This window comes from Burkholderia sp. Ax-1719 (genome assembly GCF_011753055.1).
Taxonomy (GTDB): domain Bacteria; phylum Pseudomonadota; class Gammaproteobacteria; order Burkholderiales; family Burkholderiaceae; genus Paraburkholderia.
Map to the genome: position 1 here is coordinate 56402 of NZ_VWWJ01000006.1, position 57391 is coordinate 113792.

Consider the following 57391-nt stretch of genomic DNA (forward strand, 5'->3'; position numbering starts at 1 on the left):
GGTGGCACGAACGGCACGCTCGTCTTCAAGCGTCACGCTTAAGGCTTGACGGCCCTGACGTGATCGCCTCGAGCGACACCGCGGCCGCGCCGGCGCAACACTGCGCGCCGGCCGGCCGCGACTCTCTTTCTCCTGCCCGGCGCGTGTATGCGCCGCGTAGTCCTCGCATTGCCTTGCGCCCGTCCTGGGTGCTGCAGGGCTTGCTGCTCATCGGAATTGCGATAGCCACGCTGGCCTTGCTTGTCACGCTGACGCCGGGGTTTGGCGGCCTGTGGCGAGCGTTGCTGCCTGCATGTTCACTGGCCGCTGCCGGCGGTCTTGCCTTCGCGGCATGGCGTCGTGCGCAGCCGGCCTATATCGAAATCGGGATCGATCGCTTCGCGGCGTTTTCGCGCTCCGGAGCGTGTCTCATGGATGGGCGGCTGAGCGGTGCGGCCCAGTGGGGCGGGGCGCTGCTTTCGCTCGTGGTCGAAGCGGGCGGGCAACGTCGCAGTCTGCTCGTCGCCGCCGATTCGGTCGATGCCGAGTCGTTCCGTCTGCTTGCGGTGGCGGCGCGCAGCGCGTCCGGCCGCTGAATTCCCGTCTTTATCCGCGTTTTTCCCTTCCGTTTTTCTTCCTTTTCGTTCCGGCTCTTGCGCTTGGGCAGGGCGTCCCCATTTAGTCCAGTTCCACCTCCAGCGGTGCGCTGTAAAGACTGTAACCGCTGTTACGCGCGTAACGTGGTGCCGTGGCGGTAACGCTACAATGAGGCCCCGCGTCCACTTCATGAGCTAACGGACTTTTCAGGTGAGCGAAAAAGAAATTGACCAGGTGCTGGTCGAGCGCGTGCAAAAAGGTGACAAGGCCGCGTTCGAACTGCTGGTCTCCAAGTACCACCGCAAGATCATCCGCCTGATCTCGCGCCTCGTGCGGGACCCCGCCGAGGTCGAGGACGTGGCCCAGGACGCCTTTATCAAGGCGTATCGGGCGCTGCCGCAGTTCCGTGGCGAATCCGCTTTCTATACGTGGTTGTACCGTATTGCGGTCAATACGGCGAAGAACTACCTTGCGACCCAGGGAAGACGCGCCCCCACCTCCACCGAAGCAGATGCAGAAGAAGCGGAAACTTTCTCGGACGCCGATCAACTAAGGGATATCAACACGCCCGAGTCGATGTTGATGAGCAAGCAGATCGCCCAGACGGTCAATGCTGCAATGGCGGTTCTACCGGAAGAGCTGCGCACCGCCATTACTCTTCGGGAAATTGAAGGTTTGAGTTACGAGGAAATCGCTGAAATGATGGATTGCCCCATTGGCACCGTCAGATCGCGAATTTTCCGCGCTCGCGAAGCCATTGCGGCAAAATTGCGTCCGCTGCTGGACACACCGGAAGGCAAGCGCTGGTAAAAAAGCCACGCTCGCGCCGGGCGCGCACGCAAGTCACTAAAGTGAGTGTGTCACTGCGGGGCTTCTGTAAAGAAATGGGGAGCATCATGGGGTCGGTTTCGATGCAATCGGTGTCAAGCTCGCACGGCGAGCGCCTGTCCGCCTTTGTCGATGGCGAATTCGCCGCTGCAAGTGCGAGTGAAGCGGACACGCATCTGAACGCTATTTTTTCCAGTCTCGACGACGAAGACCGCAAGGTCTGGTCGGCGTATCACCTGATCGGCGACGCGCTGCGCTCGGACGACCTGGCGATGAGCCCGGCCGCGAGCCAGTCGTTCATGGCGGGCTTTGCCGCGCGCTTTGAGGCGGAGCCGCACGTGCTGGCGCCTGCCGCCGTCGCCGCGGATGCTGCCGTCAGCACGCATAACGGTCGCGTCGCGCGTATTCTTTCGCTGCGTCGTCGCGTCATGCCGTCGCTGGCTGTGGCGGCTGCCGCAGCCACGCTTACGTGGATTGTCGTGCCGCAGATGCGTGGCGTCGGCATGGCCGGCGGTCCGCAGATCGCGGCCATGCAACCCGCGGGCGACAATGTCCAGCGCGTGGCCATGAACACCGTGCCCGTGCAGACGGCCGCCGTTCAGGATGGCAATATCATCCGCGACGCACAACTGGACGCTTATCTCGAAGCGCACCAGCAGTTCGCGCAGCAGCCGGTCATGTCGGATTCGATGCCGCTGATCCGCTCTGCCGCCCTTACCACGCAAGGCCAGTGAGTCTGATGCAGACATTGCGGTTGAATAACAATACATTCTGGGGGCGGTTGCCGGCATTCCTGTGCTGCGCAGCCGTAATGTTCACCGCTCTGTCTGCCGCCACGCGTGCGCATGCACAAGGCGCGTCGGCTGCTTCCGTTACGGATCCGGCCACGCGCCGGAGCGCCGCGCAGTGGCTCGACCGCATCCAGCAGGCCGCCCAGCAGCAGAATTACATCGGCACCTTCGTCTATCAGCGCGGCAACTACGTGCAGTCGTCGCGCATTACGCATTACGCGACGAAGAGCGACGGCGAGTTCGAGCAGCTCGAAAGCCTCGACGGCAAGCCGCGCAAGATGCTGCGCCATAACGACGACCTCTACACCTTCGTGCCGGAGCGCAAGCTCTGCGTCGTCGAAAAACGCCAGAACAAGGACGCGTTCCCGGCGCTGCTCGCCACCAGCGGCGACCAGGTGCTGTCCGTCTACGACCCGAAGATGCTCGGCACCGACCGTGTCGCCGGCATCGACAGCCAGGTCATCGAACTCGATCCCAAGGACACTTACCGCTTCGCCTACAAGCTGTGGGCGGACGCGAAGACGGGCCTGCTGCTGCGCTCGCAGACGCTCGATCCGTCGAACGGCCAGGTGCTCCAGCAGCTCTCCTTTACGCAGGTGAGCATTGGCGTGCCGGTCGATAAGGCGCCCATCGCAGCCGGCATGCGTAACACCGCTGGCTGGACCGTGGTGCGTCCGCCGCTTCAGACCGTCGATATGGAAGCGCAGGGCTGGAGCTTCGCGCAGACCGTGCCGGGCTTCGTCAAAATCCGCGAACTGCGCCGCCCGATGGCCGCGCGCGACGCCAGCGAGCCGCCGATCCCGGTCGATCAGGCTGTGTTCTCGGATGGCCTGTCGGCCGTGTCGGTTTTTGTCGAGCCGGTCGAGCACAACAGCCGCAAGGAAGGCGCGGGCAGCAACGGCGCGACCCATGTGCTGGTGAAGCGCAACGGCGATTACTGGATCACCTTGCTCGGCGAAGTGCCCCAGGCCACGTTGCAGCAATTCGCGTCTGCCATAGAATACAAGGCTCCCAAGTAACTCCTTCGGCCGAATACGATATGACGATCCTCCCGCTGCGCAAATTCTTCGCGGCCGCGGTGGTGGCGGTGTGCCTGCCGCTCGCCCCGCAAGTGGCAGCGGCGGCGCCTGCTGCCAATCTGCCTGATTTCACCGATCTCGTGGACAAGGTGGGCCCGTCGGTGGTCAATATCCGCACGACCACGCGCGTGACGCTCTCGCAGGGTGGCGGCGCGCTGCCACCGGGGATGGATAACGGCGATATGTCGGAGTTCTTCCGTCGCTTCTTTGGCATTCCGTTGCCGCAAGGTCCGCAAGGCGGTCAGGGCGGTGGCCAGTCGCCACACGGCGGACAGGGTGGGCAGGGCGGTCAGGGTAGCCAGGGCGGCCAGGATTCCGGCCCGGACAACGGCGACGAGCAGAACAGCGGCGTCGGCTCCGGCTTCATCATGACGAGCGACGGCTACGTGATGACCAACGCGCACGTCGTGGATGACGCCGACAGCATCTACGTCACGCTCACCGACAAGCGCGAATTCAAGGCCAAGCTGATCGGCGTGGACGACCGCACGGACGTCGCCGTGGTCAAGATCCAGGCGAACAACCTGCCGGCCGTGAACGTCGGCGATTCGAACAAGGTGCGCGTGGGCGAGTGGGTCGTGGCAATCGGTTCGCCGTTCGGCCTCGAAAACACTGTGACTGCCGGGATCGTCAGCGCCAAGGGGCGCGACACCGGCGACTATCTGCCGTTCATCCAGACCGATGTGGCCGTGAACCCCGGCAACTCGGGCGGCCCGCTCATCAACATGCAGGGCGAAGTGATCGGCATCAACTCGCAGATCTATAGCCGCACGGGCGGCTTCATGGGCATTTCGTTCGCGATTCCGATCGACGAGGCGATGCGCGTGGCGGATCAGCTCAAGACCACCGGCAAGGTTACGCGCGGCCGTATCGCCGTGGCGATCGGCGAAGTGACCAAGGACGTGGCCGATTCGCTCGGTCTGCCCAAGGCGCAGGGCGCGCTGGTGTCGAGCGTCGAACCGGGCGGCCCGGCCGAGAAGGCGGGCATCCAGCCGGGCGACATCATCCTGAAGTTCAACGGCCAGTCGGTGGACACTGCGACCGATCTGCCGCGCATGGTGGGCGACACCAAACCCGGCAGCAAGGCAACCGTGACGGTCTGGCGCAAGGGCCAGACGCGCGAACTGCCGATCACGATTGCGGAAATGCAGACGGACAAGGGCGCGAAGGCCGACCCGAAAAAGGCGCCGGAGCCGAAGCCGCGTGCGGCTAACGCGCTGGGTCTGTCGGTGACGGATATCCCGGCCGACCAGCTGAACCAGCTCAAGATCAAGGGCGGTGTGGTGGTCGATTCGGTGGACGGGCCAGCAGCGCGTGCCGGTCTGCAAAAGGGCGACATCATCCTGCGCGTGGGCGACACCGATATCGCCAACGCAAAGCAGTTCCAGGACGTTACCGCGCATCTGGACCCGCAGAAGATGGTCGCGATTCTCGTGCGTCGGGGCGACAATACGCAATTCGTGCCGATCCGCCCGCGCGGGCCGGCGCAGAAATAAGCGACAGACGTCAGTTTTAGAAGTTGGCAAACCAGCGAGTCAGCATCATGCCCAACACGCCCATGCGTACCTCGACCGCCACCCAGCCTCGCGCGGTGGCGCGCGCGAGCGCGCATCTGGTCCTGTTCGGCCGGGCGTGGTGTCATCTCTGCGAGGAAATGCGCGAAGCGCTCGAACCGCTCGCCGTGGCGGCGGGCGCGCGCCTCGACGTAATCGATGTCGATTCCGACCCCGAACTCGTCGCGCGTTACGACGAACTGGTACCGGTGCTGGTCTGTGACGGCATCGAACTGTGCCGTTACAGGCTCGACGAGGCGCGCGTGCGCGCCACGTTGGGACTGAGCGCCGACGCGCCCTACGTGCCCAAAAAGCCGCCGAGCGGGACCTGACGGAGCGGTTTTATCGCTCGTCAACCCGGCCGCAAGGTCAGGTCGCTGGCACAACACCTGCATGACTTCAACGCAGGGTTCGCCTGCGACACCCCTTTTCGGCTAAAATAGTTCGGTTTTTCATCTGTTTACGAGGCGTGCCCAGCTATCGTTGGGGCGCGCCTTTTTCGCTTGATCGGCACTGAATGGATCATATTCGTAACTTCTCGATCATTGCGCACATCGACCATGGCAAGTCGACGCTCGCCGATCGCATCATCCAGCTGTGCGGCGGCTTGTCCGACCGCGAAATGGAAGCGCAGGTGCTCGACTCGATGGATCTCGAGCGCGAGCGCGGCATCACGATCAAGGCGCAGACCGCAGCCCTCACGTACAAGGGACGTGACGGCAAGGTCTACAACCTGAACCTGATCGACACGCCGGGCCACGTCGACTTCTCCTACGAAGTCAGCCGCTCGCTGTCGGCGTGCGAAGGCGCGCTGCTCGTCGTCGACGCCAGTCAGGGCGTGGAAGCGCAGACCGTGGCGAACTGCTACACGGCGATCGAACTCGGCGTCGAAGTGGTGCCGGTTCTCAACAAGATCGACCTGCCCGCCGCCAACCCCGAAAACGCCATCGAGGAAATCGAGGACGTGATCGGCATCGACGCGACCGACGCCACGCGCTGCAGCGCGAAGACCGGCCTCGGCGTGGAAGATGTGCTCGAATCGATCATCGCCAATGTGCCGCCGCCCAAGGGCGATCCGGAAGCACCGTTGCAGGCGCTGATCATCGACTCGTGGTTCGACAACTACGTCGGCGTGGTCATGCTCGTGCGTATCGTCAACGGCACGCTGCGTCCGAAGGACAAGATCAAGCTGATGGCCACCGGCGCGCAGTATCCGGTCGAGCACGTCGGCGTGTTCGCGCCGAAGTCGCGCAACCTGGAATCGCTGTCGGCGGGCCAGGTGGGCTTCATCATCGCGGGCATCAAGGAACTCGCCGCCACCAAGGTGGGCGATACCGTCACGATCGTGAACCGTGCGGCGCCGGAACCGCTGCCGGGCTTCAAGGAAGTGAAGCCGCAGGTGTTCGCGGGTCTTTATCCGGTCGAGGCGAACCAGTACGACGCGCTGCGCGAATCGCTCGAAAAGCTCAAGCTCAACGACGCCTCGCTCCAGTACGAGCCGGAAGTGTCGCAGGCGCTGGGTTTCGGCTTCCGCTGCGGCTTCCTGGGCCTGCTGCACATGGAAATCGTGCAGGAGCGTCTCGAACGCGAGTTCGACATGGACCTCATCACCACGGCGCCGACCGTGGTGTACGAAGTCGTGCAGGCCGACGGCACGCTGATCAAGGTCGAAAACCCGGCGAAGATGCCGGAGCCGTCGCGCATCGCGGAAATTCGCGAGCCGATCGTCACGGTCAACCTGTACATGCCGCAGGACTATGTGGGTTCGGTGATCACGCTCTGTACGCAGAAGCGCGGCAATCAGATCAACATGCAGTACCACGGCCGTCAGGTGCAGCTCACGTACGAAATCCCGATGGCGGAAATCGTGCTCGACTTCTTCGATCGCCTGAAGTCGGTGTCGCGCGGCTATGCGTCGATGGACTACGAGTTCAAGGAGTATCGCAGCGCGGACGTCGTGAAGGTCGACATGCTGATCAACAGCGAAAAGGTCGATGCGCTGTCCATCATCGTGCACCGTTCGCAGTCGCTGTATCGCGGCCGCGAAGTGGCCGCGAAAATGCGCGAGATCATTCCGCGCCAGATGTACGACGTGGCAATTCAGGCCGCGATTGGCGCGCACATCATCGCGCGTGAGAACATCAAGGCGCTGCGCAAGAACGTGCTGGCCAAGTGTTATGGCGGCGACATCTCGCGTAAGAAGAAGCTCCTCGAAAAGCAGAAGGCAGGCAAGAAGCGGATGAAGCAGGTTGGCTCCGTGGAAATCCCGCAGGAAGCTTTCCTTGCGATTCTGCGCGTCGAAGATAAATAAGCCCGCAAATAAGCCGAACAACGGACCACTACATGAATTTTGCGCTGATCCTTTTTGTGCTCGTCATCTTGACGGGCATCGCGTGGGTTGCAGACAAGCTGGTTTTCATGCCGCGCCGGCGCCTCGCCGCCGATGCGGCCGTTGCCGAGTTCGACCGGCAGCAGCAACGCGTGGGCGAGCGTTTCGCCGACGAAAATGCGCCGGTTACGCGTCAGAACCTGCGTAACGAAAAGCTGCGCCAGCCGTGGTGGCTGGAGTACACGGCGAGCTTCTTCCCGGTCATCCTGGTCGTGTTCCTCGTGCGCTCGTTCGTGGTGGAGCCGTTCAAGATTCCCTCGGGTTCGATGGTGCCCACGCTGCTGGTGGGCGACTTCATCCTCGTGAACAAGTTCGACTACGGCATTCGCCTGCCGATCACCAACACGAAGATCACCCAGGGCCGTCCGCTCGAACGTGGCGACGTGGTGGTGTTCCGCTATCCGAAGGACGAGTCGGTCGACTACATCAAGCGTGTGATCGGCCTGCCGGGCGACGTGGTGGCGTATCAGGACAAGCAGCTCACGATCAACGGCCAGCCGGTGCCTGAAACGCCGCAAGCCGATTACTTCGACGAAGAGCGCATCGGTTACGCGAAGCAGTTCACGGAAGATCTCGGCAATGGCCGCAAGAACAACATCCTGAACAACCCGGCGGTGCCGCCGTTCGTCGTCGGCGCGGATGACTATCCGTATCGCGACAACTGCCAGTACAACGCACGCGGTGTGATCTGCAAGGTGCCGGCCGGCCATTACTTCATGATGGGCGACAACCGCGACAACAGCGCGGACAGCCGCTACTGGGGCTTCGTGCCCGACGCCAATATCGTCGGCCGCGCCTTCTTCATCTGGATGAACTTCAGCAGCCTGAAGCGCATCGGTTCGTTCCAGTAACGCGCATCGTGCGATGTGCGCGTAACGATTGATGCATAGTTCGATCGATACGCGCCACGCATCTTCGCGCGCTACTTGAAGAACCCGCGGCAACGCCGCTTCTTCACGGTTTTTCGCCCGCCGCCCCGCGTTTTCGCTGGGGGCGGCGGGCGCGTTATACTCTCCCCATGCCCCAATCTCCGTTGGAAAGCCGGCTGCGCTACGAATTTCGCAATGCGGAATTGTTGCGCCAGGCTCTCACCCACCGCAGTCACAGTGCCACGCATAACGAACGCCTCGAATTCCTCGGTGATTCGGTTCTGAATTGCGCGGTGGCGGCCCTATTGTTCCAACGTTTTGGCAAGCTGGACGAAGGCGATCTCTCGCGCGTGCGCGCGAATCTGGTCAAGCAGCAGTCGCTTTACGAGATTGCTCAGGCCCTGAATATTGCCGATGGCCTGCGTCTGGGCGAAGGCGAACTGCGCAGCGGCGGCTTCCGCCGTCCGTCCATCCTGGCTGACGCGCTTGAGGCCATCTTCGGCGCGATCTTCCTCGACGGCGGTTTCGACGCCGCCCAGACGGTCATCAAGCGCCTCTACGTGCCGATCCTCGATCACATCGACCCGCGCACGCTCGGCAAGGATTCCAAGACGCTGCTGCAGGAGTACCTGCAAGGCCACAAGATTGCGCTGCCCACCTACACGGTGGTGGCGACGCATGGTGCGGCGCACAATCAGCAGTTCGAAGTCGAATGCACCGTGCCCAAGCTCGACGTGAAGGTGTCGGGTTCGGGCGCGAGCCGTCGCGCGGCCGAACAGGCCGCCGCGAAGAAGGCGCTCGACGAGGTGATGGCGGCCGCGCCCGCGCTGGTCGCCAAGCCGCGCCGTTCGAAGGGCGCGCGCGCTCCCAAGGCCGAGCTTGAAGTCGTGCCGGGTGTAACGGGCGTGCAGGGCGCACTCGATCTGCGTGCGCCGGAGCGTCGTGCGCGCGGCGAACGTCCGACCACCGTGGCGGCGGCTGCCGCAGCGGCTGCGGGCGCGGAAGCCGCGCCGCTCGCCGTGATCCGTGCGGCGCACGTGCAGGACAAAGCTGTTGAAAAGACGGCGGAGAAGGGCGCCGATAAGCCCGACCGCTTCGACGCCGTGCCCTCGGCCGCTTCGATCGCACCGCGTGTTTCGCGCAATCGTGAGACGCAACATGGCGTCCAGGACGACAAGACGTCGTCCGGCACCGCCGAAACCAGCGCCGACATCGGCGCGGCCGTGCCCGTGCGCGCGGCCGATGCCGGCCACTGATTCCACCCGGGCGCGCGAACACTGCGCGCCCCGCTTTATTTTCCTGGTCCGATCATGAACGCACCTACTACCACTCCTGCCGGCTTCCGCTGCGGCATGGTCGCGATCGTCGGCCGTCCGAACGTCGGCAAATCCACGCTGATGAACGCGCTCGTCGGCCAGAAGATCAGCATTACGTCGCGCAAGGCGCAGACCACGCGCCACCGCATCACCGGCATCAACACGACCGACGACGCGCAGTACATCTTCGTCGATACGCCGGGCTTCCAGACGCGCCACAGCACGGCGCTCAATCGCTCGCTGAACCGCGCGGTGACGTCGACGCTGAGTTCCGTCGATGCCGTGCTGTTCGTGATCGAAGCCGGCAAGTTCGGCCCGGACGACCAGCGCGTGCTGGATCTGATTCCGCCGAACGCGCCGACGATCCTGATCGCCAACAAGATCGACGTGGTGAAGGACAAGGCCACGCTCTATCCGTTTATCCAGGAAGTGCAGAAGCTGCGCGATTTCCGCGAGATCGTGCCGCTGTCGGCCAAGAACACCGACGATATCAAGCGCCTGCTGGAGACGCTCAAGCCGTATCTGCCCGAAGGCGAGCCGATCTACGGCGAAGACGACCTGACCGATCGCAGCGAACGTTTTCTCGCCGCCGAAATCCTGCGCGAGAAAGTGTTCCGCTGGACCGGCGACGAACTGCCGTACACCAGCACCGTGATCATCGACAAGTTCGAGCAGGAAGGGCGTCTGCGCCGCATCTTCGCGACGATCCTCGTCGAGCGCGACACGCAGAAGGCCATGGTGATCGGCCAGAAGGGCGCCAAGCTCAAGCAGATCAGCACCGAAGCGCGTCTGGACATGGAGAAGCTCTTTGACGGTCCCGTGTATCTCGAAACCTTCGTGAAGGTGAAGAGCGGCTGGGCCGACAACGAAGCCGGCCTGCGCGCCTACGGCTACGAGTAACGTCTGGCCCTGCGGCTCTGGACGTATCCCAGCTTCAGCTATCCAGCGACAGCCATTTCAAGGTGCGAGTGAGCGGGCATGAGTGACGGCGAAGCCGGAACCCTGAACGATGACTGGTCCGCGCCCGACGCGGGCGCCGCCGATGCCGCCGAGGACGATTTCGAATCGCCCGGCGGCGGCTCAACGCGCGCGCGGGGTGCCAGTACGGGCAAAACAAGCGGAACCAGCAGCACCAGCGGCACGCGCAGCCGCCGCTCGCGCTCGCCGGCTTCGAGCGAGCGCGACATCAGCGAAGGCGCCGACGCCACGCTCGAACGCCGTCCGGATGCTCGTACCGCGCGCAAAACCACCGCACGCCCGCAACTGCCGCGCGCTTCCCGCAGCACGGCATCGGACTATCGCGTGTCCGAGCAGCCTGCCTTCGTGCTGCACAGCTATCCCTACCGCGAAACCAGTCTCATCATCGACGTGCTCTCGCGCGATCACGGCCGCGTCGCGCTGGTCGCGAAGGGCGCCAAGCGCCCGCATTCGGCCTTGCGCGGCGTGCTGCAGACCTTCCAGCCGCTCACGCTGAACTGGACTGGCAAGAACGAAGTGCGCACGCTGACCGGGGCGGAATGGGTGGGCGGCATGTTGCCGCTCGCGGGCGACGCGCTGCTGTGCGGCTTCTACGTCAACGAGCTGCTGGTGAAGTTTCTCGCCCGCGAAGACCCGCATCCGGCGCTCTTCAATCATTACGTCGTCACGCTCACGCGCCTCGCGCACGATCTGCCGCCCGTGCAGGTGCTGCGTTCGTTCGAGCGCGTGCTGCTGCGCGACACCGGCTACGCGCTGGCGCTCAACCGCACCGTCAATCGCCGGACCGTGGTGGCCGAGGGCCGCTATGTGTTCGATCCCGAACGCGGCGTGCGCGAGGCGTCCGACGAATGGCCCTCGCACTGGCCGGTGCTGTCGGGCCAGACATTGCTCGATATGGAAGAGGACGATTACCATCGACCCCAGACCGTCGCGCAAAGCAAGGCGCTGATGCGTTTCCTGCTGAACACTTACCTTGGCGGCACGCCGCTCGCGACGCGCCAGATCCTGATCGACCTGCAGAACCTATGAGCTTCTTCCTGACTTCGCCCAACGTGATCGACCTCGGCATCAACATCGACCACGTCGCCACGCTGCGCAACGCGCGCGGCACGACCTATCCCGATCCGATCCGCGCGGCGCTGCTCGCCGAAGAAGCGGGCGCCGATGCCATCACGCTGCATCTGCGCGAGGACCGCCGTCACATCGTCGATGCCGACGTGCGCAAGCTGCGCCCGCTGCTCAAGACGCGCATGAACCTCGAATGCGCGGTGACGGCCGAAATGCTCGACATCGCCTGCGAGATCAAGCCGCATGATGTTTGCCTCGTGCCTGAAAAGCGCGCGGAGCTGACGACCGAAGGCGGCCTCGACGTGGCGGGGCAGTTCGAAGCGGTCAAGGCCGCCTGCCGCCAGCTGGCCGATGCGGGCATCCGCGTGTCGCTGTTCATCGACGCCGACGAAACGCAGATCCGCGCCGCACACGAAGCCGGCGCGCCGGTGATCGAACTGCACACGGGCCGTTACGCCGAAGCGCACGAAGCCGCCGAACAGCAGCGCGAATACGAGCGCGTGGTGGAGGGCGTGAACTGCGGCGTGGCGCTGGGCATCAAGGTCAACGCGGGCCACGGCCTGCACTACACCAACGTGCAGCAGATCGCCGCCATCGAAGGCATTCACGAACTCAACATCGGCCACGCCGTGGTCGCGCATGCGATCTTCGCGGGCTGGGAAAACGCCGTGCGCGAGATGAAGGCGATCATGGTGGCGGCGCGCCTCGCGGCTACGCGCGGCTGAGTTCGCCCACCTGCACAACGAACCACGACGCAAGACGAGGGAACGCATGGCGATCTACGGTATCGGCACCGACATCATCCAGATCAGCCGCGTGGCGGCGACGATGGAGCGCACCGGCGGACGTTTTGCCGAGCGCATCCTCGGCCCCGACGAGCTCAAGGTCTACCATGCGCGCAAGGCGCGCTCGGAAGTGCGCGGCCTGGCCTATCTGTGCACGCGCTTTTCCGCGAAGGAAGCCTTCTCGAAGGCAATCGGCCTGGGCATCCATATGCCGATGACCTGGCGCGCCGTGCAGACGCTCAACGCGCCCGGCGGCAAGCCCTACATGGTGGCCTCGGGCGAACTCGCGCTCTGGCTGGAGGAGCGCGGCATCACCACGCAGGTGACGATCACCGACGAGCGCGACTATGCCGTCTCCTTCGTGATCGCCGAGACCGACCAGCCGCAGCGCTAATCCACTTCACCGCGCGTGCCCGCCGAAGGCGTGGCGCGCGGTCTCAAACTGGCCGGACACGGCCCTCAAAGTCCAAATATCGATGAAACGAATTCCCGGACCGGTCATGCTCGACGTGGTCGGCACGACGCTCAACGATGACGACGTGCGCCGCCTCGCGCATCCCTCCACCGGCGGCGTGATCCTGTTCGCGCGCCACTATGAAAACCGCGCGCAGCTCGTTGCGCTGACCGATGCGATCCGCGCGGTGCGCGACGATCTGCTGATCGCCGTGGACCACGAAGGCGGCCGCGTGCAGCGTTTTCGCACCGATGGCTTCACGGTGCTGCCCGCGATGGGACGCCTCGGCGCGTTGTGGGACAAGGACGTGCTGCTCGCCACCAAGCTGGCGACCGCGGTGGGCTACATTCTGGCGGCCGAGCTGCGCGCCTGCGGCATCGACCTGTCGTTTACGCCGGTGCTCGATCTGGGCTACGGCCAGTCGAAGGTGGTCGGCGACCGCGCGTTCCATCGCGATCCGCGCGTCGTCACGATGCTCGCCAAGAGCCTGAACCACGGTCTCGCGCTCGCGGGCATGGCGAACTGCGGCAAGCATTTCCCGGGACATGGTTTCGCGACCGCCGATTCGCACGTTGCGGTGCCGGTGGATGAGCGTCCGCTCGAATCGATCCTCGGTGAAGATGCGCAGCCTTACGACTGGCTCGGCCTGTCGCTCGCGGCGGCGATGCCCGGTCACGTGATCTATCCGAAGGTCGATGCCAAACCGGCCGGCTTCTCGCGCATCTGGGTGCAGGAGATCCTGCGCGATCGCCTGCGTTTCACGGGCGCGATTTTCAGCGACGATCTGTCGATGGAAGCGGCGCGCCAGGGCGGCACGCTGACCGAAGGCGCGCGCGCCGCGCTGGAGGCGGGCTGCGACATGGTGCTGATCTGCAACCAGCCGCACGAAGCGGAAAAGGTGCTCGACGCGCTGCGCACCGAGGAGCCGTCGCGCGAGCGCAAGGCATCGGCCAAACGCATCAAGAAGCTGCAAGGTCGCGGCAAGGCGCTGAGCTGGGACAAGCTGGTGGCCGATCCGGCGTATCTGTCGGCTCAGTCGCTGTTGCGCAGCGTGATGCCTTAAGTGAGCTAAGCGGATGCGGTGGCGCGCAAGCGTCACGCTGAAAAACTAACGGCGGCGCCTTCGATCATTTCGATCACGAAGGGCCGCCGTTTTTGTTTCCGCTGCGTTCAGTTCAGGCGCATCCGCTGCAGCTTGTTGTAGAGCGTCTTCGGACTGATGCCGAGCAGCGACGCCGCACGATGGCGCGTGCCGCCCACCGCGTCGAGCGTGGCGCGGATCAGCATTTCCTCGACATCGGCGAGCGGTGTGCCCACCTGCACCTGCACGCGGCCGCCATTCGAATCGCGACTCGATGCGCCGCTGCTTTCCTCGGCCTGCAGCGTTTCGAGCACGTCGCCCGAGGCATGCCAGGCGCGCTTCACGCGTTCCTGAAGCTCGCGCACATTGCCGGGCCAGTCGTACGCCAGACACTCGCGCACGAAGGAGGGCGCGACAAGCCGCGTGGTGCCCGTCAGGCCACGCGTATGCGCTTCCAGATTCAGTTCGTCGACGCAGGCGGCGGCCAGCAGCGCGGCGTCTTCCTCGCGCTCGCGCAGCGGCGGCAGTTGCAACGCCGCCGCGTCCAGACGCAGCCACAGATCTTCGTGCAGCATGCCTTGCTGGACGGCGTCGCGCGGCACGGCCCGCGTGGCCGCGATGAGGCGGAAATCGGTGCCCACTTCGCTGCTGCCGCCCACGCGCATGAAAGTCTGCGAGTCGAGCGCGCGCAACAGCGCTTCCTGCTGCTGGCGCGGCAGTTCGGTGAGTTCATCGATGAACAGCGTGCCGCCGCTTGCCTGATCGACCAGACCCGGCTCGCGCTGTTCCGCGCCATTGAACGCGCCGCGCTCATGGCCGAACAGGATGCTGGCGAGCGGGCGGCCGCTGGCGGCTTCGGCGGCCACCGAACGCGCGTCGCACACCACGAACGGTCCCTTACGACGACGGCTCAGCTGATGCAGCGTGCGTGCCGCGACTTCCTTGCCGGTGCCGGGTTCGCCGTGTACGAGGATCGCCGATTCGGTGGGCGCGAGTTGCTCGATCGCGTCGTAGACATGCTGGATCGCGCTGCTGCGTCCGAGCATCGGGCCGAAGCGGCCGAGCAGGCGCAGGTTTTCGCGCAGCGTGCGGACCTCTTCGGTCAGCTCGTACGGGCGTGGAATGCGCGCGAGCAGGCTGCGCAGACGCGGAATGTTGACGGGCTTGAGCAGATAGTCCCAGATGCCGTGGCGCAGGCCTTCGATCGCGCTTTCGACCGTCGCGTTGCCAGTCATCACGATCACGGGCAGCGCGCCGCCGGGCGGCTGGGCGGGCAGGTGGGGCAACAGTTCGAGGCCGCCGCCATCGGGCAGGTTCAGGTCGACGAGCACAACATCGGGGATGAAGCGTCCGAGTGCGGCGCGTGCGTCGGCCAGAGTGGCGGCGGTGTCGACGGAGAAACCGTCGGCGGCCAGGATGGCGGAGAGGCCTGACAGGCTATTAGGATCGTCTTCGACAATCAGGGCGTGTGGCATGGCGGAATCGGCTTACCGATGGACGAAAAGCGGGACTAGAAGCGGGGCGAGAAGCGAGGCGCAAAGCGGCCGGACCGACGCGCCCGTGCACGCCTTGTCGCTCAACTGTGCGACAGACGCGACGTAGCGGCGCGACAGGGCGCGGCACGATACGGAATTAGTCACCGAGATCACCTGCGTGTCTCGAGTCAGATTGTTCAGTTCCGGTCCTCCCCAGATTGGCACGTTGCAGACTGCGCTGGCTGCGGATTTCTTCGAATCGCCTGAGTCACTAGTCGAACTCAACGATCCGGTTTGACGTCATTCGCCCGCCCACCAGTCGCGCCTTGCTTGCGCGCAGACCCTGCCCATCGCGCGATGCGACGTTCGGGCCGTACTACCCCCATGCTGAAGGTCCGTCGGCAACCGCACCGCTCATGCGAGTGCGGATTGCCGCAGACCGACCTGGTTACCTGCTTTGTTAGTCTGCTTTGTCAGTCGATTGCGACTGGCTTGCCAGTCGTTACCACGCCAGCCCAATGTGCCCGATCTGCCGGCTCGATCATTCGTCGAACGGCCGATGCGCATCGAACCAGCGCTTCACTTCCTGTTCCGCTTCGTCACGCGTCTTGCCGTAGCGCTCCTGGATCAGGCCTGCGAGGCGATCGGCGCGTCCTTCGGCCTTGGTCAGCTCGTCGTCCGTCAACTCGCCCCATGCCGCCTTGGCCTTGCCGATCATCTGCTTCCACTTGCCTGCCGCGATGTCATTGTTCATCGTGTTTCTCCTGGTTTCGATGGAAGGTCGCGCTCGCGCGCTATCTCAAAAGAAAACCAGCAGAAACCATGCCATGAGCGCCTGGCCTTGCTGCTGCAACATGCGGTAATTTTAAGCGACTGCTAAACCGGTAAGGTTTTCCCATGCAGTCACAAACATACACGCTCGGGAAAAAAAGAAAAAGCGCCCCGAGGGGCGCTTTTACGATTGCATCCGCCACGCATGGAAATTCGCGTTTCGGCTGCTTACTCACAGCCGTGCGGCGCATGACGCGCCGCCAGGGTGTTGCCGGAGCCTCAGGCGCGGCTGCGGTACTCGTTGGTACGCGTGTCGATTTCGATCTTGTCGCCGATGTTGCAGAACAGCGGCACTTGCAGTTCGAAGCCGGTTTGCAGCTTGGCGGTCTTGAGGACCTTGCCCGACGACGTGTCGCCCTTGACTGCCGGTTCCGTGTAGATGATTTCGCGCACGAGGACCGTCGGCAGTTCGACCGAGATGGCCTTCTCGTTGTAGAACACGACTTCGCAAGCCATGCCGTCTTCGAGGTAGTTGAGGGCGTCGCCCATCATCTCGCCTTCGACTTCGTACTGGTTGTAGTCGGCGTCCATGAACACGTACATCGGGTCAGCGAAGTACGAGTACGTCACTTCCTTGCGCTCCAGAACCACGACGTCGAACTTGTCGTCGGCCTTGTAGACGGTTTCCATGCCTGCGCCGGTCAGCAGGTTCTTGAACTTCATCTTCACGACAGCCGAGTTACGGCCCGACTTGTTGTACTCGGCCTTCTGCACGACCATGGCGTCGTTGCCGATCATGACGACGTTGCCGACGCGGAGTTCCTGTGCGGTCTTCATAAAAAAACTGTCCTGTCCAGATTAAATAGCTTCGAGTGTGCGCGACGGCAAACGTCGCAAGCGATTCGCGTTTCCCGTTCCGGGCGGAGCCACGGCGTGGATCGAAGCGCTTGAGACGGCTGCCGTCGGGTAACCGCTTATTTTAACTGACTTTTTGCGAATTCGGCTAGATTTCCACCGAGATCGCCGGCCTGCGCCAATTCATGTGCCCACGCCTGCGCACGCGCCTTGTAGGCGGGCAGATGTCGGGAGAAATCGTTCCAGTTCGCGCGGATATCGGCCGCCGGATGGCCGTCTGGCGCGCAGTTGCCGTTCCATGCGTGCCAGAACTGTTCGAGCGCGCGCCGGGGCGCTTCGTCGAGCGTGCTGGCGTAGTGTTCGAGCGCGGCGTCGAGCTTGGGCAGATGGGCGTCGTCGCCCTGGGGATAGATGTGCCAGACGAACGGGCGCGCGGCCCATTGCGCGCGCACGAACGAGTCTTCGCCGCGCACGAAGTTCAGGTCGCTGGCCCAGAGCAGGGCGTCGTAGCCGGGTTGCTCCGTGAAGGCGAGTCCGTGCGCGGTCAGCGCGCCGCGCTCGGCGCGCATGCCCGCACCGAACGATTCGACGCCGAAAAAGCGCGCCAGCGCCCCGGAGATACGGCCTTGCGGCACCAGCAGGACGATGGGCGTCGGGCTGTCGCGCCATTGTTCGAGCAGCGCGTCCACGGCGGGGCTTTCGTAGGCGAACAGCGAGATCACGATGGCTTCGGGCGCGGGCGGCGGCCCGCCCGTGACGCTTTGCCACCAGGCATCGCGCGCCTGCGGCGAGGCTTCGAACGCCGCGCGCGCGCCGTCCAGATCGCGCTCCTTGAGCACGCCGCCCGTCCCCTTGCCGAGTCCGGGGAAGAAGAAGTGCTTGAGCAGCGGGTAGCGCGGGTGCGGCGAGGGGCGCAGGTGGAAGTCGGCCACCCAGTCTTCGGCGCTCAGATATTCGAGGTTGAACCACACCGGCTTGCGCTCGCGCTGCGCCATCGCGGCGACGTAGATCGGCGGCAGTTCGCAGGCGAACGCCTCGATCACAACATCGGCGATCTGTAGCGTCTCACCCGCATGCGTGGGCTCGTGCCAGTGCTCGATCACGACGCCGTCGATGCTCTGCGTCGCGCGCTGCGGATCGAGCGTGGGACACAGCCGCTGGAAAGACGCGAGATCGTCGACGAAGAGGCGCACCTCCCAGTCGTGCTCGTGCGCGAGCTGGCGCGCGAGACGCCAGCACACGCCGATATCGCCGAAATTGTCGATCACGGCGCAGAACAGGTCGCAGGCGATGCGCGTCGAGGCTGCGTCGGCGGGTTGGGTGGGGCGTGAGTCGTGGGGCATGGTGGCAAGTGAGCGCAAGGGCGCGGAAAGCGGCGACGGCGGCATCGGCTCCAGCATCGCCAGGTGCCAGTGGGCACGCCAGGCAAGCGGATTCGGGGCCGCACGGAATGATCTAAACTTGCGATTCTAGGACACCGGCATGACGGCGTCGCGAAGGCGGCCGGCTTGCCTCATCAAGCCTCACATAGCCCCACTGGATGACCGCTTCCACCGAACCCGACGCACCCAACGTTTTCGACCCGAAAGAGGTGCTTGCGCAGTTGCCGCATCTGCCCGGCGTCTATCGCTATTACGATGCGCAGAACGCGGTGCTCTACGTGGGCAAGGCGCGCGATCTGAAAAAGCGCGTCTCAAGCTATTTCACCAAGACGCAGCTTTCGCCGCGCATCGCCATGATGGTCACGCGCATCGCGCGCATCGAGACCACGGTGACGCGCTCGGAAGCCGAGGCGCTGCTGCTCGAAAACAACCTCATCAAGGCGCTCGCGCCGCGTTACAACATCCTGTTTCGCGACGACAAGTCCTATCCGTTTCTCAAGCTCACCGGCCACACGTTTCCGCGCATGGCGTATTACCGTGGCGCGGTCGATCGCAATAACCAGTACTTCGGCCCGTTCCCGAGCGCCTACGCGGTGCGCGAGAGCATCCAGATCCTGCAGCGCGTGTTCCAGTTGCGCACCTGCGAAGATTCGGTGTTCAACAACCGCACGCGGCCTTGCCTGCTCCATCAGATCGCACGCTGCACCGCGCCGTGCGTGGGTGCGATCAGCCAGGAAGACTATGCGCGCGACGTGAGCAATGCCTCGCGCTTCCTGCTCGGCCGTCAGGGCGAGGTGATGAAGGAGCTGGAAACCAAGATGCACGCGTTCGCCGCCGAGCTGAAGTTCGAGCAGGCCGCGTCGGTGCGCAACCAGATGAGTTCGCTCTCGACCGTGCTGCATCAGCAGGCGATCGAGACCGGAAGCGAAAGCGATGTCGATATCCTCGCTGTGGTGGCGCTGGGCGGGCGCGTCTGCGTGAATCTCGCGATGGTGCGCGGCGGGCGGCATCTGGGCGACAAAGCTTACTTCCCGGCGCATGTCGAACGCGCACTGACGGATGAAGAAGGCGGCGTGGCCGAGGAAATCGCCGACGAAACAGTGGTCGCGGCGGCGGCGCTGAAGTCATTGCCCTCGCTGGCGCGCAAGGCGCTGGTGGAAGGCGCGGCGGCGCACGCGCAGGCGGAAGAAGCGAATGAAGCTGAAGACGCGGCCGAGCAGCCCGATCCGCTCGCCATCGCTGCCGATCTTGAAGACGAAGCCGGTGAGGAGGGCGACGCGCTGGATGCTCAAGACGCCGAAATCGAGGCAGCTACCGCGCCGAAGCCATCCACGCGCCGATCGCGTACAGGCGGCATCGAATCCGAAGTGCTCGACGCTTTCATCGCGCAGCATTACTTCGGCAATCGCGTGCCGCCGGTGCTGGTGGTGAGCCACCCGCCCGCGAACCGCGAGCTTGTGGACGTGCTGTCGGAGCAGGCCGGCCATAAGGTCGCGGTGCTGCGCCAGCCGCAGGGGCAAAAACGCGCGTGGCTCGCGATGGCCGAGCAGAATGCGCGGCTTGCGCTGGCGCGGCTGCTGTCCGAACAAGGCTCGCAGCAGGCGCGCACGCGCACGCTCGCGCAACTGCTCGGGCTCGAACTCGACGACCTGGCGCACCTGCGCATCGAGTGCTTCGACATCAGCCACACGATGGGCGAGGCGACCCAGGCGTCGTGCGTGGTCTATCACCACCACAAGATGCAGTCGAGCGAGTACCGGCGCTACAACATCACCGGCATCACGGGCGGCGACGATTACGCCGCCATGCGCCAGGTGCTCACGCGCCGCTACGAAAAGATGGTCGCGCAATCGGCGCGCAACGAAGCCGATGAGGCGCAGACGCTGCAGACCGAATCGAGCGATCCCACCGATGCGAGCGCTTCGCCCGATGGCGCGGAGCCGGTCGCCGCGGGCGGCTTGCTGCCCAATATCGTGCTGATCGACGGCGGCAAAGGGCAGGTCGAAATCGCGCGGCAGGTCTTCGACGAACTGGGACTCGACCCTGCGATGCTGGTGGGCGTGGCGAAGGGCGAGGGGCGCAAGGTCGGCCTCGAAACGCTCGTTTTCGCCGATGGCCGCGCGCCGCTCGAACTCGGCAAGGAGAGTGCGGCGCTGATGCTGGTCGCGCAGGTTCGCGACGAGGCGCACCGTTTCGCGATCACGGGCATGCGCGCCAAGCGCGGCAAGACGCGACAGACCTCGCGCCTGGAAGAGCTCGAAGGCGTGGGGGCGAAGCGGCGTCAGCGCCTGCTCGCGCGCTTCGGCGGTCTGCGCGGCGTGATGGCCGCAAGCGTCGAGGATCTGGCGAGCGTCGAAGGCATTTCGCGCGCGCTCGCCGAGCAGATCTACCAGCAACTGCATTGACGCCCGCGCCCTGCCACGCCTGCGTGAGGCTCGCCGCCTTACGTTTGCTTGTGGCAGGTGCAGCGAAGCGGCACAATTGCATCTCCCATAATTGCAATCTCCCCCTGACAGACTGCGCCACCCGATGCCGTTCAATATCCCGATTCTCCTGACGTGGCTGCGGATCGTGCTGATTCCGCTCGTGGTTGGCGTGTTCTATCTGCCGCAGACAATGCTGAGCCCGATGCAACAGAACAGCTCGGCGATGCTGATCTTCGTGCTGGCGGCGCTCACCGACTGGTTCGACGGTTTTCTCGCGCGCAAATGGAATCAGACCTCGTCGTTCGGCGCGTTTCTCGATCCGGTCGCCGACAAGCTCATGGTGACCGCAGCGTTGCTCGTGCTGGTGCATCTGCAACGGCTCGACGCCGTGATCGCACTGGTAATCGTGGGCCGCGAGATCGCGATTTCGGCGCTGCGTGAATGGATGGCGCAGATCGGCGCATCGAAGAGCGTGGCGGTGAACCAGCTCGGCAAGTTCAAGACCGCGTGCCAGATGGTGGCGATCCCGATGCTGCTGTTCTACGCGCCGTTGACGATCGGCGGCGTGACCTTGTTCGATTCGCGGGTGTGGGGCACGTGGCTGATCTACGTGGCAGCCGTGCTGACGATCTGGTCGATGCTTTACTACATGAAGCTCGCGTGGCCGCAGATTCGCGAGCGGGGCAGCCTCTAAGCCTTGATGGACGGGGCTTTCAGGCGGTTGCGTGAAGGCCGCCGCGAAGCCCTGGCGAATCTTTTTTCAAAAAGTTCGCACGAAGGTGTTGACAGGATTCAGCGGCTTATACATAATCTCACTTCTCCGCTGCACGACAAGCAGCAAACGAAGCAGATGCGGTGGAGATAGCCGAAGATAAGTGGCAAATCAACGGTGAAGCAGTAAAGAAGTACGGCAGTAAATATGCGGGAGTAGCTCAGTTGGTAGAGCGCAACCTTGCCAAGGTTGAGGTCGCGAGTTCGAGCCTCGTCTCCCGCTCCATATTAAGGTGCAGCGTTTTACGAAAGTGTGAAACGAGGCGCCAGGCAGTACAAGCAGTACGGTAGGTTATGCGGGAGTAGCTCAGTTGGTAGAGCGCAACCTTGCCAAGGTTGAGGTCGCGAGTTCGAGCCTCGTCTCCCGCTCCATTTAGAAAGGGGAAGCAGTGCTTCCCCTTTTGTTTGGCGACGCTGAAAGCGTTCGCATCAAACAGCCCGCTTCTGGCGCGATAGCAAAGCGGTTATGCAGCGGCCTGCAAAGCCGTTTAGGCCGGTTCGACTCCGGCTCGCGCCTCCAGGTAAGACAAGAAAAGCCACCTTCGGGTGGCTTTTCTTTTTTCCGCGGCGGATTGTGCTGCCATGCCTCGCGGGTTCCACGCGTCGTGCTTGCAGGCACAATATCCGGACCCTCCTCCTCCGGACGCTCCTCATGCCCATCGAACTTCCCGAAGACGAACGCACGGCTGCGATCGCCTCGATCCAGCGCTACTTCGAAGCCAACATGGAAAAGCCGATCGGCAACATCGCGGCGGGCGGCTTGCTGGCTTTCTTTCTCGAAGAGATTGGGCCGGCCGTGTACAACCGCGCGATTGCCGAGGCGCAGGAGCGCATGCAGGCCCGCATCGTCGAGCTTGATATCGATCTGCACGAAGAGCCGTTCCAGTATTGGCGCAAGTTCGAAACGTCGCGTCGGCGCAAGTGATGCACGCTGTAGCCGTTCGGCGGGGTTCAAGCGCTCCACGCTGCAAGGCATAATCAGCCTTTCAGCAAGCTTTGACGGATATCAAATGACTGCGCAGTCCACCGCCGTGCCTTCCGCTACTTCGCCCGCTTTGCCGACGGCGCAACTCGACTGGCAGTGGAGCGCCTTCGACGCCCTCAACGCACATGATGTCTACGCCATGCTCGAACTGCGCTCGGCCGTGTTCGTGGTGGAGCAGAACTGCGTGTATGGCGATATCGACGGTCTCGATGCCGACGCGTGGCATCTGTTCGCCTGGGGCGAGCGCGATGGCGTGCGCAAGCTGGCGGGCTATCTGCGCGTGCTCTTGCCCGATGCGAACGATGCCGATGTGCGCATCGGCCGCGTGGTGACATCGCCGGCGTTTCGCGGCATCAAGCTTGGCAATGGCCTGCTCGAACGCGCAATCGGCCACATCGCCCAGCAGTGGCCCGGCGTACCGATGCGCCTGCATGCCCAGGCGCATCTTCAGAAGTTCTACGGTGCGTTCGGCTTCAAGCCGGTCTCGGATATCCACGACGAAGACGGCATCCCGCACGTCTGGATGCGATCGGAATAACGCGTCTCAACCGTGCTGCGCGGCCCCCGAAGCGCCATGCGGCGCGCGTGCGGGCCGCTCGCGTTTGAGGCGTCCGCGCGCCGATAGCCGCATCCAGTGGCGCAGCGCGATCAGCGCGCCGATCACGCTCATCATCGACCCCGGAATCCACAGCAAGAGCCCGCCGATCTGCTGGTCGCGCATGGGCGAGAGCCAGGTGAAGGCGCGTCCGCAGATCGAATAGACCGGATAAAGCTCGCGCGGCGTGAAAAAGATGAACGCGCCCAGAATGATCTGCGGCGGGATCGCAGCGATCACCACCAGCACGCGCTTGCCGGGCGCAAGGCGCGCGGGCGGCGCAGGCCGCGGATCGAGCACGAGCCACCAGAACAGCAGCCCGTCGATCACCATGCTCCAGTTCATGACGCGATAGAGCCGCCAGTCGAGCATCGCGATGAAATGGATCGGCGAGAGCAGCCAGAAGTAGATCAGCCCCACGAATAGCGTCACGGCCACCACCGGATGCATGACGATATCGAGCACGATGCGCACTGGCCGTGCGGCAAGCGCGGGCCGCACGAAGCGCTGCCGCCACGCGAACGGGATGCCGGCGCGCAACGCCGCGCCCGGATAGGCGAGCGCGATAAAGAACGGACCGAGGTGATGCAGCACGAGGTGCTGCGCGCGGTGCATGAAGAACTCGTGCTCGAAGAAGTAATCGAGCCGCGTATGCAGCGCGACGTAGAGCGCGCCGAGTCCGAACCAGAACGAAATCTGCCGGGCCAGCGAGACCCGCGCATGACGTTTGCCGCGCGCGAAAAGTATCGCCGCCACGGCAATAGCGATGACGACCGTCGGCGACGGTTCCCAGGGATCGAGCCAGTAGAGCGGGTTCATCGCGGGGTTATCTCGGGATCATCTCGGGTTCTTCGCGGGTTTCGTCTCGACATTCACTGCTGCGACGGTGGCTTGACCGCGAACGGTGTATCGAGCGTCGCGCCGTCCGAGAACTTCAGCTTGATGTGCACGGTGTCGCCTGGCGCGACCTTGTGCTTCGCATGTTCGAGCATCAGGTGATATCCGCCGGGTGCGATTGCGAGCGTGCCGTGCGCGGGAACGGTCGCCTTGTGCACCAGCACCATCTGTTGCGTCGATCCGTTCGACACGGTCTGATGCAGCATCGCCATGCCGTAGTCGTCGCTCGATACATCGACGAGGTCGACATTCTGGTCGCTATCGTTGCGGATCGTGACGTAGCCCGCGGCTGGCAGGTCGTTCGGCAACCAGCGCACCCACGCGTTCTGCGTGCTGAGCGCCGCGCCCGCCGCCTGCGCTGGGTGCATCCACGCAGCCAATGTGCAGGCGAGGGCGAACGTGACTGCGAAGGGTTTCAGTTTCATCGACATGGCAGTTCCTGTGGCAATTCCTGTGGCAGTGGGGCGATCAGGCCGGAGCGTCGATCACGCGGCGCACGTCGTGCGCGATGGCGTCGGGCGTATCCTTGTCGGTGGCGAGCAGGCGCGCGCGGCCCTGCGCATCGAACACGTAGACCGCCGAGCTATGCGTGACTTCGTAGCTGCCGTCCGGGTCGCGCTTTTCCATCTGATAGGCCACGCGATAGCGCCTGGCCAGCGATTCCACCTGCGCGTCGCTGCCCGTGAGCCCGAGTGCGTGCTGCGCATCGAACGCGTCCACGTAGGCATGCAGCGCCGCAGGGGTGTCGCGCGCCGGATCGACGCTGATGAACAGAATGCGGACGTGCTGCGCGTCGGGGCCGAGTTTTGCTAGCACCTGCATCAGGCGCGCCATCGTTTCAGGACAGACATCCGGGCAATGCGTGTAGCCGAAATAGACCAGCGTGGTCTCGCCGCGCAGATCCCTGGCGCTCATGGGCTGGCCGTTGTCGGCGGTGAGCGCGAAGTCCAGATCGGGGAGATGGCCGCTGACGTTCGTAAGCTGCCAGGGCGCGCCAGGCTGCGAGCAGGCGGCAAGGAGCAGGGAACCCGCAAGCGCCACGCCAGCACCCGTGCGGCGTACCAGACGAATCAAACGCAGGGCGGGCAACACAGCGAAGGCGGAATGCAAGAGTGTCTCGGCGGCTCGATTGGGGTTCTGCGCAGGGGCGGCTGGCTGCGGCATGTCGATGGACTGTAGCAAAATTGACAGTTCGCGGTCGCAGGCAGGCTGTTATGGCCGGGTTTCGTGCCACGGCGCGTAGCGATGCCATGCTGGAACATTGGCGTCGAAAACGCCGCCAAATCGCCCGAAACACGGCTCAAAGCGGCCTGTGAGGCCCGTTTTCTCGAAAATTGAAGTGATGCGCGGTAAGATGCGCTCACTTTGCCCGGCAGGCATCAACCCGCCGGACGCTTACCCGGCCTGTGCGCCGAGGGACGAAACGAACGCGATGCAACAACCTCCGCACCATCCTTCGCAAGACCTTCCGGTTGAATTGCCGTTCGACAGGACGGCGTTTTTCTTCGATTTCGACGGCACGCTCGTCGACCTGGCGCCCACGCCCGACGGCGTGCTGGTGCAGCCCGACATGCTGGCGTTGCTCGCTGCGCTGCGGCGCGCGACGCACGGCGCGGTGGCAATCGTCTCGGGACGCGGCATCGACAGTATCGACACTTTTCTCGGCATGCCGGATCTGCCGATCGCGGGCCTGCATGGCGCGGAACGCCGCGACGCCAATGGCGACACCCAACGAGTTGGCTTCAACGACGAGCGTTTGCTGCACATGGAGCAGGTGCTCGCGGAAGTGGTGCGCACCCATCCCGGCATGCTGCTGGAGATCAAGGGCGCCGCGCTCGCGCTGCACTACCGCAACGCGCCGGAGCACGAAGCGACCGCACGCGCGGCCACTGAGAAGCTCGCCGCCGAATTTGCCGCGGCCTACGTGCTGCAGCCCGGCAAGATGGTCTACGAGATCAAGCCGAAGGACGTCGACAAGGGCCGCGCGCTGCGCGCTTTCCTGAACGAGCCGCCTTTCGCGGGCCGCACGCCGGTATTTGCCGGCGACGATCTCACCGACGAAAAAGGCTTCGCCGTGGTCAACGAAATGGGCGGCCTGTCGATCAAGGTCGGCGGCGGTGAGACCATTGCGAAAACGCGTGTCGATTCGGTCCAGGCACTGCTTGCATGGCTTGCGTCGCTGCGCGCCTGATGGTGGCACTTCTGGCGGCACTTCAGGCGGCACTTCAGGCGGCACGTCTGGCCGCAACCCCGATTTTCGCGCCCGTGACCGCACTGCCGGCACGGGCACGCTCTGTTTCACCCCAGCACGGAACCTGTAACTCATGAGCCGACTCATCATCGTGTCGAACCGGGTCGCGCCGATCTCCGAAGGCGGCCCGGCCGCCGGCGGTCTCGCGGTCGGCGTGTACGACGCGCTCAAGGAAACCGGCGGCATGTGGTTCGGCTGGAGCGGCGACGTGCTCTCCTCGGGCCAGCCGCAGATCCAGCTCGAAGAGCGCGGCCCGGTCACCTTTGCGACCATCGGCCTGCTGCGCCGCGATTACGACCAGTACTACCGCGGTTTTTCGAACGCCACGCTGTGGCCCGCGTTCCACTATCGCGCCGATCTGCTCCAGTACGACCGCCACGAATACGAAGGCTATTGCCGCGTGAATGCGTGGCTCGCGCAGCAACTCGTGCCGCTGCTGCAGGACGACGACGTCATCTGGGTCCACGACTATCACCTGATTCCGTTCGCCCAGGCGCTGCGCGCGGCGGGCGTGAAGAACCGCATCGGCTTCTTCCTGCACATTCCGTTTCCGGCTTCGCAGGTGTTGCTGGCGGTGCCGCCGCATCGCGAACTGGTGGATGCGCTGTGTTCGTTCGACCTGCTCGGTTTCCAGACCAAGCCGGACGTGCGCGCATTCTGCGATTACATCGTCAACGAGGCGGGCGGTACGGTCGAAAAATGCGAGGACGGGCGCACGCGCATCAGCGCTTTCGGCAAGACGCTGTACGCGAACGACTATCCGATCGGCGTCTATCCCGACGAAGTCGCGGAACTGGCCAAGGCCGGCGAGCGCGGCAAGCCGGTGCGCACGCTCAAGTCCACGCTGCATGGCCGCAAGGTCATCATGAGCGTGGACCGGCTCGATTACTCGAAGGGTCTGGTCGAGCGTTTTCGCGCCTTCGAACGCCTGCTTGAGCATTCGACCGCGCAACGCAACAAGGTCTCCTTCGTGCAGATCGCGCCGCCCACGCGCGCCGATCTGCATGCCTACCAGGACATCCGCCTGCGGCTGGAAGCGGAGTCGGGCCGCATCAACGGCCGCTTCGCCGAACTCGACTGGACGCCGATCTGGTACATCCATCGCCAGTACGAGCGGGCGGTGCTGGCGGCGCTGTTCCGCGCCTCGCACGTGGGCTATGTCACGCCGCTGCGCGACGGCATGAACCTGGTAGCGAAGGAGTACGTGTCCGCGCAGGATCCGGAGAACCCGGGCGTGCTGGTGCTCTCGCGTTTCGCGGGGGCGGCGCAGGAGTTGTCGGGCGCGCTGATCGTCAATCCGCTCGACATCGACGGCATGGCCGATGCGCTGGCCACGGCGCTGGCGATGCCGCTCGCGGAACGGCTCGCGCGCTACAACGACATGATGGTGCAACTGCGCGAGAACAACGTCTCGGTGTGGCGCGACCGTTTCATGCGCGATCTGACGGGGCTGACCGCATCCGCCTGAAGCGCCCGCCGCGCCAGGCAGGAAAAGAAAAAGCCGCTTCGAATCGAAGCGGCTTTTTTACGTCTGCGTGCCGTAGAGTGGAAAACGGGAGGCGAAAACGTGAGGCGAAAGCGGCGCGTGCGTCAGGCGACGTGTTTCTCGTCGCTTTTCTTGTTGCCCAGATGCAGCGTCGAGTGCTTGCCGTACTGCTTGGCGAGCAGATCGCGGTAGAGGCCCGGACGGTTGCGCAGTTCTTCCGGGCTGCCGTCGTCGATCACCTTGCCCGCGCTCATCACGATGATGCGGTCGAAGTTGTTCAGCGTCGACAGGCGGTGCGCGATGGCGATCACGGTGCGGCCCACCATCAGCCGGTCGAGCGCCTGCTGGATCGCTTCTTCCGAAGCGCTGTCGAGCGCCGAGGTGGCTTCGTCGAGCAGCAGGATCGGCGAGTTCTTGAGAATCGCGCGCGCGATCGCGATGCGCTGGCGCTGGCCGCCGGAGAGCTTCACGCCGCGGTCGCCCACGATCGTGTCATAGCCTTCCGGCATCGCTTCGATGAAGTCGGCACAGCGCGCCTCGCGGGCGGCTGCCATGACTTCCTCGCGGCTTGCCTCGGGACGGCCGTAGGCGATGTTCTCGTAGATCGAGCGGTGCAGCAGCGAAATATCCTGCGGCACCAGCGCAATCGCGTGGCGCAGGCTGTCCTGCGTGACGTGGGCGATGTCCTGCCCGTCGATCTTGATGGCGCCGCCCTGGGTCTCGTAGAAGCGCTGCAGCAGCGCGAGCACGGTGGTTTTGCCCGCGCCCGACTTGCCGATCAGGCCGACGCGCTGGCCCGCCTTGATGTTCAGGTCGAAGTGATCGAGGATCGGCTTGCGGTGCGGATAGGCGAACGTCACGCCTTCGAAATCCACGCGGCCGCCTTGCGCGACCAGTTCGGTCGCGTCGTTGCGGTCGGGCATGCCATGCGGCTCCAGCAGCGTCTGCACCGCTTCGGACAGACGCGCGACGTGCTGCGTCACGTCCACCAGCGCCACGGCGAGGTCGCGCGTGCCGTGCAGGATCGTGAAGCCGAGCGAGCTCACCAGCACGATGTCGCCCGAAGTGACCTTGCCTTCGCTCCACAGCCACAGCGCCCAGCCGAGCAGACCGGCCGACAGCATCGCCGTGATGACGGCGTGCAGCAGGCGCAGCTTTTCCAGATAGAGCAGGCTCTGGCGGCGCGCGTCGAGTTCGGCCTTGACGGTCGAGCCGAAACGCTTCTGCTCGCGGAACGTCATGCCGAAGGCGCGCACCAGCGCCATATTGCCGATCACGTCGACGAGCTCGCCGTCCACCGCCGCCGCTTTCGAGGCGAACGTGTGGTGGCGTGCCGAGCCGCGGCCGGCCAGCTTGAAGAGAATCACCGACAGAATCGCCGAGCACAGCAGCAGGCCGCCGGCCATCAGCGGGTTCACCGCGATGATCATGACGATGGCGCCTGCCACGGCGATACAGGGAGGCAGCACGTTCCACGCCGTGGTGTTCTCGGCGGTATAGACGGCGTTCGAAGTCGCAGTGATCCGGCTGGCCAGCGTGCCGGGCTGCTTCTCCGCGTAATAGGTGGGTGAGTGGCCGCTCAGATACTGGAAAAGGTCGCGCCTCAGGTCACCGGTCACGGCAACGAAAGTGTGCGCGGCAAACCAGCCGCCGACGCGCCAGAGCAGGTTGTCGGCGGCAATCAGGCCGACGAGGATGGCGAACGCAGTCCACAACGGGCCGGGATGGTGGCGTCCCGCGCCGAGCACGTCGATCAGATGCTTGATCGCGTACTGCGAGGCGAGTGCGCAGCCAACGGCCGCAAAAACGCTGGCGAGCACCACGGCATGAGCGAATGGGTGGCGCTTGATGTAGCGGAAAAGGAACGCGAGCGGATGCCGCGCATAGCTCGCGAGCTTTGCGTTGTGGGCGTTACGCTGGGCGATGGTCAGATGTTCCAATTGATCGGTGGTCGGTCTGACGGAGCTACGTCCGTGCAAGGTAGTAAAAGAAGAGGAAAGGCGCCAGCGGCAAACCTTGGTGGATCCCCGCATTGTAAACACGCGTGGCGCATGACGCATCGCTTGTGCCCGGCGGGAGGCGAATCTTATCGCGAGCGGGCGATGCAACGTGTTCCAGCGTGTTCATTCCCAACCGCGTTGTGGCGCCTGATGCTCAACAGGTTTTCAGGGCGCTTTTGAGGATACAATTACGGATTGCATTCAGGATTGCCGTGTGCTTGTCGATCTGACACTTTGTCCTGGTGCTTCCGCTGTTGCAATCCGGGTCGGAACGTGGCCGTGATAACGGCGCGTCTGCGGGAAAACGTACCCCCAATTTAGAACTGTCTTTGAAAACAGTGGGTTGAGGAGTGTTTCCGGTTTGTAACAACGTAAAGACTTTGAAATGTTCTAGCCGGTCATGGGTGCAAACCCGGATAATGCCGTCTCGAATAGCGTAGGGAATTTGACAGCTTGCATGTCAACGACCGCGAACCCTGCGCGTTTACCGCCTGAGCCGCCGCATGTGTCTTTCCACACTGAACAACTGCGTCGGATTCTGTGTGCCGGGCTGCCGGCGCGGTTAGCGGTATGGAACGCCTGGTGAGGCGCGCGGCAAGGATGCCGCAGCACGCAAGGTCGATTGTCAAATTTGTAGCACTTAGCCCGATTTATTACGAGGAAGGAGTTCACCACTATGCGAATCGCTCAAATCGCTCCGTTGCACGAGGCGGTTCCTCCCAAGCTCTACGGCGGCACGGAACGGGTGGTCTCCTACCTGACCGAAGCGCTGGTCGAACAGGGTCACGACGTCACGCTGTTCGCAAGCGGCGATTCGATCACCTCGGCAAAGCTCGAAGCGTTCTGGCCGCAGGCTCTGCGTCTGGACCCGACGATCCGCGACGTGATGGCTCCGCACATGCTGCTGCTCGAAGAAGTCCGCCGCCGCGCCGACGAATTCGACGTGCTGCATTTCCACATCGATTACTACCCGTTCTCGCTGTTCCAGCGTCAGGAAGTGCCGTTCGTCACCACGATGCACGGCCGTCTCGACCTGCCGGAACTGCAGCCGATCTTCAACGCGTTCAGCGACGTGCCGGTCGTCTCGATTTCGGACAACCAGCGCCTGCCGCTGCAGCAAGCCAACTGGCAGCAGACCGTCTACCACGGCCTGCCGGAAGACGTGCTCACGCCGATCCCCAACGTCGAACCGGGCTACCTCGCTTTCCTCGGCCGCGTGTCGCCGGAGAAGGGTCTTGACCGCGCGATCCGCATCGCCGGCCAGGCAGGCATGAAGCTCAAGGTCGCCGCCAAGATCGACAAGGCCGACCGCGCCTACTACGAAGAAGTCATCAAGCCGCTGATGGCGCTGCCGCACGTCGAGTACATCGGCGAAATCGGCGAAGCTGAAAAGCGTGAGTTCCTCGGCAACGCGCACGCCCTGGTGTTCCCGATCGACTGGCCGGAGCCCTTCGGTCTCGTCATGATCGAAGCCATGGCCTGCGGTACGCCGGTGATCGCGTTCAAGCGCGGCTCGGTGCCGGAAGTCATCGAAAACGGCGTGTCGGGTTTCGTCGTCGAAGACGAAATCAGCGCGGTCGCCGCGCTCAAGCGTCTGTCGACGCTGCCGCGCGAGAAGGTCCGCGCCGCGTTCGAAGCACGTTTCTCGTCGAAGGTGATGGCACGCAACTACGTCGCCGTGTACGAAGAAATGCTGCGCCAGAAGCGCCGCACTGTGCTGCGCGAAGTCAACGCCAGCTAAGTCGTCTGTCCCTGGGCGCGCCCACGCGCGTCCAGCGTCACACCAACGCCCCCGTGCCCGCGCACTGGGGCGTTGTCGTATCTGCGCTACCTCAGAACGGGTTCGATGCGCGGCGCGTCGTCTGCGCCCGCAAGCATGAGGAGCGCGGGCAATGTCCCTATAATGGCCGTTCCGCGCAATTCGCGGCTAGCTCATGAAATCAGCGCAAGACCACAGCGACAGCTTTGCATGGGACCCGAGCAGGGGGCTGAAGCCCCAACTCGGCCCGACACAGGAGAAAGTTTTGGCGAGAACCCGACCCACGCGCGCCGCCACCGTTCCCGGTGCCGGGACGCTGTTCGCGCTGCGCGCGATCGGGCTGATCATTCTCGCGCGCTGGCTGCACTCGATGGGGGAAATGAGTCACTTCCTCACCGCGCTGGAGGCGATGGCGTCGTCGCCGGTCGCGTGCCTCAATATCGTCTTTCTGTTTCTGCTGATCGTGCTGCCCGGGGCGAAAGCGCGCGTCGAGCGGCCGTTCCATCCGCTGCCGCAATGGCTGCGCCAGGCGCTGCGATTCTTCGGGCTGCTCGGGTGCCTGTTCGCGCTCTGGTCGATTGGCGCGTTCGTGTGGTTCGCCGGCTGGCGCAGCGCGGTGCATGCGGTCGCCCAGACCAATGGCTGGCTGGTGGTTGCGCCCGCGCTCTATGCGGCGGTCGTGTGGATCTGCCGCCCGCGCGCACTCTGGCGCACCAATATCGCGGCTCGGCGTTTTGCGATTGGCCGCTATGCGGTGTCGATCGATGCGGCTACGCGCACGACCATCGTCTGGCTGGAAAGCCGCAAGCTCGGGCAATACGATGCGCGCGAGTTGTCGGTGCGCTGGCCGCAGGGCGCACAAAGCCAGGCGGCGGCGAGTCCTGTCGCCACGGCGCCGGTCGTGCCGCCCAATGCCGAACCCGTTGCCGATGCAACCGCAAGCGCTACATCGTCTGCTCCCGGCACGAGTCTCGTTCCCGTTACGCCGGCACGTGCGCAAGCGCACACGCAGACTCGCGAACGCCGTCCGAAAATCGAATTGCTGTGGGATTCGCCGGCGGCGGCCGGGCACAACCGGCAAACCGTATTCCGCGTGCGTCTTGCGACCGTGAACGATCGTGAGGCTGCCCGGGCGCTCGATAACGCCTTGAGCCAGGCGTAAAGCGTGATACCCGGTCGGGTTGCCATCGACCGGGGCTTCAAGAATTCAGGCTGCACCGCTTCACGAGTTTGCATTGCGCTGCGCGCATGCTTGCCGATCCCGTCGTCCACCGAAGGAGTCGCGATGCTCATACGCTGGTTGCTTGCCGCCATCCACCTGCTGGCCTTCGGCTTCGCGCTCGCCTCGATCCTGCGGCGCACGCGCGGGCTGCGCCGCTGTACCTCTACCGAAGACCTGCCGCTGATCTTTCGCGCCGACAACGGTTGGGGCGGGTCGGCCGTCGTGCTGATCCTGACCGGCGCGGCGCGCGCGTTTGGCGGCTTCGAGAAGGGCGCTGATTACTATCTGCACGAACCGCTCTTTCACGTGAAGATGGCCGCGCTCGTGCTGATCCTGGTGCTGGAAATCGCGCCGATGCGAGCGCTGGTTCGCTGGCGCTCGGCGGTGAGCCGCGGCGATGTGCCGGATCTGACGTCCGCGCCGAAGTACGCGCGCATCGGCATCTGGCAGACGGTGCTGGTCGTGGTGATGGTGTTCGCGGCGACGGGTATGGCGCGCGGGATTGGGGTGGAGACGGTGGGAGAGTGACGCGTCGGCAGTGCGCGCGTGCGTGTTGTGCCTTGCGCGAACCGTAATGAAAAAAGGTACTTCGTCCAAACTGCTGCCAGCAAAGCGTGGTTAGTGGATGAGCGCAGCATGCTCCCAGACATGCCCCCACTTTGAATTGATACCCCTTGGCGGGTCAGCCCGAATTCTCGCCAGAACCTGAGAAACCTGAACGTTCCTCCAGCCTTGAAAACGCGGTTCCGCCGTTGCTGGCGTCGCAGCGGCCCCAGTTCCCGCAAAACCTTAACCGCTCATTCACCCGGCATCTAATCGCGAAACGTGGGTTTACCGCAAGGTGCGCAGTGGGGCCGCGTGCTAGGTATACCCGCCTCAAATCGAGCCGGAGGAAAAATGTCATTACCCGATTGGGGGCATTCATACCACGCGCTTTATGTGCCGCTAACGAGCGACTGGCAATGCGCGCTAATGCTGGCGCGTGACGTGGAGGAACCTTCCTCATGGTGGCAGTTGACTTACGATCAGCGCGAGCAGAAGCGAAAGGCCCGGGAAAAGCAGATTGACCAAGACCGGAGGGATTTTCTAGAGCTATTCCGGGTGAGCTTGCGCAAGCGGGATGCGCTATTCGACCCGGATTTTCCCTCCTATGTCGATTTCATCCGAAACACCCTGCGCGCCTCACTCTGGGACATACCCGTTAACGGCGATGGCGTGGTGCGCGTGCTGTGTGCGGCCGTGCGCGATGGTCGAATCGTTCCCGTTATCCATCGCGCGTGGCGGGGTAGCCGGCGGGTCGCTCGTTCCTACGCACCACAAAGCTGGCCGAAGCGTGCGCCGGACCCGAAACCGGTCGTCTACAGTGTGCGAAATGGCGAGTTCGTACCGCTCAACCCGGACGGGACGTTTGTCGATTACGCGCCATACGTACCGCTCAAGAACAAGGTGATCGCGGGGGCGAGCAGCGCCTCCAGCGGATTTGATTGGCCAGGTGCAGCCGAAACGGCGGCGGACGCGGAGCTCGGTGGGGATGTCGACCCGGACGGCGATGATACGAGCGCCTATGGCGTGCTCGAATCGGATTTCGTCAGCAGTACGGCCTACGACTCAGCGCCACTTGGCGATGCACAGCCGTTCGACTATCAGCCCGAGATGCCGGGTGGCGATGCTGAAGAACTGGCGGCTGGCGATGGGCGGCCAGGGAACAACCAGGCGCAAAACAAGCAATTTCGGGCGGTGGTAAAGGCCCTCGGCTTGAATCAGGATCAGGCCAGGCAGCTCCACGACGACATACAGGATGACGACGAGATGGATTACCACGGACTCATGGACCGCGCACAAGACCTGTTTGGCGGGAGCGATTGAAATGGATGATATGCAAGAACAGATCGCGCAACGCCTGTCCGCTCTCGTCGGGCTCAACCTTAGCGCTGCGGGGCGCGCGGCCGATATGCTGACGCTTCAGTTTGGACCGCTCCGGGACGTCACAACGAGGCGGGGAACGATCAAGCGCGTAGGCGTGTGGTCGTTGCATATTCAATGCGGATGGAAAGTCGAGCGCAGCGGCGCGACTTTCGCTTCGTCGCCGGACTTTGCTGTTTCGGAAAGCAACACTCGCGTCACGCTTGAACGGATACGAGAGCTTGTTGCCAACCGCGGTCCATTCACGGTCAATCGCATCAGCGTCGGTGACAACGCTAACGTGACCGTGTTCATGTCGGAGAATCTGCGCCTCGTTATTTGCACTGACGCGGACCCAGACGATGAAGACTGGCGTTTCTTCGAATCGAGTTCCAGCGGAAAGCACTTCGTGATTCAGGGCGGCAAGATAGACCCCTGGTCTCTATCGTGACGACAGATCGAAAGCGGGTACGTTTGGACGGTGAGCGGGGGGTATCGTCCAGCAATACGGCCGCAAGGACAAGAAAGCGATGCGGGCGCTGCTTCCGAACGAGCTTCCCGACCTACTGTCTGGCGATGGCGACGAGGTTACGCCGTCAGCGGTGGACGTCGTGGCAATTCCTTCCAGTGTTTGGGAGTTGCCGAAAATTGGACCGACGCGTGGACCCTTCGGCACTTATAAGTCAGGCGTTTGCGCAAACAATCCAAGCGGCGCTCTCGACCAGGACAGCGCAACATTCGCATTGCCCCTCAGTTTTCGTAGCGGGCGGCTCGTACGAAAAATTCGGGCTCCGGGCCTCCTGCCGAAAACAGGCGCGTAAATGAAAAAAGCCCCGTTGCTTGCGCAACGGGGCTTTTTATCTTCGGTGCTTGTCTTTACCAACACCAGAATCCTGGTGGGTAGTACTGGGATCGAACCAGTGACCCCTGCCGTGTGAAGGCAGTGCTCTACCGCTGAGCTAACCACCCGAAGAGATTGAAATTATGCCGGGCATTTTCAATCTTGTAAAGCCCTTTTTTAAGTATTTTGCGTAGTCTCTGCAAAATCTTCTGCGGGCATCGGCTGGGTACGCCAGACCGAGGTTCCCTTGACCGCTTTATCGAGTCCGTCGAGCAGCGCTTCGTGCGCACTCAACTCGTCGACGCTTGCAGCAATCACGGGGAGCGAGAGTGTATCGAATTTCACGCGCGGTGTGGAGACTTCGCCCGCGGTTTCGGTGGCGCTCGACATATCGATCACGAGGCTTTCCTGGCCGCGCGTCATCGCGAGGTAGACCTCGGCGAGCAGTTCCGAGTCGAGCAGTGCGCCGTGCAGCGTGCGGTGCGCGTTGCTGATGCCGAAGCGGTCGCACAGCGCGTCGAGCGAATTGCGCTTGCCCGGGAACATCTGCTTGGCCTGCACCAGCGTGTCGATCACTTCGCCGCAATGCTTGAGCAGGCCAGGCTTGCCGAGCAGCCCGAGTTCGGCGTCGAGAAAGCCGATGTCGAACGGCGCGTTGTGAATGATGAGGTCCGCGCCGGCGATGAAGTCGAGGATCTCGTTGGCGACTTCGGCGAACTTCGGTTTATCCGAAAGAAATTCGGTGGTAAGGCCGTGGACCGCGAGCGCGCCCGGATCGCTGTCGCGTTCCGGGTTCACGTAGAAGTGCAGGTTGTTGCCGGTAAGGCGGCGGTTCAGCAGTTCGACGCAGCCGATTTCAATGATGCGGTCACCCGTGCGGGGATTCAGGCCGGTGGTTTCGGTGTCGAGGATGATCTGGCGCATGGCGTGTATCAGGTGTATCGGGCGTGATGCTGTAAAGCGTGATTCTTCAGGAAGCGCGGACGATGCGTCCGGCTCAGCGTTCGTTGAGCGTGGCGACGCCGCGGTTTGCGAGCGCGTCGGCGCGTTCGTTCTCGGGGTGACCGGCGTGGCCCTTGACCCAGCGCCATTCCACCTCGTGCTGCGCGACGAGCGCGTCCAGGCGCTTCCACAGATCGTCGTTCTTGACCGGCGTTTTCGCGGCCGTCATCCAGTTTTTCTTCTTCCAGCCGTGAATCCACTCGCTGATGCCTTTCTGCACGTATTGCGAGTCGGTGTGCACGATCACCTTGCAAGGGCGCTTCAACGCTTCGAGCGCGGCGATCACGCCCATCAGTTCCATGCGGTTATTGGTCGTGCCTTGCTCGCCGCCGAACAGTTCTTTTTCCTGCGCGCCAAAGCGCAGCAGCGCGCCCCAACCGCCTGGGCCGGGATTGCCCTTGCAGGCGCCGTCGGAGAAGATTTCGACGAAATCGGGTGTGCTCATGAGTCCTTGTTGCGTGTAGGGGAGGGGGTGGTGGCGGCGGCCTTCAGGCTCGGCGCCAGCACGGGTTTCTTGACCTTCAGCGGCCCGACGAGGCGCATGCCGCGCACGCGCTTGATCGCCGTCACCATATAGACCGCGCCGAAGATCGCCCACCAGCGGTCGCCGGCGGCCTCCATGAATTCATAACGGCCCAGCCACTTATCGGTGGAAAGTGGCGGGCGGTAGCAGCCAAAACGGCCGCGTTCCAGCTCGAAACCGAGCAGCTTGATCCAGTCCTTCAGGCGCGTGAACGCGATCAGATCCTGGCGCGCGGGCAGGAACGGATGCCCCGTGAGCTTGCCCGCCGATTGCCGCGCGCCCCACAGCGACAGCGAATTGAAGCCGACGATCACGAGCTGCCCTTCGGGCATCAGCACGCGCTCGGCTTCGCGCAACAGGCGATGCGGGTCGCTCGTGAATTCGAGCGTGTGCGGCATCACGATCAGATCGACGCTCTGCGCTTCGAATGGCAGATCGAGGTAGTCGCACCAGACCGCGCTACGGCCATCCGGCGTATGCAGCGCGGGCGCGCGTGGCGGTTCGGCGCTGGGCACGGTAAAAGGCGCGCTGGCCGCACTGGCGGAATCGAGCACCAGGCCGCGATACGTCATGCGGTTCTCGCGCAACGCGTCGAGCTGCGGCAGGCCGAGCTGCAGCGCATGGTAGCCGAAGACGTTCGACACCATGCGGTCGAGCTGCTCCTGCTCCCAGCCGAGCACATACCTTCCAGCCGGCGAAGCGGTCCAGGCGGGCCAGTCTATAATCGTTCGGTCAGACATGTCGAAGAATACGTCGCCCCATGAAGAGTCCGCTTGAGCAGGCCAGCCACGCCACCGCAGTGGCCGCCGCACTCGAATACGTACCGGTTCCGGCTTTCGAAGATAACTACATCTGGGTCGTGTCGGACGGCCGCAATGCCATGGCCGTCGATCCGGGCGACGCCGCGCCGGTTCGCGCCTATCTGGCGAAGCGGGGCTGGCGGCTCGCCGCTATTTTACTCACCCATCACCACAACGACCATGTCGGCGGGGTCGCGGATCTCCTTTCGGACGAACGCGTGCCTGTATACGGTCCGGTCGGCGAGGTGCTTGGCGCGGCCGATGCCTTCGTCACACGGGTCTCGGGTGGCGATGCGGTGCATCTGGACGCGCCCGCGCTCGATTTCAAGGTAATGGACGTGCCGGGCCACACGCGCGGCCATATCGCTTATTTTCAGGACGCGGATAGTATCGGCACGCATGGCACGCCGCACCTGTTCTGCGGCGACACGCTGTTCGCCTGCGGCTGCGGTCGCCTGTTCGAAGGCACGCCTGCGCAGATGCTGGCGTCGCTCGACTCGTTTGCGGCGCTGCCGGGCGCAACCCAGGTGCACTGTGCGCACGAGTACACGCTCTCGAATATCCGCTTTGCGCTCGCCTGCGATCCCGGCAACGCGGCGCTCCACGACTGGAGCCAGAAAGCGGCCGAACTGCGCGAACGCGGCGTGCCAACCTTGCCGACCACGATCGCGCACGAGCGTGCGGTGAATCCCTTCCTGCGCGCCGACGACCCGGCGGTGCAGGCAAATCTCGCTGAAGCCTTGCACGAATCGGTGCCGGACCGGCTGACCGCTTTCACGCTGATGCGCGAGTGGAAAAACAGGTTCCGCTAACCCACCAGCGCGCGTGGGTATGCTCAACCCAAACGTATGGAACGTGATCCAAGCTGCGGATTTGCATGGTTTTTTTCCAATTAATCCGATTGACGGAAACGTGTGCGTTACGTACTATCGGCTGCAAATTCCAGCCATTGCAAGTTGACGTTCATGCGATTTATCCTAAGCGCGCTGCTGGTCCTGATGCTCGCCGCCTGTGCGAGCGGGGGACCGAACGCGAATTCAGCCAGTTCCCTTTCTCCCGCCGATCCGCAGGCCCGCGCCGACGCCATCCGCAAGACCTCCGCCGCGAAAGAAACGATTAACGTCGATCAAGGTTCGGTCGATCAGCTCACGAGCCCGGACGCCGACCTCTGGGGCCGCATCCGTCGCGGTTTCCAGATGCCCGATCTGCAAAGCGATCTCGTCGATATGAATGCGCAGTGGTATGCGCAGCGTCCCGACTACGTCGCGCGCATGACCGAGCGCTCGCAAAAATATCTGTACCACATCGTCGAAGAGCTCGAAGCGCGCCATATGCCGACCGAACTGGCGCTGCTGCCGTTCATCGAATCGGCGTATAACCCGCAGGCGCTGTCGGTGGCGAAGGCCGCGGGCATGTGGCAGTTCGTGCCGGGCACGGGCAAGACCTACAACCTCAAGCAGAACATGTGGCAGGACGAGCGCCGTGACGTGCTGGCCTCGACCAGCGCCGCGCTCGATTACCTTTCGCGCCTGCACGACATGTTCGGCGACTGGTATCTGGCGCTCGCCGCATACAACTGGGGCGAAGGCAATGTGCAGCGCGCCATCGCGCGCAACCAGGCCGCCGGTCTGCCGACCGACTACCAGAGCCTGCGCATGCCTAACGAGACGCGTAACTACGTGCCCAAGCTGCAGGCGGTCAAAAACATCGTGATGAACCCGCAGCAGTACGGTCTGACGCTGCCGAGCATCCCGAACCACCCGTATTTCGTCACCGTCACCACCTCGCACGATATCGACGTGGACGTCGCCGCGAAGCTCGCGAACATGACGCCCGACGAATTCCGCACGCTCAATCCGTCGTTCAAGAAGCCCGTGATCCTGGGCGCGACCGATCCGCAGATCCTGCTGCCGTTCGACAACGCCAGCGCGTTCGAGCGCAACCTGAAGTCGTATTCGGGCAACCTGTCGTCGTGGACGGTGTACACCACCGACGCGCGCGCCACGCCCGCGGCCATCGCGCAGAAGATCGGCGTGGACGCTGACACGCTCATGTCGGTCAACAAGATTCCGGCGGGCATGCGCCTGAAGCCGGGCTCGACGCTCGTGGTGCCGCGCACCGACGACGCCGACGACGAAGACATCAGCGCAGACGTGGCCGAAAGCGCGGTGCTGGCCATGGAGCCGGACGTGCCCGACACGCGCAAGATGCTGATCCGCGTGCGCCGCAAGCAGTCGATGGATATGGTCGCCAGCCGCTATGGCGTCTCGGTCGGCCAGCTCAAGGCCTGGAACAAGACGCGCCGCGACGCCGTGGCGCCGGGTCAGGTGCTCGTGCTGCACGTGCCGGTCGGCAAGGCGATGCCGAGCGAGCCGGGGCCGGAACGCCTTGCGACCAATGTCGGCGGCGGCGGTGTGGAACGCATCGGTACGCGCGTCGCGGAGTCGGGGTCGAAGTCGCGCTATGATAAGAAACACGGTCGCGCGCGCACGGAAGTCGTCAAGGTTTCCGAGCCGGTCAAGGAAAAGTCCTCCAGCGCAGCGCCCAGCAAGGCGTCGAAGGGTGCGGCAAGCCGCCCGAAGGCCGAAACCCACACGCAGAAGCACAAGTCGTCCAAATAGCGGCTGGCTGAGGGTGCTCAGCCATGTGTTGCGGGGGCAACGCATGGCGGTTTCGCTCCGATCACTTAGGCTATTCCTACGCCGTCATCCCGCCGGATGACGGCGTTTTCATTGGTGCGCGCGAAGGAGCAGGGCGTCGGAGCGGGGCTGGCTGTCCCCAAATTGCCGCGCTACGGCACGGTTGAAGGACGTCTATAGTGAATGTCGCGTCGACGGCAGTTTGCCGCCCCGTTGCCGGCATATTTCACACGGTTGTCATCTCGAAATTTGGCGGTATAGGTGTTTTCACGCTATAATTTCAAGGTTTGAGCTTATCAACCCGCACCCTAGCGCCTACCTCCCCCCATCCGTTCATCCGCCGCCCGCGCTTTCTTGTTTAAGGCTGGCTGCCGCCCGATCGAGCGTCACAAACGCTTCATTCTGGCAGGCGCCCGACGCAGTCACCTGCGAGCCCCGCGACACGGAATAGCCGCGCAAGGTGCGAGCCGCGCGCGCATCCCATCATGCCGATGAAGATGCCGACGCCGCAGCCGCGCCCAGGTCGCAAGATCGCAACGTCGGACAACAGGTCGGCACAGGGTGCTCCCCCAAGGAGTCTCCCGTGTTGCCGTCTTTCTCTCCCGCTCTGCTCGCGCTCGCCGACGGCACGGTCTTTCGTGGTTACTCGATCGGCGCCCCGGGTCATACGATCGGTGAAGTCGTGTTCAATACGGCCATCACCGGTTATCAGGAAATCCTGACTGACCCGAGCTACTCCCGCCAGATCGTCACCCTCACGTATCCGCATATCGGCAACGTCGGCGTCAACGCCGAAGACGTCGAAGCCACGAAAGTCCATGCCGCCGGTCTGATCATCCGCGACCTGCCTGTGCTCGCCTCGAACTTCCGCATGGAGCGCACGCTCGACCAGTACCTGAAGGACGAAGGCGTGGTCGCCATCGCCGGCATCGATACGCGCAAGCTCACGCGTATCCTGCGCGACAAGGGTGCGCAAGCCGGCGCAATCCTCGCTGGTTCCGACGACGAAGCCAAGGCCATCGAACTCGCACGCTCGTTCCCGGGCCTCGCGGGCATGGACCTGGCGAAAGTCGTGTCGACCGACACGGCCTACCCGTGGAACACCACGGAATGGCGTCTGGGCGAAGGCTACCGCACGCAATCGGCGCCGAAGTACAAGGTCGTCGCATTCGACTACGGCGTGAAGCAGAACATCCTGCGCATGCTGGCCGAACGCGGTTGCGACGTCACGGTGCTGCCGGCGCAATCGACGGCTGAAGACGCGCTCGCGCTCAACCCGGATGGCGTGTTCCTCTCGAACGGCCCTGGCGACCCGGAACCGTGCGACTACGCCATCAAGGCGGCGCAGGCCTTCATCGAACGCGGCATCCCCACGTTCGGCATCTGCCTGGGTCACCAGATCATGGGTCTCGCCGTCGGCGCGAAAACGCTGAAGATGAAGACCGGTCACCACGGCGCGAACCACCCGGTCAAGGATCTGACCGATGGCCGCGTGGTCATCACCTCGCAGAACCACGGCTTCGCGGTGGACGCCGCCACGCTGCCCGCGAACGCACGCGTCACGCACGTGTCGCTGTTCGACGGCACGCTGCAAGGGTTCGAATTGACCGACAAGCCGGCATTCTGCTTCCAGGGTCACCCGGAAGCGTCGCCCGGCCCGCAGGACATCGGCTATCTGTTCGATCGCTTCACGGCGCTGATGGACAAGGCCAAGGCGTAAGCGTCAACCGACGAACGCGCCAGAAAGCACGAGCAGAGCAGGGTGCGCAGCGAGCCGTAGGCACCACATACGGCCCACGCGCGCACCAGGGCGGCAGGTCAGCACGACAGCCAGCCGCCAGACGTAAAAGACACAGGAATATTTAGCGAGAGCGTTATGCCCAAGCGGACAGACATCAAGAGCATTCTCATCATCGGCGCGGGTCCGATCATCATCGGCCAGGCCTGCGAGTTCGACTATTCGGGCGCGCAGGCATGCAAGGCGCTGCGTGAAGAAGGCTACAAGGTCATCCTCGTCAACAGCAATCCGGCGACGATCATGACCGACCCGAACACGGCCGACGTCACTTACATCGAGCCGATCACCTGGGAAGTGGTGGAGCGCATCATCGAGAAGGAGCGCCCGGACGCGATCCTGCCGACGATGGGCGGCCAGACCGCGCTGAACTGCGCGCTCGACCTGCACCACCACGGCGTGCTGACGAAGTACAACGTCGAGCTGATCGGCGCATCGCCGGAGGCCATCGACAAGGCCGAAGACCGCCAGAAGTTCAAGGACGCGATGACCAAGATCGGTCTCGGTTCGGCGAAGTCGGGCGTGGCGCATTCGATGGAAGAAGCGCTCAAGGTCCAGGGCGAAATCGCCGAATTCACGGGCACGGGCGGCTATCCGGTCGTGATCCGTCCGTCGTTCACGCTGGGCGGCTCGGGCGGCGGCATTGCGTACAACCGCGAAGAATTCGAAGAGATCTGCAAGCGCGGTCTCGATCTGTCGCCGACGCGCGAACTGCTGATCGAAGAATCGCTGCTCGGCTGGAAGGAATACGAGATGGAAGTGGTCCGCGACAAGGCGGACAACTGCATCATCGTGTGCTCGATCGAAAACCTGGACCCGATGGGCATCCACACCGGCGACTCGATCACGGTCGCGCCGGCGCAGACGCTCACCGACAAGGAATACCAGATCCTGCGCGACGCTTCGCTCGCCGTGCTGCGCGAGATCGGCGTGGACACGGGCGGTTCGAACGTGCAGTTCTCGATCGATCCGAAGACCGGCCGCATGATCGTGATCGAAATGAACCCGCGCGTGTCGCGTTCGTCGGCGCTGGCTTCGAAGGCCACGGGTTTCCCGATCGCCAAGGTCGCAGCCAAGCTGGCCGTCGGCTACACGCTGGACGAACTCAAGAACGAAATCACGGGCGGCGCAACGCCGGCTTCGTTCGAGCCGACCATCGACTACGTCGTCACCAAGATTCCGCGTTTCGCGTTCGAGAAGTTCCGCGAAGCCGATTCGCGCCTCACCACGCAGATGAAGTCGGTCGGCGAAGTGATGGCGATTGGCCGCACCTTCCAGGAATCGTTCCAGAAGGCGCTGCGCGGTCTGGAAGTCGGCGTTGATGGCCTCGACGAAAAGACCACCAGCCGCGACGAGATCATCCGCGAGATCGGCGAAGCCGGTCCGGACCGCATCTGGTACGTGGGCGACGCATTCCGCGTGGGCATGACGCGCGAAGAGATCTTCGAAGAAACCGCGATCGACCCGTGGTTCCTCGCGCAGATCGAACAGATCATCCTGAAGGAAAAGGCGCTCGCAGGCCGTACGCTGGCAAGCCTCTCGAAGGAAGAACTCAAGTATCTGAAGCAAAGCGGTTTCTCGGATCGTCGCCTGGCGAAGCTGCTCGGCGCGAACTCGGCCGACGTGCGCAAGCGTCGTATCGAGCTGAACGTGCGTCCGGTCTACAAGCGCGTGGATACCTGCGCCGCTGAGTTCGCCACCAAGACGGCTTACATGTACTCGACCTATGAGGAAGAGTGCGAAGCCAACCCGACGAACAACAAGAAGATCATGGTGCTGGGCGGCGGCCCGAACCGGATCGGCCAGGGTATCGAGTTCGACTACTGCTGCGTTCACGCCGCACTCGCCATGCGCGAAGACGGCTACGAAACCATCATGGTCAACTGCAACCCGGAAACGGTTTCGACCGACTACGACACGTCCGACCGTCTGTACTTCGAGTCGCTGACGCTGGAAGACGTGCTCGAAATCGTCGACCTGGAAAAGCCGGTTGGCGTGATCGTGCAGTACGGCGGCCAGACGCCGCTGAAGCTCGCGCTCGACCTCGAAGCGAATGGCGTGCCCATCGTCGGCACCTCGCCGGACATGATCGACGCGGCCGAAGACCGCGAGCGTTTCCAGAAGCTGCTGCAGGACCTGAACCTGCGCCAGCCGCCTAACCGCACCGCGCGCGCCGAAGACGAAGCCCTCAAGCTCGCCGACGAAATCGGCTACCCGCTCGTCGTGCGCCCGTCGTACGTGCTGGGCGGCCGCGCCATGGAAATCGTCCACGAGCCGCGCGACCTTGAGCGCTACATGCGCGAGGCCGTGAAGGTGTCGAACGATTCGCCGGTGCTGCTCGACCGCTTCCTGAACGACGCGATCGAATGCGACGTGGACTGCATCTCCGATGGCACGGACGTGTTCATCGGCGGCGTGATGGAACACATCGAACAGGCTGGCGTGCACTCGGGCGACTCGGCCTGTTCGCTGCCGCCGTACTCGCTGTCGCAGGCAACGGTTGACGAACTGAAGCGTCAAACGGCCGCGATGGCCAAGGCGCTGAACGTGGTCGGCCTGATGAACGTCCAGTTCGCGATCCAGCAGGTGCCGCAGGATGACGGTTCGAAGAAGGACATCATCTACGTGCTGGAAGTGAACCCGCGCGCTTCGCGTACGGTTCCGTACGTCTCGAAGGCCACCAGCCTGCCGCTCGCGAAGATCGCGGCGCGCGCGATGGTCGGCCAGAAGCTGGTGGATCAGGGCGTGACGAAGGAAGTGGTGCCGCCGTACTTCAGCGTGAAGGAAGCGGTGTTCCCGTTCATCAAGTTCCCGGCGGTCGATCCGGTGCTCGGACCTGAAATGCGTTCGACCGGCGAAGTGATGGGCGTGGGCAAGACCTTCGGCGAAGCGCTGTTCAAGTCGCAGCTCGCAGCGGGTTCGCGCCTGCCGGAATCGGGCACGGTGTTCATCACCGTGATGGATTCGGACAAGCCGAAGGCCGTCGAAGTCGCGCGCATGCTGCACGAACTCGGTTACGCGATTGTCGCCACGCGCGGCACCGCAGCCGCGATCGAAGCGGCCGGCGTGCCGGTCAAGGTCGTCAACAAGGTGAAGGACGGCCGTCCGCACATCGTCGACATGATCAAGAACGGCGAGATTTCGCTGGTCTTCACGACCGTCGACGAAACCCGCGCAGCGATCGCCGATTCGCGCTCGATCCGCATGAGCGCACAGGCGAACAAGGTCACGTACTACACCACGATGTCCGGCGCGCGCGCCGCCGTCGAGGGCTTGCGCTATCTGAAGAACCTGGAAGTCTATGATTTACAAGGCCTCCACGCTCGCCTAAACTAAGGCTTCGATTGTCTGTCCAATACGAACGAGGCAGGCAAACATAGCTGAATGTGCCGCGGTTAAGCGGCGTCCCAACAGGGTTTTCAGGCTGCGCCAGCATGCGCCGCCGCCCTCGCGGGATGCACTTAACCGCGGTGATTTTTTTTATGGCCGCAATGTTTATTGCATGCGGCATCAATACGGCCCCAAGCGGCTGAACGAGTTGTTTATGAGCACGATTCCCTTGACCAAGCGCGGTGCAGAGCAGCTTCGCGGTGAACTGCAACACCTGAAGTCCGTCGAGCGTCCGGCGGTCATCAATTCGATCGCCGAAGCGCGCGCCCAGGGCGATCTGTCCGAAAACGCGGAATACGATGCAGCGAAGGAAAAGCAGGGCTTCATCGAGGGCCGCATCGCTGAAATCGAATCGAAGCTGGCCGCTGCGCAAGTGATCGATCCGTCCACGCTCGAAGCGGATGGCCGCATCGTGTTCGGCTCGACCGTCGATCTCGAAGACCTCGAATCGGGCAAGACCGTCACGTACCAGATCGTCGGCGACGACGAAGCCGATCTCGAACACGGCCTGATTTCGGTGAGCTCGCCCATCGCGCGCGCACTGATCGGAAAGTCGGAAGGCGACGTCGCAGCCGTGCAGGCTCCGAGCGGCGTGCGCGAGTACGAAGTCATCGAGGTTCGCTACGTCTGACGGGGCGCCGATCATGGGTCACGATCTCAAGAACGACGTGAACGCCGATATCCGCGCGGCTGCATCGGGCGCGTCGCTCGTGCCGCATCGCCTGTTCGCGCTGCTCGCCATGTTGTGGGTGGGCAGTCAGCTGACCATCGGCTATGCGGTGGCGCCGGTGCTGTTTACTTCGCTCGACCGCATGTCGGCGGGCGCGCTCGCGGCCCAGCTGTTTCGCATCGAAGGCATGATCGGGCTGGTGTGCGGCGTACTGCTGCTGGTGCTCGCGAATGTGTTCGTGCGACGCGGGGAAGTGGGGTATCGCCGTCTGCGCTGGCTGCTGGTGGGCATGCTGCTGTGCGTGGTGATCGGCTATTACGCGCTGCAGCCGTTTATGAATGCCATGCGCATGAACGCGATGCAGGCGGGTGTGGATATCGCGCACTCGGCGTATGCGAGCCGCTTTGGCATGCTCCACGGCATTTCGAGCCTGTTCTATCTGGTCGAAAGCCTGCTGGGCGCGTGGCTCGTCTGGCTGTTGCCGTCCACGCGACGCTGATCCGTCAAGGCGCCGGGTTGCCATCCATTGCGGTGGCGCACGGCGAAAAAAAGCGCGGCACTCAGGTCGCGCTTTCTTTTTTCGAACGGGCGTCGAATTTATTTCGAGCTTACTTCGAACCCTGGTGGGCGCGCTTCGAGCTGGTTTGACGCTTCTTGGCGCGCTTGACGTTGCCGCCTTGCGTGACGCGTTCGTTGCCCTTGACCGTGACCTTTTGCGCCTTCGGCTTGCGCATCGGGTTTTCGCTGGGCTTGACGACCTTCACGACGCGCGGGGCCTTGCCGGCTTCACGTGCGCTCGGCACGTCGCCGGACGGGCGCGTCACGGTGCCGCGGGCGCCAGCGCGAGCCGTCGTGGTCTTGGCCTTGGCTTCTTCGGGCTTGTAGATCACCAGCAGCTTGCCGATGTGCTGGACCGGCGCGGCGTTCAGGCGATCGCAGATTTCTTCGTAGATTGCGATACGTTCTTCGCGCTCGTCGCCGAACACGCGAACCTTGATGAGCTGGTGCGCGCCAAGGTGAACCTTGATTTCCTTGATGACGGCGTCGGTCAACCCCTCGGAGCCGATGAGCACGACCGGTTTGAGGGCGTGAGCCTGGGAACGCAGTTCGGAACGCTGTTCGGCAGTAAGAGTGAGGGCGGGCATGGGATGTGGCAGACTCGACTAAAATGACGGCGCTCGCTGGGCAGCCTGTCGGACCTCAAGGAAGAGGGGCAGGCGCAGAAGGCGAAAGGCGCGTCGGAAACAACGGAAAACCGTGGAGAACGGCGTGGCGCGGGCTGATGCGGGCAGGTGTGGCGGTACGAACACGCTCACTTAGCCGCACGGGCCGCGACGGCCGCACGAATTAAACGCGTATTATCCGCTAAAAGCGCGACATCACGCAGCAAGAGTTCAATCTTTAATGGCAAAAAACCGCTTCAACACGTCGTGGCTGCACGACCATATCAACGATCCGTACGTGAAGCTGGCGCAGCGGGAGGGCTATCGCGCCCGCGCCGCCTACAAGCTCAAGGAAATCGACGAGCAGGACAAGCTGATCCGCCCCGGCATGGTCATTGTTGACCTGGGCGCGGCGCCCGGCAGCTGGAGCCAGTACGCGCGCAACAAGCTCGCACAGAGCTCGAAGCGCGACGAACAGCGCCAGGGCGGCATCGACGGTACGATCATTGCGCTCGACATCCTGCCGATGGAGCCGATTTCCGACGTGCAATTCCTGCAGGGCGACTTCCGCGAGGATAGCGTGCTCGAACAACTGGAAGAAATCGTCGATGGCCGTCCGGTGGATCTTGTAATTTCGGATATGGCGCCCAATCTGTCGGGGGTCGCGCTGGCAGATGCCGCGCGTATCGAACACGTCTGCGATCTCGCACTCGAGTTTTCGCAGAATCATTTGAAACCCGATGGTGCCCTTTTAGTAAAATGCTTTCACGGCAGTGGTTACAGCCAGATCGTCGAGAAATTCAAGCATCAGTTCAAGGTCGTGGCCGCGCGCAAGCCGAAAGCTTCGCGCGATAAATCGTCCGAAACGTTTATATTGGGCAAACATCTGAAGCGACCCCGTTAACCTCGGGCATTACGCAAGGATCGGTTCCAGCACGTCAGGCGTCTTGTCAGGACTGTAAAAATCCGCCCGGAAATGCTCCGGGACGTTGTCCCGACAAGGCGCGCCGCCTATTTACGCCTTAGCGAAACGTTATGGCGAGGCCCTGCGTACTGGATTAGAATGCTTTGGTGGTGTCGCAAGGCAAATGTAGGCGCCCGTCTATGAGTGAAGGAGTGGTGCTTTGAACAACAACATGTTTTCGAAAGCAGCAGTGTGGCTGGTGATCGCACTGGTGCTGTTTACGGTGTTCAAGCAGTTCGACAAGCCCCGTGTCCAGGAAGGCGTTTCCTATTCGCAGTTCATGGACGACGCGAAGAATGGCAAGGTCAAGAGCGTCGTGGTGCAGGGGCGGAACCTCACGGTCACTCCGGCCGATGGCCAGAAATACCAGATCGTCTCCCCGGGCGACATCTGGATGGTCGGCGACCTGATGAAGTACAACGTGCAGGTGAGCGGCAAGGCTGACGAAGAGCCGAACGCGCTTGTCTCGGCGCTGTACTACCTCGGACCGACGATACTCATCATCGTGTTCTGGTTCTACATGATGAGGCAGATGCAGGGGGGCGGCAAAGGCGGGGCGTTTTCGTTCGGCAAATCGCGAGCGCGGTTGATCGACGAAAACAACAACGCGGTCAACTTCTCCGACGTCGCGGGTTGCGACGAAGCCAAGGAAGAAGTGTCCGAGCTCGTCGACTTCCTGCGTGATCCGCAGAAATTCCAGAAGCTGGGCGGTCGTATTCCGCGCGGCGTGCTGCTGGTTGGCCCTCCGGGTACCGGTAAGACGCTGCTTGCACGTGCGATTGCCGGCGAAGCGAAGGTGCCGTTCTTCAGCATCTCGGGTTCGGACTTCGTGGAAATGTTCGTCGGCGTGGGCGCGGCTCGTGTGCGCGACATGTTCGAACAAGCCAAGAAGCACGCACCGTGTATCGTCTTCATCGACGAAATCGACGCGGTCGGCCGTCATCGTGGCGCCGGTATGGGCGGCGGTAACGACGAACGCGAACAGACGCTGAACCAGATGCTGGTCGAGATGGATGGCTTCGAGGCCAACTCGGGCGTCATCGTGATCGCGGCTACCAACCGTTCGGACGTGCTGGACAAGGCGCTGCTGCGTCCGGGCCGTTTCGACCGCCAGGTGTATGTCGGTCTGCCGGACATTCGCGGTCGCGAACAGATCATGAAGGTTCACCTGCGCAAGGTGCCGATCGCCAACGACGTCGACGCAGCGGTCATCGCACGCGGCACGCCGGGCTTCTCGGGCGCCGATCTCGCGAACCTCGTGAACGAAGCGGCGCTGTTCGCAGCCCGTCGCGGCAAGCGCATCGTCGAAATGCAGGACTTCGAAGACGCGAAGGACAAGATCTTCATGGGTCCGGAGCGCAAGTCGGCCGTGATCCGCGAAGAAGCGAAACGTGCCACGGCGTATCACGAGTCGGGCCACGCGGTGATCGCCAAGCTGTTGCCGAAGGCCGATCCGGTGCACAAGGTCACCATCATCCCGCGCGGTCGCGCACTGGGTGTGACGTGGCAGCTGCCGGAGCACGACAACGAGACGTATTCGAAGGACTACCTGCTTGATCGTCTTGCGATCCTGTTTGGCGGTCGCGTGGCAGAAGAGCTGTTCATGAATTTGATCAGCACGGGCGCTTCGGACGACTTCAACAAGGCCACGCAAACGGCTCGCGCCATGGTCACGCGCTTCGGCATGACCGACGCGATGGGCCCGATGGTCTACGTCGACGACGAAAACGAAGGCGGTCCGTTCGGCAAGGGCTTCACGCGTGCGATTTCGGAAGCGACGCAGCAGAAGGTCGACGCGGAAATCCGCCGCGTGCTGGACGAACAGTACAGCCTCGCCAAGCGTCTGCTGGACGAAAACCGCGACAAGGTCGAAGCCATGACCGCCGCGCTGATGGAGTGGGAAACGATCGACGCCGATCAGATCAACGACATCATGGCTGGCCGTCCGCCGCGCTCGCCGAAGAGCACGCCGTCGGCAGGCGACGCTTCCTCCTCGGGCGGCAGCGCAGGCAGCGAAGTCAAGCCGGGCAGCAGCGCAACGCAGCCGGCCTGACCCACTGCGGGTTGCCAGATCGAGTAAAGTTGCGGGCCGGTGTGAGCTTCACACCGGCCCGTTTTGCATTTCTGGCCGCATTTGTGACGTTGTCGGTGCGTAGCACTGCGTGGCTGCGCCGCTACGCCACAACTGGCGGCTGCATTTCGTTACACATCTGACGTTTCTTGACGTGCCCAATCTCACATCGCAGGCTAATCTTCCCGAACCGCTGATCTGCGGTCGTTTCACGCTGACCTTCGAGCGTCCGCTCGTCATGGGGATCCTCAACGCGACGCCGGATTCGTTCTCGGACGGCGGCAGCTACATCGCCTTTGACGACGCCATGCGCCGCGCCGAGCAGATGTTGCGCGACGGCGTCGACATCATCGACATCGGCGGGGAATCGACTCGCCCTGGCGCGCCGCCCGTGCCGCTCGACGAAGAGCTCGCGCGCGTGATTCCGCTGGTCGAGCGTCTCAAGGGTGCGAACGTGCCGCTGTCGATCGACACCTACAAGCCGGAAGTGATGCGTCACGCGCTGGCAGCGGGCGCCGATCTGATCAACGATATCTGGGGTTTTCGCATGCCAGGCGCGATCGACGCGGTGCGCGACAGCAACTGCGGCCTGTGTGTGATGCACATGCTCGGCGAGCCGCAGACCATGCAGGTGGGCGAGCCGGATTACGCCGATGTCATACGCGAGGTGCGCGAGTTTCTGGAAGCGCGCTGCGCCGAACTCGAAGGCGCGGGCGTTGCGAAAGCGCGTATCAGCGTCGACCCGGGTTTTGGTTTCGGCAAGTCGATGGTCGAGCATAATTACGCCTTGCTCGCGCATTTGCCCGCGACCGCGCCGGAGGTTGCCGCCGGCGTCGCGCCGTATCCGATTCTCGCGGGCATGTCGCGCAAATCCATGCTCGGCGCGCTGATCAACCGGCCCGCGCCGGAACGCGTGGCGGCCAGCGTGGCGGCGGCGGTGTGCGCGGCGCAGAAGGGCGCGGCGATCATCCGCGTGCACGATGTCGCGCCGACCGTGGATGCGCTCAAGGTCTGGGGCGCGATGCGCGAGGCGGAAAGGGCTTAACCCGTGCGGGCTTAAAGCAGGCATCAAGAGAACAGGGCGTGACCGGGCGCCAGAACGCTCCGGGCGCCGTACAACAGTGTCAATGTGAGGTTTGAGGTATGGGACGTCGTTATTTCGGAACCGATGGGGTTCGTGGCAAGGTCGGCGTCGCGCCGATCACGCCGGATTTCGTGCTGCGTCTCGGCTACGCGGCGGGCAAGGTGCTCGCAGGGGCGGCGCCGGCTTCGGGCCCGCGCCCGGCCGTGCTGATCGGCAAGGACACGCGCATTTCGGGCTATATGCTCGAAGCGTCGCTGGAAGCAGGGCTGTCGGCTGCCGGTATCGACGTGATGCTGGCGGGGCCGATGACGACGCCCGGCGTCGCCTATCTCACGCGCGCGCTGCGCCTCGCCGCAGGCGTGGTGATCAGCGCCTCGCACAATCCGTACTTCGATAACGGCATCAAGTTCTTTTCCGCCGACGGCAACAAGCTGCCCGACGACGTCGAAACGCAGATCGAAGCGCAGCTGGAACAGCCGCTCGACTGCGCGCCGTCCGAGCAACTGGGCCGCGCCCGCCGTCTGGACGATGCGCGCGGACGTTACATCGAGTTCTGCAAGAGCACGTTCCCGCAGGCGTTCAGCCTGCGCGGCCTGAAGCTGGTGGTCGACTGCGCGAACGGTGCGGCCTACGACATCGCGCCGCACGTGTTCCATGAACTGGGCGCGGACGTGATCCCCATCGGCGTGTCGCCGAACGGCTTCAACATCAATGACGGCGTGGGTGCGACCGCGCCCGATGCGCTGGTGCGCGCGGTGCGTGCGAATCACGCCGATCTGGGCATCGCGCTTGACGGCGACGCGGACCGTCTGCAGATCGTCGATGCGCAAGGCCGCCTCTATAACGGCGACGAACTGCTCTACGTGCTGGTCAAGGATCGCATGGCGACCGACGGCAAGGTCGAAGGCGCGGTCGGCACGCTGATGACCAACCTCGCGGTGGAGCAGGCGCTCGACGGCCTGGGCGTGCGCTTCGTGCGCGCCAACGTCGGCGACCGCTACGTGCTGGAGCAACTGCGCGAGAACGGCTGGCAGATCGGCGCGGAAGGCTCGGGCCACATCCTCTCGCTCGACCGCCATACGACCGGCGACGGCATCGTCTCCGCGCTGCTGGTGCTGGCGGCGATGAAGCGCAGCGGCCAGACGCTCGCGCAGATCCTCGACGGCGTCACGCTGTTCCCGCAGAAGCTCATCAACGTGCGCATCGCGCAGGGCGCGGACTGGAAGGGCAACGCCGCAATCCAGAAGTCGATCGCCGACGCCGAAGCCGAGCTCAAAGGCAAAGGCCGCGTGCTGATCCGCGCCTCGGGCACCGAGCCGGTTCTGCGCGTGATGGTGGAAGCGCGCGAGGAGCGCGACACGCTCCATTACGCGGAATCGATCGCCGAAACCGTCAAGCGCGCCATCGCCTGACTTTTTTGAGCCCGCATTGGCGGAAAAGGGCGGCACCCTGTCTGCGACAAGGTGCCGCGCCTGCATTCGCCGCCATCCGGGCGCCGTCTGACGCAACGATTTTTTTATCGTTCGAGCAAACGTTCCACTGACGGTTTCAGTCGCCTTTCAAAAGGTCGCACGACCCCCTACGTGTCCGACCCCGCCGTTTCGGCAAACGCCCGTCCCACGGGCGGCCGCGCGCGTCAGCGCTGGCTGTACGGGCGTCAATGCGCCTGAAGTAAGCGCCTTCTTCACTCATTCCCCGCCTTTCAGCCGGTAATCGTACTGTCACGACTGCTTCATGAATCGTCACGGTACTGTCACAAAGAGGCCCTATTCTTCGCCCTGTCGTTCATCCGCTCACACATCTGGAGGTCTCATGAAATTGATGCAAACCGCGCTCGCTGGCGTTGCTGGCGCCCTCTTCGCGATGGCAGCCCACGCTGCTGACATCACTGGCGCGGGCAGCACCTTCGCAGCACCGATCTACACGAAATGGGCGGACGCCTATCAGAAGTCGGGCGGCGGCAAGGTGAACTACCAAGGCATCGGTTCGTCGGGCGGTATCAAGCAGATCGTCGCCAAGACGGTTGACTTCGCAGGTTCGGACGCGCCCCTGAAGGACGACGAGCTGGCCAAGGAAGGCCTGTTCCAGTTCCCGACGGTGGTGGGCGGCGTCGTGCCGGCGATCAACGTGCCGGGCATCAAGGCTGGCGAAATCACGCTGTCGGGCGAAGTGCTCGGCGACATCTATCTCGGCAAGATCAAGAAGTGGAATGATCCGGCTATCGTCGCGCTGAACCCGAAGGTCAAGCTGCCGGATCTGGACATCGCCGTGGTTCGCCGCGCTGATGGTTCGGGCACCAGCTTCATCTGGACGAACTACCTCTCGAAGGTCAACGCCGAGTGGAAGAGCAAGGTCGGCGAAGGCTCGACGGTCGCATGGCCGACGGGTACGGGCGGCAAGGGCAACGACGGCGTCGCAGCTTTCGTTCAGCGTCTGCCGGGTTCGATCGGCTACGTCGAGTGGGCGTACGCCAAGCAAAATCACATGGTCTACACTGCCATGAAGAACGAAGCGGGCGCGGTCGTCGAGCCGAGCACGGACACGTTCAAGGCAGCTGCAGCTGGCGCAGACTGGAAGAAGTCGTTCTACCAGATCCTGACGAACGAGCCGGGCAAGGAAGCATGGCCGGTCGTGGGCGCTACGTTCGTGCTGCTGCACACGGCACAGGACAAGCCGGATCAAGGCAAGGAAACGCTCAAGTTCTTCGACTGGGCCTTCAAGAACGGCACGCCGGCAGCTGACAGCCTCGACTACATCTCGCTGCCGCAATCGGTCGTGAGCGAGATCAAGACGCAGTGGAAGGAAAAGGTCAAGGACGCTAGCGGCAAGGCCATCGCCGAGTAAGGCGAAGGCGGTTTGACCGTGTAGCGCTACGGGCCGCCGCGACATCGCGTGCGGCCCGTGCTGCTTCCTGGTTATGCGTTATGCATCCGTAATCTGGTTGCAAAACAGTCGTAAATCACCCGCTACGATGTACCGCCTCTGGGCCTTCAGCCGGTCGTATGACCGGGCCCTGGCGGCAGTCGGTTTCAGAACCGCATCAACGTCGTGAGCCTCGTGCTCGCGGCAACTGGAAACAGGTCACCATGTCCGACGTCCCGCTCGTCTCGAACCCGCCCGGCAGCAACGCGCAGCAGCAGGCGCCCAGCCCGGCAGGGGACATCATTTTCGGCGGCCTCGCGCGCGGCGCCGCCATCGTCACGTTGTTGCTGCTCGGCGGCATCATCGTGTCCCTGATCGTCGCCTCGATGCCGACGATCCAGAAGTTCGGCCTCTCGTTCCTCTGGACGGCCGACTGGGATCCACCCAGCGATCAGTTCGGCGCGCTCGTGCCCATTTACGGCACCATCGCCACGTCGATCATCGCGCTTGTCATCGCCGTGCCGGTGAGCTTCGGCATTGCGCTGTTCCTGACTGAACTCTCGCCCGCGTGGCTGCGCCGCCCGCTGGGTATCGCCATCGAACTGCTGGCCGCGATCCCGTCGATCGTGTACGGCATGTGGGGCCTGCTGGTGTTCGCGCCGATCTTCGCGCAATACTTCCAGCGCCCGCTCGGCCATCTGCTGGGCAACGTGTGGCTGATCGGCCCGCTGTTCCAGGGCCCGCCGATCGGTATCGGCATCCTGTGCGCCGGCGTCATCCTCGCGATCATGATCATTCCGTACATCGCCTCGGTGATGCGCGACGTGTTCGAAGTCACGCCCGTGCTGCTGAAGGAATCGGCATACGGCATCGGCTGCACGACGTGGGAAGTGATGTGGAAGATCGTGCTGCCCTTCACCAAGACCGGCGTGATCGGCGGCGTGATGCTCGGCCTTGGCCGCGCGCTCGGCGAAACCATGGCGGTGACGTTCGTGATCGGCAATACGAACCTGCTGGACAACGTGTCGCTGTTCTCGCCTGGTAACAGCATCACCTCGGCGCTCGCCAACGAGTTCGCCGAAGCCGGCCCGGGTCTGCACACCTCGGCGCTCATGGAGCTCGGCCTGATCCTGTTCGTGATTACCTTCATCGTGCTGGCGATCTCGAAGATCATGCTGCTGCGCCTTGAAAAGTCGGAGGGTGCGCGATGAGCGAGCCGATGCTGAAAATTCCCGGAGCGATCTACGGCTCCGAACTCGACAAGATGCGCGGCAAGCTGCAAAGCCGCCGCCGCTTCACCAACGCGATCGCGCTGACGATGTCGCTGGCCGCGATGGGCTTCGGCCTGCTGTGGCTCGTGTGGATTCTCTACACGACGCTCTCGCTCGGTCTGGGAGGTCTGTCGGTCGAACTGTTCACGCAGTCCACGCCGCCGCCGAACACCGATGGCGGCGGTCTGGCCAACGCGATCGTCGGCAGCCTGCTGCTGGTCGGCATCGCCACGGCAGTCGGTACGCCGATCGGCATTCTGGCAGGCGTGTATCTCGCCGAATACGGCCAGAAGGGCTGGCTTGCGAGCGTGACGCGCTTCATCAACGACATTCTGTTGTCGGCGCCGTCGATCGTGGTCGGTCTGTTCGTCTACGCGCTGGTGGTGGCCAAGATGGGTCACTTCAGCGGCTGGGCCGGTGCGATTTCGCTCGCGCTGCTGCAGATCCCGATCGTGATCCGCACCACCGAGAACATGCTCAAGCTGGTGCCGAACGCACTGCGCGAAGCGGCCTTCGCGCTCGGTACGCCGAAGTGGAAGATGGTGCTGTCGATCACGCTCAAGGCGTCGATCGCGGGCATCGTGACGGGCGTGCTGCTGGCGATCGCCCGTATCGCAGGCGAAACCGCGCCGCTGCTGTTCACGGCGCTGTCGAACCAGTTCTTCTCGGCGGACATGAATCAGCCGATGGCCAACCTGCCGGTCACGATCTACAAGTTTGCGATGAGCCCGTTCTCGCAGTGGCAATCGCTTGCGTGGGCCGGTGTGTTCCTGATTACGCTGGGTGTGCTGGGTCTGAATATCCTTGCACGCACCATCTTTTCGAAAAAGTAAGGGCGGAGTCCATCCGATGAATATGGCAGAGAGTCACCTCAACACTACCGCGCCGTCCGGCTTCGACCCCGCCCAGGGCAACCGTGGCGCCATGTCGTCGCGTCCGAAGATCGAGGTCAAGGATCTCAACTTCTTCTACGGCAAGTATCACGCGCTGAAGAACATCAACCTGCAGATTCCCGAAGGCAAGGTGACGGCGTTCATCGGCCCGTCGGGCTGCGGCAAGTCCACGCTGCTGCGCACGTTCAACAAGATGTACGCGCTCTATCCGGAACAACGCGCCGAAGGCGAGATCCTGATGGAAGGCGAGAACCTGCTCACGACCAAGCGTGACATCTCGCTCTTGCGCGCGCGCATCGGCATGGTGTTCCAGAAGCCGACCCCGTTCCCGATGTCGATTTACGACAACATCGCGTTCGGCGTGAAGATGTTCGAAAAGCTGTCGCGCCCGGAAATGGACGACCGCGTCGAATGGGCGCTCACCAAGGCGGCGCTCTGGAACGAAGTGAAGGACAAGCTCGGCCAGAGCGGCTACGGCCTCTCGGGCGGTCAGCAACAGCGTCTGTGTATCGCGCGCGGTATCGCGATCCGTCCGGAAGTGCTGCTGCTCGACGAACCGTGCTCGGCGCTCGACCCGATTTCCACGGGCCGCATTGAAGAGCTGATCGCCGAACTCAAGAGCGATTACACGGTGGTGATCGTCACCCACAACATGCAGCAGGCTGCGCGTTGCTCGGACTACACTGCGTACATGTATCTCGGCGAGCTGATCGAATTCGGCGACACCGAGAAGATCTTCATCAAGCCGGTCCGCAAGGAAACGGAAGACTACATCACGGGCCGCTTCGGCTGATCCGTCGGTAGCACATTAAGCGGAAGGGAGAAAAGACATGTCCGACAAGCACCTGTCCAGCCAGTTCGACGCCGACCTGAACCTCA

At 63.6% G+C, this 57391-nt stretch carries 53 protein-coding genes and 4 tRNA genes (2 of these 57 cut by a window edge); 44 read left to right on the forward strand and 13 right to left on the reverse strand.

All coding sequences use genetic code 11. From position 1 onward, the window contains the following. The 15 genes from fabF to nagZ form a co-directional block, all read left to right on the forward strand. Window positions 1-42, forward strand: the 3' end of a protein-coding gene (gene fabF / locus F3J17_RS13645; protein WP_167059001.1) for a beta-ketoacyl-ACP synthase II. 1200 nt of this gene lie to the left of the window's left edge; only the last 42 of its 1242 coding nucleotides appear in the window; its start codon lies off the left edge, out of view; the stop codon is at window positions 40-42. A gap of 131 nt (window positions 43-173) precedes the next feature. Further along, window positions 174-575 carry a protein YgfX gene (locus tag F3J17_RS13650; protein ID WP_167059004.1) on the forward strand — a complete coding sequence of 134 codons (402 nt, stop codon included), beginning with the start codon at window positions 174-176 and terminating at the stop codon, window positions 573-575. A 211-nt stretch (window positions 576-786) separates the two neighbouring features. Next, window positions 787-1386 (forward strand): RNA polymerase sigma factor RpoE, encoded by a 600-nt coding sequence (gene rpoE / locus F3J17_RS13655; protein ID WP_167059007.1) that lies wholly within the window; start codon window positions 787-789, stop codon window positions 1384-1386. 86 nt (window positions 1387-1472) lie between these two features. Then, on the forward strand, window positions 1473-2138 hold the full coding sequence (locus F3J17_RS13660; RefSeq protein WP_167059010.1) for a sigma-E factor negative regulatory protein: 666 nt from the start codon (window positions 1473-1475) through the stop codon (window positions 2136-2138). A 5-nt stretch (window positions 2139-2143) separates the two neighbouring features. Beyond that, window positions 2144-3214, forward strand: a complete 1071-nt coding sequence (locus F3J17_RS13665) for a MucB/RseB C-terminal domain-containing protein (RefSeq protein WP_167059012.1) — start codon at window positions 2144-2146, stop codon at window positions 3212-3214. 20 nt (window positions 3215-3234) lie between these two features. After that, window positions 3235-4770: a DegQ family serine endoprotease gene (locus F3J17_RS13670; RefSeq protein WP_167059015.1), complete on the forward strand. Its 1536-nt coding sequence runs from the start codon at window positions 3235-3237 to the stop codon at window positions 4768-4770. A 62-nt stretch (window positions 4771-4832) separates the two neighbouring features. After that, window positions 4833-5159, forward strand: coding sequence for a glutaredoxin family protein (locus tag F3J17_RS13675; protein WP_167059700.1), 327 nt, complete (start codon window positions 4833-4835; stop codon window positions 5157-5159). A gap of 185 nt (window positions 5160-5344) precedes the next feature. Then, the gene (gene lepA / locus F3J17_RS13680; protein WP_167059018.1) at window positions 5345-7138 is read left to right on the forward strand and encodes a translation elongation factor 4; all 1794 of its coding nucleotides are present in this window, start codon (window positions 5345-5347) and stop codon (window positions 7136-7138) included. A 32-nt stretch (window positions 7139-7170) separates the two neighbouring features. Then, window positions 7171-8067 carry a signal peptidase I gene (gene lepB, locus F3J17_RS13685; RefSeq protein ID WP_167059020.1) on the forward strand — a complete coding sequence of 299 codons (897 nt, stop codon included), beginning with the start codon at window positions 7171-7173 and terminating at the stop codon, window positions 8065-8067. Between the two features lie 167 nt (window positions 8068-8234). Beyond that, entirely contained in the window at window positions 8235-9341 is a 1107-nt protein-coding gene (gene rnc, locus F3J17_RS13690) for a ribonuclease III (RefSeq protein ID WP_167059023.1), read from the forward strand. Between the two features lie 54 nt (window positions 9342-9395). Then, window positions 9396-10301, forward strand: coding sequence for a GTPase Era (gene era, locus F3J17_RS13695; RefSeq protein WP_205194783.1), 906 nt, complete (start codon window positions 9396-9398; stop codon window positions 10299-10301). A 78-nt stretch (window positions 10302-10379) separates the two neighbouring features. After that, window positions 10380-11408, forward strand: a complete 1029-nt coding sequence (gene recO / locus F3J17_RS13700; RefSeq protein ID WP_240160969.1) for a DNA repair protein RecO — start codon at window positions 10380-10382, stop codon at window positions 11406-11408. Then, window positions 11405-12172 (forward strand): pyridoxine 5'-phosphate synthase, encoded by a 768-nt coding sequence (gene pdxJ, locus F3J17_RS13705; RefSeq protein WP_167059026.1) that lies wholly within the window; start codon window positions 11405-11407, stop codon window positions 12170-12172. Before recO ends, pdxJ begins: the two co-directional genes overlap by 4 nt. Window positions 12173-12218: 46 nt before the next feature. After that, a complete protein-coding gene (gene acpS / locus F3J17_RS13710) occupies window positions 12219-12626 on the forward strand; it encodes a holo-ACP synthase (protein WP_167059029.1) in 408 nt (135 codons plus the stop codon). A gap of 82 nt (window positions 12627-12708) precedes the next feature. Continuing rightward, window positions 12709-13749: a beta-N-acetylhexosaminidase gene (gene nagZ / locus F3J17_RS13715; RefSeq protein WP_167059031.1), complete on the forward strand. Its 1041-nt coding sequence runs from the start codon at window positions 12709-12711 to the stop codon at window positions 13747-13749. Window positions 13750-13856: 107 nt separating this feature from the next. Here nagZ and F3J17_RS13720 read toward each other — a convergent pair whose 3' ends face one another. The 4 genes from F3J17_RS13720 to earP all read right to left on the reverse strand — a co-directional run bounded on the left by F3J17_RS13720 (window position 13857) and on the right by earP (window position 18211). Continuing rightward, window positions 13857-15242, reverse strand: a complete 1386-nt coding sequence (locus tag F3J17_RS13720) for a sigma-54 dependent transcriptional regulator (protein ID WP_167059034.1) — start codon at window positions 15240-15242, stop codon at window positions 13857-13859. 541 nt (window positions 15243-15783) lie between these two features. Continuing rightward, window positions 15784-15996 carry a CsbD family protein gene (locus tag F3J17_RS13725; RefSeq protein WP_167059037.1) on the reverse strand — a complete coding sequence of 71 codons (213 nt, stop codon included), beginning with the start codon at window positions 15994-15996 and terminating at the stop codon, window positions 15784-15786. Window positions 15997-16292: 296 nt separating this feature from the next. Next, the gene (gene efp, locus F3J17_RS13730) at window positions 16293-16850 is read right to left on the reverse strand and encodes an elongation factor P (RefSeq protein WP_167059040.1); all 558 of its coding nucleotides are present in this window, start codon (window positions 16848-16850) and stop codon (window positions 16293-16295) included. Between the two features lie 137 nt (window positions 16851-16987). Next, entirely contained in the window at window positions 16988-18211 is a 1224-nt protein-coding gene (gene earP, locus F3J17_RS13735; RefSeq protein WP_167059708.1) for an elongation factor P maturation arginine rhamnosyltransferase EarP, read from the reverse strand. Window positions 18212-18408: 197 nt separating this feature from the next. Between earP and uvrC the strand changes: the two genes are divergently transcribed. The 7 genes from uvrC (at window position 18409) to F3J17_RS13770 (ending at window position 22970) form a co-directional block, all read left to right on the forward strand. Further along, window positions 18409-20655 (forward strand): excinuclease ABC subunit UvrC, encoded by a 2247-nt coding sequence (uvrC, locus tag F3J17_RS13740; RefSeq protein ID WP_167059043.1) that lies wholly within the window; start codon window positions 18409-18411, stop codon window positions 20653-20655. A gap of 124 nt (window positions 20656-20779) precedes the next feature. Next, the gene (gene pgsA, locus F3J17_RS13745) at window positions 20780-21370 is read left to right on the forward strand and encodes a CDP-diacylglycerol--glycerol-3-phosphate 3-phosphatidyltransferase (protein ID WP_167059046.1); all 591 of its coding nucleotides are present in this window, start codon (window positions 20780-20782) and stop codon (window positions 21368-21370) included. Between the two features lie 227 nt (window positions 21371-21597). Further along, window positions 21598-21673, forward strand: a tRNA-Gly gene (locus F3J17_RS13750). 70 nt (window positions 21674-21743) lie between these two features. Beyond that, window positions 21744-21819 (forward strand) — tRNA-Gly (locus F3J17_RS13755). A 74-nt stretch (window positions 21820-21893) separates the two neighbouring features. Beyond that, window positions 21894-21967: transfer RNA gene (locus F3J17_RS13760), tRNA-Cys, on the forward strand. Window positions 21968-22099: 132 nt separating this feature from the next. After that, on the forward strand, window positions 22100-22372 hold the full coding sequence (locus F3J17_RS13765) for a DUF2164 domain-containing protein (protein WP_167059048.1): 273 nt from the start codon (window positions 22100-22102) through the stop codon (window positions 22370-22372). 85 nt (window positions 22373-22457) lie between these two features. Then, window positions 22458-22970: a GNAT family N-acetyltransferase gene (locus F3J17_RS13770; RefSeq protein WP_167059051.1), complete on the forward strand. Its 513-nt coding sequence runs from the start codon at window positions 22458-22460 to the stop codon at window positions 22968-22970. A gap of 6 nt (window positions 22971-22976) precedes the next feature. On the opposite strand, the gene F3J17_RS13775 is transcribed toward F3J17_RS13770, so the two are convergent. Genes F3J17_RS13775 through F3J17_RS13785 form a run of 3 tightly spaced genes read right to left on the reverse strand, consistent with a single transcriptional unit; the run spans window position 22977 to window position 25034 of the window. Beyond that, window positions 22977-23846: a cytochrome c oxidase assembly protein gene (locus F3J17_RS13775; RefSeq protein WP_167059053.1), complete on the reverse strand. Its 870-nt coding sequence runs from the start codon at window positions 23844-23846 to the stop codon at window positions 22977-22979. A 53-nt stretch (window positions 23847-23899) separates the two neighbouring features. Continuing rightward, entirely contained in the window at window positions 23900-24355 is a 456-nt protein-coding gene (locus F3J17_RS13780; RefSeq protein ID WP_167059056.1) for a copper chaperone PCu(A)C, read from the reverse strand. A 37-nt stretch (window positions 24356-24392) separates the two neighbouring features. Next, window positions 24393-25034: an SCO family protein gene (locus F3J17_RS13785; RefSeq protein ID WP_240160970.1), complete on the reverse strand. Its 642-nt coding sequence runs from the start codon at window positions 25032-25034 to the stop codon at window positions 24393-24395. A gap of 322 nt (window positions 25035-25356) precedes the next feature. On the opposite strand from F3J17_RS13785, the gene otsB reads away from it, so the two are divergent. Both otsB and otsA read left to right on the forward strand, forming a co-directional pair. Next, the gene (otsB, locus tag F3J17_RS13790; protein WP_167059073.1) at window positions 25357-26115 is read left to right on the forward strand and encodes a trehalose-phosphatase; all 759 of its coding nucleotides are present in this window, start codon (window positions 25357-25359) and stop codon (window positions 26113-26115) included. Between the two features lie 133 nt (window positions 26116-26248). Next, window positions 26249-27643 carry an alpha,alpha-trehalose-phosphate synthase (UDP-forming) gene (otsA, locus tag F3J17_RS13795; RefSeq protein WP_167059076.1) on the forward strand — a complete coding sequence of 465 codons (1395 nt, stop codon included), beginning with the start codon at window positions 26249-26251 and terminating at the stop codon, window positions 27641-27643. 122 nt (window positions 27644-27765) lie between these two features. Here otsA and F3J17_RS13800 read toward each other — a convergent pair whose 3' ends face one another. Next, window positions 27766-29601 (reverse strand): ABC transporter ATP-binding protein, encoded by a 1836-nt coding sequence (locus F3J17_RS13800; RefSeq protein ID WP_167059078.1) that lies wholly within the window; start codon window positions 29599-29601, stop codon window positions 27766-27768. A gap of 736 nt (window positions 29602-30337) precedes the next feature. Between F3J17_RS13800 and F3J17_RS13805 the strand changes: the two genes are divergently transcribed. From F3J17_RS13805 to F3J17_RS13825, 5 genes are all read left to right on the forward strand, one after another. Next, window positions 30338-31402 carry a glycosyltransferase family 4 protein gene (locus tag F3J17_RS13805; RefSeq protein WP_167059081.1) on the forward strand — a complete coding sequence of 355 codons (1065 nt, stop codon included), beginning with the start codon at window positions 30338-30340 and terminating at the stop codon, window positions 31400-31402. A 283-nt stretch (window positions 31403-31685) separates the two neighbouring features. Then, complete coding sequence (locus F3J17_RS13810; protein ID WP_167059084.1) at window positions 31686-32582, forward strand: hypothetical protein; 897 nt, start codon at window positions 31686-31688, stop codon at window positions 32580-32582. A gap of 123 nt (window positions 32583-32705) precedes the next feature. Continuing rightward, window positions 32706-33170 (forward strand): DUF2214 family protein, encoded by a 465-nt coding sequence (locus tag F3J17_RS13815; RefSeq protein ID WP_167059087.1) that lies wholly within the window; start codon window positions 32706-32708, stop codon window positions 33168-33170. Between the two features lie 369 nt (window positions 33171-33539). Continuing rightward, window positions 33540-34508, forward strand: coding sequence for a hypothetical protein (locus F3J17_RS36250; protein ID WP_240160971.1), 969 nt, complete (start codon window positions 33540-33542; stop codon window positions 34506-34508). Window position 34509: 1 nt separating this feature from the next. After that, window positions 34510-34995, forward strand: coding sequence for a hypothetical protein (locus F3J17_RS13825; RefSeq protein ID WP_167059090.1), 486 nt, complete (start codon window positions 34510-34512; stop codon window positions 34993-34995). Window positions 34996-35438: 443 nt separating this feature from the next. Here F3J17_RS13825 and F3J17_RS13830 read toward each other — a convergent pair. From F3J17_RS13830 to F3J17_RS13845, 4 genes are all read right to left on the reverse strand, one after another. Continuing rightward, window positions 35439-35513, reverse strand: a tRNA-Val gene (locus tag F3J17_RS13830). A gap of 49 nt (window positions 35514-35562) precedes the next feature. After that, a complete protein-coding gene (gene dnaQ, locus F3J17_RS13835; protein WP_167059093.1) occupies window positions 35563-36309 on the reverse strand; it encodes a DNA polymerase III subunit epsilon in 747 nt (248 codons plus the stop codon). A 73-nt stretch (window positions 36310-36382) separates the two neighbouring features. Further along, window positions 36383-36832: a ribonuclease HI gene (gene rnhA / locus F3J17_RS13840; protein WP_167059096.1), complete on the reverse strand. Its 450-nt coding sequence runs from the start codon at window positions 36830-36832 to the stop codon at window positions 36383-36385. Next, window positions 36829-37650, reverse strand: a complete 822-nt coding sequence (locus F3J17_RS13845) for a class I SAM-dependent methyltransferase (RefSeq protein WP_167059098.1) — start codon at window positions 37648-37650, stop codon at window positions 36829-36831. Before F3J17_RS13845 ends, rnhA begins: the two co-directional genes overlap by 4 nt. A gap of 20 nt (window positions 37651-37670) precedes the next feature. Here F3J17_RS13845 and gloB point away from each other — a divergent pair, with 20 nt between their 5' ends. The 6 genes from gloB (at window position 37671) to F3J17_RS13875 (ending at window position 46703) form a co-directional block, all read left to right on the forward strand. Continuing rightward, window positions 37671-38522 carry a hydroxyacylglutathione hydrolase gene (gene gloB, locus F3J17_RS13850; protein WP_167059101.1) on the forward strand — a complete coding sequence of 284 codons (852 nt, stop codon included), beginning with the start codon at window positions 37671-37673 and terminating at the stop codon, window positions 38520-38522. 153 nt (window positions 38523-38675) lie between these two features. Continuing rightward, window positions 38676-40331: a transglycosylase SLT domain-containing protein gene (locus F3J17_RS13855; protein WP_167059104.1), complete on the forward strand. Its 1656-nt coding sequence runs from the start codon at window positions 38676-38678 to the stop codon at window positions 40329-40331. A 601-nt stretch (window positions 40332-40932) separates the two neighbouring features. After that, complete coding sequence (gene carA / locus F3J17_RS13860) at window positions 40933-42069, forward strand: glutamine-hydrolyzing carbamoyl-phosphate synthase small subunit (protein ID WP_167059107.1); 1137 nt, start codon at window positions 40933-40935, stop codon at window positions 42067-42069. Between the two features lie 156 nt (window positions 42070-42225). Continuing rightward, window positions 42226-45480: a carbamoyl-phosphate synthase large subunit gene (carB, locus tag F3J17_RS13865; RefSeq protein ID WP_167059111.1), complete on the forward strand. Its 3255-nt coding sequence runs from the start codon at window positions 42226-42228 to the stop codon at window positions 45478-45480. A 208-nt stretch (window positions 45481-45688) separates the two neighbouring features. Then, the gene (gene greA / locus F3J17_RS13870) at window positions 45689-46165 is read left to right on the forward strand and encodes a transcription elongation factor GreA (protein ID WP_167059114.1); all 477 of its coding nucleotides are present in this window, start codon (window positions 45689-45691) and stop codon (window positions 46163-46165) included. 79 nt (window positions 46166-46244) lie between these two features. Further along, a complete protein-coding gene (locus tag F3J17_RS13875; protein ID WP_345891196.1) occupies window positions 46245-46703 on the forward strand; it encodes a DUF4149 domain-containing protein in 459 nt (152 codons plus the stop codon). A gap of 109 nt (window positions 46704-46812) precedes the next feature. On the opposite strand, the gene yhbY is transcribed toward F3J17_RS13875, so the two are convergent. Beyond that, window positions 46813-47349, reverse strand: a complete 537-nt coding sequence (gene yhbY, locus F3J17_RS13880; protein ID WP_167059119.1) for a ribosome assembly RNA-binding protein YhbY — start codon at window positions 47347-47349, stop codon at window positions 46813-46815. Between the two features lie 259 nt (window positions 47350-47608). Here yhbY and F3J17_RS13885 point away from each other — a divergent pair, with 259 nt between their 5' ends. The 9 genes from F3J17_RS13885 to phoU all read left to right on the forward strand — a co-directional run. Next, window positions 47609-48271 carry an RlmE family RNA methyltransferase gene (locus tag F3J17_RS13885; RefSeq protein ID WP_167059122.1) on the forward strand — a complete coding sequence of 221 codons (663 nt, stop codon included), beginning with the start codon at window positions 47609-47611 and terminating at the stop codon, window positions 48269-48271. 220 nt (window positions 48272-48491) lie between these two features. After that, a complete protein-coding gene (gene ftsH / locus F3J17_RS13890) occupies window positions 48492-50384 on the forward strand; it encodes an ATP-dependent zinc metalloprotease FtsH (protein WP_167059126.1) in 1893 nt (630 codons plus the stop codon). A 256-nt stretch (window positions 50385-50640) separates the two neighbouring features. Next, entirely contained in the window at window positions 50641-51447 is an 807-nt protein-coding gene (folP, locus tag F3J17_RS13895) for a dihydropteroate synthase (protein ID WP_167059711.1), read from the forward strand. Window positions 51448-51545: 98 nt separating this feature from the next. Next, window positions 51546-52898: a phosphoglucosamine mutase gene (glmM, locus tag F3J17_RS13900; protein ID WP_167059129.1), complete on the forward strand. Its 1353-nt coding sequence runs from the start codon at window positions 51546-51548 to the stop codon at window positions 52896-52898. Between the two features lie 400 nt (window positions 52899-53298). Then, entirely contained in the window at window positions 53299-54330 is a 1032-nt protein-coding gene (pstS, locus tag F3J17_RS13905) for a phosphate ABC transporter substrate-binding protein PstS (RefSeq protein ID WP_167059132.1), read from the forward strand. Between the two features lie 242 nt (window positions 54331-54572). Continuing rightward, window positions 54573-55559: a phosphate ABC transporter permease PstC gene (pstC, locus tag F3J17_RS13910; protein ID WP_167059135.1), complete on the forward strand. Its 987-nt coding sequence runs from the start codon at window positions 54573-54575 to the stop codon at window positions 55557-55559. Next, window positions 55556-56452 (forward strand): phosphate ABC transporter permease PstA, encoded by an 897-nt coding sequence (pstA, locus tag F3J17_RS13915; RefSeq protein WP_167059138.1) that lies wholly within the window; start codon window positions 55556-55558, stop codon window positions 56450-56452. The genes pstC and pstA overlap by 4 nt, the downstream gene beginning before the upstream one ends. A 16-nt stretch (window positions 56453-56468) precedes the next feature. Further along, complete coding sequence (gene pstB, locus F3J17_RS13920; protein WP_027817260.1) at window positions 56469-57305, forward strand: phosphate ABC transporter ATP-binding protein PstB; 837 nt, start codon at window positions 56469-56471, stop codon at window positions 57303-57305. Between the two features lie 37 nt (window positions 57306-57342). Continuing rightward, window positions 57343-57391: the start of a phosphate signaling complex protein PhoU gene (gene phoU, locus F3J17_RS13925; RefSeq protein WP_167059141.1), read on the forward strand. The gene runs 656 nt beyond the window's last position; only the first 49 of its 705 coding nucleotides appear in the window; the start codon lies at window positions 57343-57345; the stop codon falls past the right edge of the window.

Excerpts from the sequence above, each read along its gene's own strand:
- F3J17_RS13660 (WP_167059010.1), top strand. The coding sequence starts at position 1,473 with ATGGGGTCGGTTTCGATGCAATCGGTGTCAAGCTCGCACGGCGAGCGC.
- F3J17_RS13665 (WP_167059012.1), top strand. The coding sequence starts at position 2,144 with ATGCAGACATTGCGGTTGAATAACAATACATTCTGGGGGCGGTTGCCG.
- F3J17_RS13670 (WP_167059015.1), top strand. The coding sequence starts at position 3,235 with ATGACGATCCTCCCGCTGCGCAAATTCTTCGCGGCCGCGGTGGTGGCG.
- F3J17_RS13675 (WP_167059700.1), top strand. The coding sequence starts at position 4,833 with ATGCGTACCTCGACCGCCACCCAGCCTCGCGCGGTGGCGCGCGCGAGC.
- lepA (WP_167059018.1), top strand. The coding sequence starts at position 5,345 with ATGGATCATATTCGTAACTTCTCGATCATTGCGCACATCGACCATGGC.
- lepB (WP_167059020.1), top strand. The coding sequence starts at position 7,171 with ATGAATTTTGCGCTGATCCTTTTTGTGCTCGTCATCTTGACGGGCATC.
- rnc (WP_167059023.1), top strand. The coding sequence starts at position 8,235 with ATGCCCCAATCTCCGTTGGAAAGCCGGCTGCGCTACGAATTTCGCAAT.
- era (WP_205194783.1), top strand. The coding sequence starts at position 9,396 with ATGAACGCACCTACTACCACTCCTGCCGGCTTCCGCTGCGGCATGGTC.
- recO (WP_240160969.1), top strand. The coding sequence starts at position 10,380 with ATGAGTGACGGCGAAGCCGGAACCCTGAACGATGACTGGTCCGCGCCC.
- pdxJ (WP_167059026.1), top strand. The coding sequence starts at position 11,405 with ATGAGCTTCTTCCTGACTTCGCCCAACGTGATCGACCTCGGCATCAAC.
- acpS (WP_167059029.1), top strand. The coding sequence starts at position 12,219 with ATGGCGATCTACGGTATCGGCACCGACATCATCCAGATCAGCCGCGTG.
- nagZ (WP_167059031.1), top strand. The coding sequence starts at position 12,709 with ATGAAACGAATTCCCGGACCGGTCATGCTCGACGTGGTCGGCACGACG.
- F3J17_RS13720 (WP_167059034.1), bottom strand. The coding sequence starts at position 15,242 with ATGCCACACGCCCTGATTGTCGAAGACGATCCTAATAGCCTGTCAGGC.
- F3J17_RS13725 (WP_167059037.1), bottom strand. The coding sequence starts at position 15,996 with ATGAACAATGACATCGCGGCAGGCAAGTGGAAGCAGATGATCGGCAAG.
- efp (WP_167059040.1), bottom strand. The coding sequence starts at position 16,850 with ATGAAGACCGCACAGGAACTCCGCGTCGGCAACGTCGTCATGATCGGC.
- earP (WP_167059708.1), bottom strand. The coding sequence starts at position 18,211 with ATGCCCCACGACTCACGCCCCACCCAACCCGCCGACGCAGCCTCGACG.
- uvrC (WP_167059043.1), top strand. The coding sequence starts at position 18,409 with ATGACCGCTTCCACCGAACCCGACGCACCCAACGTTTTCGACCCGAAA.
- pgsA (WP_167059046.1), top strand. The coding sequence starts at position 20,780 with ATGCCGTTCAATATCCCGATTCTCCTGACGTGGCTGCGGATCGTGCTG.
- F3J17_RS13765 (WP_167059048.1), top strand. The coding sequence starts at position 22,100 with ATGCCCATCGAACTTCCCGAAGACGAACGCACGGCTGCGATCGCCTCG.
- F3J17_RS13770 (WP_167059051.1), top strand. The coding sequence starts at position 22,458 with ATGACTGCGCAGTCCACCGCCGTGCCTTCCGCTACTTCGCCCGCTTTG.
- F3J17_RS13775 (WP_167059053.1), bottom strand. The coding sequence starts at position 23,846 with ATGAACCCGCTCTACTGGCTCGATCCCTGGGAACCGTCGCCGACGGTC.
- F3J17_RS13780 (WP_167059056.1), bottom strand. The coding sequence starts at position 24,355 with ATGTCGATGAAACTGAAACCCTTCGCAGTCACGTTCGCCCTCGCCTGC.
- otsB (WP_167059073.1), top strand. The coding sequence starts at position 25,357 with ATGCAACAACCTCCGCACCATCCTTCGCAAGACCTTCCGGTTGAATTG.
- otsA (WP_167059076.1), top strand. The coding sequence starts at position 26,249 with ATGAGCCGACTCATCATCGTGTCGAACCGGGTCGCGCCGATCTCCGAA.
- F3J17_RS13805 (WP_167059081.1), top strand. The coding sequence starts at position 30,338 with ATGCGAATCGCTCAAATCGCTCCGTTGCACGAGGCGGTTCCTCCCAAG.
- F3J17_RS13815 (WP_167059087.1), top strand. The coding sequence starts at position 32,706 with ATGCTCATACGCTGGTTGCTTGCCGCCATCCACCTGCTGGCCTTCGGC.
- F3J17_RS36250 (WP_240160971.1), top strand. The coding sequence starts at position 33,540 with ATGTCATTACCCGATTGGGGGCATTCATACCACGCGCTTTATGTGCCG.
- F3J17_RS13825 (WP_167059090.1), top strand. The coding sequence starts at position 34,510 with ATGGATGATATGCAAGAACAGATCGCGCAACGCCTGTCCGCTCTCGTC.
- dnaQ (WP_167059093.1), bottom strand. The coding sequence starts at position 36,309 with ATGCGCCAGATCATCCTCGACACCGAAACCACCGGCCTGAATCCCCGC.
- rnhA (WP_167059096.1), bottom strand. The coding sequence starts at position 36,832 with ATGAGCACACCCGATTTCGTCGAAATCTTCTCCGACGGCGCCTGCAAG.
- F3J17_RS13845 (WP_167059098.1), bottom strand. The coding sequence starts at position 37,650 with ATGTCTGACCGAACGATTATAGACTGGCCCGCCTGGACCGCTTCGCCG.
- gloB (WP_167059101.1), top strand. The coding sequence starts at position 37,671 with ATGAAGAGTCCGCTTGAGCAGGCCAGCCACGCCACCGCAGTGGCCGCC.
- F3J17_RS13855 (WP_167059104.1), top strand. The coding sequence starts at position 38,676 with ATGCGATTTATCCTAAGCGCGCTGCTGGTCCTGATGCTCGCCGCCTGT.
- carB (WP_167059111.1), top strand. The coding sequence starts at position 42,226 with ATGCCCAAGCGGACAGACATCAAGAGCATTCTCATCATCGGCGCGGGT.
- greA (WP_167059114.1), top strand. The coding sequence starts at position 45,689 with ATGAGCACGATTCCCTTGACCAAGCGCGGTGCAGAGCAGCTTCGCGGT.
- yhbY (WP_167059119.1), bottom strand. The coding sequence starts at position 47,349 with ATGCCCGCCCTCACTCTTACTGCCGAACAGCGTTCCGAACTGCGTTCC.
- F3J17_RS13885 (WP_167059122.1), top strand. The coding sequence starts at position 47,609 with ATGGCAAAAAACCGCTTCAACACGTCGTGGCTGCACGACCATATCAAC.
- folP (WP_167059711.1), top strand. The coding sequence starts at position 50,641 with ATGGGGATCCTCAACGCGACGCCGGATTCGTTCTCGGACGGCGGCAGC.
- glmM (WP_167059129.1), top strand. The coding sequence starts at position 51,546 with ATGGGACGTCGTTATTTCGGAACCGATGGGGTTCGTGGCAAGGTCGGC.
- pstS (WP_167059132.1), top strand. The coding sequence starts at position 53,299 with ATGAAATTGATGCAAACCGCGCTCGCTGGCGTTGCTGGCGCCCTCTTC.
- pstC (WP_167059135.1), top strand. The coding sequence starts at position 54,573 with ATGTCCGACGTCCCGCTCGTCTCGAACCCGCCCGGCAGCAACGCGCAG.
- pstA (WP_167059138.1), top strand. The coding sequence starts at position 55,556 with ATGAGCGAGCCGATGCTGAAAATTCCCGGAGCGATCTACGGCTCCGAA.
- pstB (WP_027817260.1), top strand. The coding sequence starts at position 56,469 with ATGAATATGGCAGAGAGTCACCTCAACACTACCGCGCCGTCCGGCTTC.